Genomic DNA, 56153 nt, shown 5'->3' on the forward strand with positions numbered 1-56153 from the left:
CAGTACAGTGCCGAGCGTCACGGCGATGACAAAGCCCGACACGGCCTCGGTCACGGTGATGCGGGCGTGATACCAGAGGTTTGGATCAAGGATCAGGTGGCCGAGGGCGACGGCAATCGCCTCGGGCGGGGGCAGCACGAAGGCCGAGACCTCGGCGGTGCGCACATAGACCGACCAGCCGACCAGAAAGACCACCACGGCAATGGCGGGCAGCGCGATGCGCCAGAAGTTCGCGGATCTAGGCATCATGGCCCTCCATCAGCTGGGTGCGCAGGTCCGCCACGATGTCCTGAAAGGCGGTGCTGCGTTGCAGATCCAGCGTGCGGGGGCGGGCGAAGGGGATGTCGACGACATTGGTGATGCGCGCCGGGCGTGGGGCCAGCACGATCACACGGTCCGACAGGAACGCCGCTTCGGCAATCGAGTGGGTGACGAGGATCGTGGTGACACGGGCGCGCGCACAGACCTCCATCAGCCCAAGATTCAGGGTGTCGCGGGTCATCGCATCCAGCGCGCCGAAGGGTTCATCCAGCAGCAGCACCTGCGGGTCGGTGACCAGCGCCCGCGCCAGTGAGGCGCGCTGGCGCATCCCCCCCGAGAGCTGCGCGGGGCGGTGATCCTCGAACCCCTTCAGCCCGACGGTGGCGCAGATTTCGCGCGCGCGCGCCATCCGGTCCGCATTGGAGGCGCCGGTGATGCGCAGTGGCAGGGCGACGTTTTCGGCGACGCTGTACCAGGGAAACAGCCGCGCCTCCTGAAACATCATCGACACCGGGCGCGTCGCCTTGCGCGAGCGTTTGCGCCCGCGCCAGACCGGCAGGCCGCGGATGCTGACGCTGCCTTCCGTTGGGGCCTCAAGCCCGGCGACGATGCGCAGCAGCGTGGTCTTGCCACAGCCCGACGGCCCGAGGAGCGAGATGAACGCCCCCCGGTCCAGATCGAGATCGGCCTTGGAGATCGCGGTGACGGCTGTTGCGCCCTCGCCGAAAATCTTGGTCAGTCCGCGGATATCGATCTCCGCGGACAGCAGGGCGGGGTCGTGCTCGCTCACGCCAGCGCGCTTTCCAGCAGGGCGTTGGTATAGAGCGTCGTCGGGTCGACCTGCTTGGTGATCATGCCGGACTCGAACAGCATGTCGACCGCGCTGGCCCAGACCTCGGGGACGTTGCGCAGCAGGTTGTCATCGCCCCGGGCGACCCAGTTACGGGCGTTGGTATAGAGGTCACTGCGCGCAGTTTCGACATCATCGAGGCCCGAGACATCGAACTTGCCGCCGATGGCCTGCAGGATCGGGTCAAGCTGGTCCTGCGGCAGGGCGGCGATCTCGGACGCGGCCTTGTGGGTGGCGCGCAGGAAGGCGATGAACTTTTCGGGATGGGCCGCGATCATCTCGGGGTGGGCGACATAGACCTGACCGGGCATCCCGTCGTCCATGGCAAAGGCATGCACGCCCTCGCTCTCGGCCTGCGCCTTGATCATCGAGGAGGTGTTGCCGATGAAGGCCCCGGCGCGCCCGGCTTCGATCAGCGCATAAGACGCCGCCGTATCCGCCACCTTGACCTTTTTCACGCTGGCGGGATCAAAGCCGCCCTTGCGCATCAGCAGATCCAGCGTCCCCTCCATCGACCCACCGAGCGAGGCCATGCCGACGGTGCGGCCCTGCAGATCCTCGACCGTATCGGCGGGATCTTTGCCGGAGGTGATGACGAAGAAGGGCGAGAGCTGCGCGATCGTCGCGATCGAGATCAGCGGCGCGTCATTCTCGACCCGCGACAGGATGTAGTTGGTGCCCCCGGTGCGCCCTGAATCCATCTGCTCGGCGATCACCATCTGCGAGGCGAGCGCGGCGCCCTTGCCCGATTGCGGGCGGAAGGTCAGGCCCTCGGCGTCGTAATAGCCCGCCGCATCGGCATAGAGTACGGCACCGAAGGCCAGCGAAAAGCTGAACGGAGTGATGAAGTCGAAGGTCATCTCCTCGGCGTGACCGGCGCGGCTGGTGGTCAGGTAGACGGTGCTGGCGGCGGATGCGGCCAGAAAGCTGCGGCGGCTGAGCGTGAGTTTGGGCATGGAAGCCTCCCTTGTTATGACTCTTTCGCATATGTTTCGGGCGTGGCCCTGCTGTGAGAAGCCGCCATTTTGCCGGTGAAACGGGCAGGGCTCTTTGGTGGCCCACTGGCCCGGTCCGTCGGGGCGATGCCTTTCTGAGGGCTGCACAGATGTGCATCAGTATGGCGCCGCGCGCCGGGGTCCATAACGTGACCAGCCAGTCACCAGACTGACCCGATGGCTGCTGTCACGCGGTCCGCGCCATGGCGCAGGACAGGCGCGCGCCATCGCCCCCCGGATGACCCCAAGGAGACCGCCATGACCTATCAGAGCTTCAACCCCGCCACCGGCACCCTGCTGAAAAAATTCGAAGAGCTGACGGATACCCAGCTTGAGGCCAAGCTGGCAAAAGCTGCCGAGTGTTTCCTGACGTGGAAAGCCACCTCCTACGACGCGCGCGCTGCGATCATCGCCAAGGCCGGTGTCCTGCTGCACGAGCGGGCCGAGGAGCTGGCCGAGACCATGACGCTGGAGATGGGCAAACGCATCGACGAGGCCCGTGGCGAGGTCGAGTTTTCGGCCCGGATCATGGCCTATTACGCGACCAACGCCGAGACCTTCCTCGCCGATACGCCGCTCTATCCCGAGCAGGGCGAAGGCCATATGGAGAGCAGCCCGATTGGGGTGATCTTCGGGGTCGAGCCGTGGAATTTCCCCTATTATCAACTGGCGCGCGTCGCCGGGCCGCATCTGATGGCGGGCAATACGCTGGTCGTCAAGCACGCCGGCTGTGTGCCGCAATGCGCCATCGCGTTCGAGAAGATCCTGACGGATGCCGGTGCGCCCGAGGGCCTCTATACCAACCTGATGATCAGCCACGACCAGTCCGATGCCGTGGTTGCCGATCCGCGCATCAAGGGCGTTGCGCTGACCGGCAGTGTCGCCGCCGGTCGCAGCATTGCCGCCGCTGCCGGGAAGGCGCTGAAGCCCTCCTCGATGGAGCTGGGTGGTGCGGATGCCTTTATCGTGCTGAAAGATGCCGATATGGAGCATGCGCTGAAGTGGGCGGTCTGGGGGCGGATGTACAACACCGGCCAGACCTGTTGCGCCGCCAAACGCTTCATCATCGCCGAAGAGGTCGCCGATCAGTTCACGACCGATTTTCAGGCCGCTCTGGGCACGCTGGAGGCGGGCGATCCGCTGGACAGCGCCACGACGCTGGGCCCGTTGTCGAGCGAACAGGCCCTGCTGGATCTGCTGGAACAGGTTGATGTCGCCGTCAAACATGGCGCCAAGGTGCTGATGGGCGGCAAACGCCTGAACCGCCCGGGCAGCTACATGCAGCCCACCATCCTGACCGATGTCACCCCCGACAACCCCGCCTTCCGCACCGAATTCTTCGGCCCCGTCGCGATGATCTTCCGGGTCAAGGACGAGGCGGCAGCGGTCGCGCTGGCCAATGACAGCGACTTCGGCCTCGGCGGGTCGGTCTTTACCGGCGATGAAGCGGCGGGTCGCCGCGTTGCCAGCGCGGTCGAGACCGGCATGATGTTCATCAACAACATCAGCTGGACCGACGCCGAGCTGCCCTTCGGCGGCATCAAGGACTCCGGCTATGGCCGAGAGCTGGGCGACATGGGCATCCAGCAGTTCGTCAACAAGAAGCTGGTGCGCACCATCAAGGCCGACGCCCCCGCCTGAGGCTGACACGGGCGCGGCGGGGCTCCTCCCGCCGTGCATTCCCTCTGACAGGAAAGGTCACCAGATGACCAAAATGATGCAAGCCGCCGTCGTCACCGCCTTTGGCAAGCCACTGGAAATACAACAGGTTCCGATCCCCATTCCCGGTCCCGGCGAGATCCTGATCAAGACCGAGGCCTGTGGCGTTTGCCATACCGACCTGCACGCCGCCAACGGCGACTGGCCGGTGAAACCGACGCCGCCGTTCACTCCGGGGCACGAAGGCATCGGCCGCGTCGTCGCCCTCGGCGCGGGGGTCACCATCGTCAGGATGGGCGACCGCGTTGGCGTGCCCTGGCTCTATTCCGCCTGCGGGCACTGCGAACACTGCCTTTCCGCGTGGGAGACGGTCTGCGCCGAGGCCGAGTTCGGCGGCTATACCAAGAATGGTGGTTTCGCCGAATACATCGTGGCCAATCCGAATTATGTCGCGCATATCCCCGCCGGTCTCAGCCCGCAGGAGGCCGCGCCGCTGATCTGTGCCGGCATCACCACCTACAAGGGCCTGAAGGAAACCGAGGCACGCCCCGGCGACTGGGTGGCGATCTCCGGCGCGGGCGGGCTCGGGCACCTCGCGATCCAATACGCCAAGGCGATGGGGTTCAAGGTCTGCGCGGTGGATATCGACGAGGGCAAGCTGGCCCATGCCACCCGGCTCGGCGCGGATCTGGTGGTCAACGCCCGCGATCCCGGTGCCATTGAGGCCGTGCGCAGCGGCACCGGCGGCGGCGCCCATGGTGTGCTGATCACCGCGCCGTCGATTGATGCCTTCCAGCAGGGCGTGGCGATGACGCGCAAACACGGCACCTGTGCACTGGTCGGCCTGCCCAAGGGCGAATTCCCGGTGCCGCTGTTCGATGTGGTGGCCAATTGCGTCACCATCCGCGGCTCTTTCGTCGGCACCCGTCAGGACATGGCCGAGGCGCTGGCCTTTGCCGCCGATGGCAAGGTGCGCGCCGACATCGAGCTGCAACCCCTGAGCGCGATCAACGACATCTTTGAGCGGCTGGAGCATGGCAAGGTCGCCGCCCGCGTCGTCATCGACTTTTCCAACGGGGCCGCAGCGCCGCAGGCCAGCAGCGAAACGGCCAAGGAACCGCAACCCGCCTGAGGTCTCCGGCTCCGCTCGCCCTGACGGGCGGGGCCGGACAAACGTGGCGCAGGGCCGGATAATTTGCGGAACGTCTTGCGCGGGTCGGGGGTTCTTCCTGCATAGGAGGACGCCATGACCATCAAAGCCCCGAGAGACATCGCCCTGCGCCGCCCGACCCTGCCGAAAACGCTGCCCCAGCTGCCGCCGTCCTCGAAAGAGCGTCTGGCGCCGGTTCTCTATGCCGGGGGGATGCTGGCGATTGGCGCGGTGATGCTGATCGCGAAACCGCGCCTCGGCCACGTGCCGAACCCCAGCCGTTCCGGCGATCTGCCGCGCGCCTCGCGTTGGCGGCGTGCGGCGCAGGTCAGCCGCGACAATGTGCAGGCCTTCGCCCCCGCCAATGTCACCGACTCTCTCGGGCGTTCGCTGTTGATCGGAGGGGCGGCGCTGCTGCTGACGCGGCTGTTTGACGAGGTTTCGGGCGAAGACGGCCAGTAACCCTCAGGACGCCGCGCAGGGGGCCAGACGCAGTGCCTCGCCCGGTGCGGCGCCGAGATCGGTGCATTCCGCGCCACAGAACCGCCAGGCCGAGGGCGTCATGCCCGAGGCGGCGAGGTTCAGCTCGGCCACTGGCGCAAGGTCCGGCACCCAAACCCACCAGCCGTCCTGAAAATGCCCGCCGGGGCCGGGCTCCATGCCCGCCCCCGATCCTTTCACGGCCGCTTCGACAAGGTGAAGGTGGTGATCTGCCACCTCCCACGTCTCGCGCCAGGCCTCGCGCTCAACCGAGTGTGTCCACTCCAGCGTGAAGCGGTCCCCGGCGGCAAGGCCGAGGACCAGCGCACCGGCCAGAACGCAGGCGCTCATGCCGCGCTCGCACGGTCCCGGCGCAGCCACATCTGGACCGCGAAGAGGGCCGTCAGGGCAAAGCCGACCTCATCCGTGATCGGCAGGGCGGCAACCAGCGTGAAGGCCGCAACCATCGCCAGCACCCGCTCCCACACCGCCAGCGGACGACCCATCCAGCCGATGACCGCCGCGCCCCAGAGACCCAGAGCAACCAGCGCCTTCAGCACGACGTAGGCGACCGCAGGCCAATAGCCGATCTCGCTCGCCAAAACGCCGCCATCCTGCAGCATCAGCGCAGGCGTATAGACGGCCATGAACGGCACCACGAAACCAGCGGCGGCGACCTTGACGGCCTCGAAGCTGATCTTCAGCCCGCTCTCCTTGGCGATCGGGGCGGCGGCAAAGCAGGCCAGCGCCACCGGTGGCGTCAGATCCGCCAGAATGCCGAAGTAGAAGACGAACATGTGGCTCACGATCAGCGGCACGCCGAGGTCCAGCAGGGCAGGGCCCGCGATGGAGGAGGTGATGATGTAGTTCGGGATCGTCGGAATCCCCATGCCGAGGATGATGCAGGTGATCATCGTCAGAACAAGGCTCAGGAACAGGCTGTTCTGCCCGACCGACACGATGAACTGACCGAACGCATTGGCGCCCCCGGTCAGGGTCATCACGCCGATGATCACGCCAACCAGCGCACAGGCGATACCGACCGGCAACGCGGTCTTGGCGCCATCCGCCAGACTGTCACGGCAGATCGCCAGCGTATCGCGACCGCCCTTCAGGCAGGCACAGGACACCACGAGGATCGCCAGAACCAGCAGCAAGGCGTTGATGCCATACCGGAAAAACGCGCTCGCCGCGAGGCCGAGGACGATCCAGAAGATCACCCGCAGCACCATGGAGGACATGCCAAGCGCCAGCGCCATGCCAAGGATCAGCATCCCCGTCAGCGCCAGCCCGATGGTGCCTGCAAACAGCGGTGTGTAGCCCGAGAACAGCAGGTAGACCAAGACGCCCAGCGGCAGCACCAGATACCAGCCCTCTTTCAGCGCCTTGCGGGCCGAGGGTTGATCTTCTTTTGCCAGCCCGCGCAGATCGCGCTTGCCCGCCTCAAGGTGGACCATCCAGAAGACGCCCGCGAAATACAGCACCGCCGGGATCAGCGCCGCCTTGACGACCTCGACATATTGCACGCCCAGCGTTTCGGCCATGATGAAGGCCACGGCGCCCATGACCGGCGGCATGATCTGCCCACCCATCGAGGCCGTCGCCTCAACCCCGCCGGCAAAGGCCGAGCGGTAGCCGAAGCGCTTCATCAGCGGAATGGTGAACTGGCCGGTGGTGACGACGTTGGCCACACCCGAGCCCGAGATCGTGCCCATCAGACCCGAGGACAGCACGGAAACCTTCGCGGCCCCGCCCATCCGGTGCCCGACCAGCCCGAGCGAGACATCGGTGAACAGCTTGATCATCCCGGCTTTTTCCAGGAACGAGCCGAACAGGATGAACAGAAAGATATAGGTGGCCGAGACATAGGTCGGGATGCCGTAGATGCCCTCGGTGCCATAGGCGATCTGCTCGACGACCTGCTCGAACGCATAGCCCCGGTGGTTGAAGGGCGACGGCAGATGCTGGCCGAACAGCGCATAGCACAGGAACAGCCCGCAGATGATCGGCAGCGCCGGGCCCATCAGCAGCCAAGCGGCGATGAACACGGTGGAAATCGCGATGACCCCGAAGACGAGGTCGGTTGTCAGCGGCGCGCCCGCGCGCATCAGCAGCGGCGTGTATTCGACCCACTGGTAGGCCGCGACCGACACCGCCAGCAGCGCCAGCGCCCAGCAGATCGCCTTGCCCACCTTGCTGTAGCTACGCGCGATGGCCAGCAGCGGAAAGCCAAGCGACATCAGGAAACCGACGTGCACGGCCCGCATCACCTGGCTCGGCAGGTCGATGACATGGGCGGCGATGGAAATCTGGTAGACGGAGAAGAGCACTGCCAGCCAGAACAGGAAGCGCCCCTCGAAGGTTGCCGGAAAACTCTGAGCGAGCGGATCGTGCAGCTCAAGCTCATCGTTCGGCAGCGTATGGGTGTGGGGGTGGTGGTCGGTCATGTCGTTGGTTCTCATTTCTCACCGCGAAGGTGGCCCCGAGTAGGTCGCAAGGTTCAGTCGCATCCAGCTGAAAACGGCCCGGGGTCTCCTCCGGGCCGTTTCGTGGTCATGTCAGATCAGAGCAGACCCATTTCCTTGTAGTACCGCTCGGCACCGGGGTGCAGCGGGATGGGCGAGTTCTTGACCGCGTCCTCGATATTGATCGCACCGGCAGCCGCATGGGCGGCCTTCAGCGTGTCGAGGTTTTCAAACAGCAGTTTCGTCATCTGATACGCCGTCTCGTCCGAGACGTCCGAGCTGGTGACGAGGATGTTGGTGATCGCCAGTGTCGGGATGTCGGCATCCTGACCGGGGTAGGTGCCCGCGGGGATCACGCCAGCGGCATAAGGCGCGCCAAGGGTGGTCGCAACGTCTGCCGGGATCGAGAGGTACGTCACGTCCTGCGTCGAGGACAGATCCTTCAGCGCCGCCGAGCCGAGGCCCGAAGATTGCAGCGTCGCATCCAGCTGACGGTTCTTCATCAGCTCGACGGATTCCGCGAAGGGCAGGTATTCGACCTTGCCCAGATCGTCATAGGTCATGCCAAGCGCCGACAGGATCTTGCGCGCGTTGACTTCGGTGCCGGATTTCGCCGCACCGACAGACACGCTCTTGCCCTTGAGGTCGGCAACCGTCGTCGCGCCCGCAGCCGAGGCCGCCGCGATCTGGATGTAGTTCGGATAGATCGCCGCAATCGCGCGCAGCTTGGTCAGCGGCTTGGTGAAGCCGACATCCGCATTGCCCTCATAAGCGTCCTTGACGGAATCGCCGAGCGCAAAGCCGATCTCGCCCCGGCCCTGCTCCAGCAGGTTCAGGTTTTCGACGCTCGCCTTGGTCGACTGCACCTGAGCGCGCACATCGTCCATATTCTTTGCATAGATGTCCGACAGCGCCACGCCGAGCGGATAATACACGCCCGAGGTGCCGCCGGTCAGGACGTTGATGAATTCGGTCGCCATGGCAGCGGGTGCGGAAAATGCAAGGCTGCCGGCAACAAGGGCACTGAGCCCAAAGGTCTTAATCATGATTACTCCTCCGAGATTTAGCGTGATTTGAGACGCTGTGCCCCATTGTTCGCGGTCTCAGAGGCCGTTGCAATCAAGATTCTTGGCCGATTTGGGGTTTTTCCACCGCAGGCTCTACGTGTTATTGGGTATATGTGTCTCAGCCGGGGGCAAAAGCCCGCTGGCACAGGCACAGAGCATTGAGAAAACCGGGCATTGCAATATGTATGACATATCATTCGGGCCCGTTTGGCCAGCGCCATGCCCCTGCGATCTGCGTTTCGGATCGGGGGGAGAGCGCCGGATGGTCGCCGCGCAGTGTGTGTGCGCAGTGGGTATGATTTCGTCAGTGTTTGACGCGTGCAGAGGCAAAAACTCTTGAACCGGACCAATGTGCTTATTCTGGTCGCGTCCGTCGCGATCTTCGCCCTCATGCATGCCATAGACTTTTTCGACAACCTCTATGTGCAGACCCGCGTCTATGAACATCTGCAGCTCGACGAATGGCTGAACGCGTTCTTCGTGGCGGTTCCGGCGCTGGCGCTGATGCTGGCCCTGCGCACCCGCACCCTCAGCACCGAAGTCCGCCACCGCGAACAGGCCGAGGCCGAGGCCTGCAAGCTGGCCAATTACGACGTGCTGACCGACCTTGCCAACCGCCGCCTGTTTCGCGCCGAATTCGATCGCCGTCTGGCCAGTGCCGCACAGGCGGGAACCGAGCTCAGCGTGCTGCTGATCGACCTCGACCGCTTCAAGATCATCAACGACCTCTATGGCCACGCCACGGGCGACGCACTGCTGGGCACCATCTCGGCGCGCCTCCGCAGTGTCACCCGCAGCACCGATCTGGCCGCCCGCATCGGCGGCGATGAATTTGCCATCCTCAGCGACACCCCCTTTGCCGCCCGCGCGCTCGAGAGCCTGCTGGAGCGTCTGCTGACCTGCATCGAGCAGCCGATCACCGCCGGGCAATACCAGCTCGCCACCACCGTCAGCATCGGCGTCGCGAGCTATCCCAAGGATGGCACGACGGCGGATGAATTGCTGGGGCAGGCGGATCAGGCGCTCTATCAGGCCAAGGCGGGGGGCAAGAACTGCTATGCGCTGTTCGACGATGAGCTGGCCCAGACGATGCGCCACCGCCACCGGGTCGAGGCAGACCTGCGCCGTGCGCTCATCCCAGACCGGGGCGAAATCGTGCCCTATTTTCAGCCGATCTTTGATCTGCCGTCGCATCGCCTGCGCCAGTTCGAAGTTCTGGCGCGCTGGAACCACCCCGAACAGGGCCTGATCGAGGCGCAGGATTTCGCTGCCATCGCCGAAGACATCGGCCTGTCGGACCCGCTCTACCGCACGATCCTGCGTCAGGCCTGCAGCGATGCCGCGTCCTGGGACGCTGACATCAGCATCAGCGTCAATGTCTCTCCGGCGCAGTTCGCCGACAAGCTGCTGGTCTCCAAAACGCTGGAAATCCTCGCGGAAACCGGCTTTCCCGCCAACCGGCTAGAGCTTGAGATCACCGAAACCGCCCTCGTGCAGGACTTTGAGCAGGCCAGCCGGGTCATTCGGGATCTGCGCCGCGTCGGCATCCGTGTCGCGCTGGATGATTTCGGCACCGGCTATTCCGGGCTGCGCCACCTGCATGCGCTGACCGTCGATCACATCAAGATTGACCGCAGCTTTGTCGAAGCCACGCGCACCCAGAATGACACCAAGATCATCGTCTCGGCGATGATCGCGCTTGGCCATACCCTCGGGATGACCGTCACCGCCGAGGGGATCGAAGATACCGGCGAGGAGGCATGGCTGATCGAACATGGCTGCGACATGGGGCAGGGGTTCCTGTTCTCGCATCCGCTGACCGGCAGCGATGCCGGGGCCTTCAGCGTGCAGGCGCGCAGCGCCGCCGCTCTGTCACGGCCACCCGAGGCGGCTGCTTTCTCCGTCGCGCGCCTGCCCGCGAAGGTCGCCGCCAAAGGCTCCGCCCCCTGATCGCTTTGGCTGCTGCCTCAGAGGTCGCCGCGCAGAAAGGGCACCAGTGCCGCGCTCAGCGCTGCCGGGTCGGCCAGTTGCGGCACATGGCCGGTGTCCAGAGCAACCACCTGCGCGCCGGGCACCAGCGCCTGCATCCTCGCCTGCGCCAGCGGCGTGACGCTGCGATCATGGCGCAGCGCGACATAGAGCCTGGGCAGGGTGCCAAAGCGCTCCGGCGTCAGGGTCGCGGTGATGCTGCGCAGCCCCTCGCCCTGTGGTGTCAGGCGGGCAGCGGCATCTGCGGCCGCCCCGGCCTCGCAATCGTGGAAAAAGATCTCCATCGCGGCCTCGGGGGGGACTTCGCTGATCTGCCCTGCCTGCGACCAGATCAGATGCTCGGTGATGCCCGCGCCAAAGCCCGGCTGGCCGCGCAGGCTGCCCTGCAGGTCGCCAAAGCTCATCCCCGAGGGCAGCATCATGCCCGCCACATAGGCGACGCGGCGGACATCCTCGCGAAACGCCTCCGCCGCAGCCGAGGCGATGACCCCTCCGCCCGAATGCCCCACCAGACTGACCGGGCGCCCGAGGGCGGCCATCAGCGCCCCGATCTGCGCCAGCGCATCCTCCAGGCGGACACCCTCAGGCGCGCGCCCGTCAGTGCCGTTGCCGGGCAGGTCGATGGCATGGGCCGGGATCCCGGCACGCGCGAGCAGGGGGAGAAGCCCCGCCCAGGCCCAGCTGCCCTGCCAGGCGCCGTGGATCAGGATCACCGGGTCGCTCTCTGCCTGCCTGTTCATACCGTGCCCTTTCGCCGCTGGCCGGAGTCGATGTGCCGCCCGTCTTTGTGGCGCGAAAGCCCATGGCGTACAATCGGCCCTCTGCGCCTTGCGCCAGCGCCGAAAACCGCACCGTTCGGATACCGTTCAAATACCGACCGGATACCGACATCCCGATTTCAGGCTGCAATGCCCCCTGCCGCACCCGTCCGCCGGGGCCGGGATCAACGAAAAAGAACGCCATTCCGCCGATCTGCTGCGCACCGGGCGCAGGTTCCATGCCCCTGCCTTCCCGGCGCAACCGGATCAGTTGCGCCCCGCTCCCCCTTGGAAAGTCCTTCGCGCGTCCTCGGGGTCGTTTTACGCAAACGCCTTGTTTTTCCGCATAAAAAGGCCGAAATATTGTTCAAAGCCAAAAGCTGACTCAAGACAGAACCAAGGACATTCCCATGAAGACGTTCCTTCTCTCCACGCTGGCCGCCGTCAGTTTCGCCACCGCCGGTCTGGCCGCCAATGACTTCGGCCCCCTCGTCACCCCGAGCGCGCTGGACACCGAGCTGACCGGCACCGCCCCGCTGGTCCTCGACATCCGCGGCGACGCCTACGACAAAGGTCACATCCCCGGCGCCGTCTCCGCCCCCTACGGGTTGTTCCGTGGTCCCGCCAGCAACCCCGGTCAACTGCTGCCCGAAGACCAGCTCGAAGCCGTTCTGCAAGGCCTCGGGGTCACCCGTACACAGCCTGTTGTCGTCGTGCACCAAGGCTCGGACGATTCAGATTTTGGTGCCGCTGCAAGGGTTTACTGGACGCTGAAATCCTCTGGCGTCAGCCATCTGGCGATCCTGAACGGCGGCATGAACGCCTGGGCGGCCGCCGGCCTTGCGACCAGCACAGAGGCGGTGAGCCCGGTCAAATCCGACTTCGACCTCACCTTTTCGCACCAATGGCTGGCCGATACGGACGAGATTGTGGCCATCGTCGACGGCAACAGCAAGGCCAAGCTGATCGACTCGCGCCCGCCCGCATTCTTTGAGGGCAAGCAATCCCACGCCGCCGCCAGCCGCCCCGGCACCCTGCCCGGAGCGGAAAATATCGCGCATTCTGAATGGTTTGTCCCGGGCACCCCGTCGATTGCCGACAGCGCCTCTGCCGCGACTCTGGCCGAGACGTTCGGTCTGAACACCGATGAAGAGGTCGTCGCCTTCTGCAACACCGGCCACTGGGCCGCGACCGACTGGTTTGCCCTGTCCGAACTGGCGGGCGTGCCCAACGTCAAGCTCTACCCGGACTCGATGGTGGGCTATTCCCAGACCGATCACGAGATGGCCAACACCCCGGGATTGCTGCAAAATCTGATGAACCAGCTTAAGGGCGACTGAGCCATGGCCAATGAAACATTCACTTCGGGGGCTGCCGTTCCGGCGGCCCCTTCGCCGTTCCTGCCGCGCCCCTTGCTGATCGCTCTGGCGCTGGTCGCAGTGGCGGTTCTGGCGCTGTTTGGCGGGGCCCGGTATGGGTTTCTGCTGGCGGTCGGCCTCGGCTTCGGCATCGTGCTGGAGGGGCTGCGCTTCGGCTTTGCCGGGCCATGGCGGGCGATGATCCTGCGTCGAGAGCCGGGCGGCATCCTCGCGCAACTCCTTGCAATTGCTTTGGTTTCTCTGGTCGCCTTTCCGCTGCTTGCGGCCCACCCGGGCGAGTTGTCGGGGGCTGAAGCCCCGATCGGCTTTGCCATGCTGGGTGGGGCTTTCGTCTTTGGCGCGGCGATGCAGGTGGTGCTGGGCTGCGGCTCGGGGACGCTGGTCAATGCGGGCAGCGGCAACCCTATCAGCTTGCTTGCGCTGCCTTTTTTCGCGATTGGCAGCTTTTTCGGCGCCTATGGCATGGTCTGGTGGACCAACCTCGGGGCGCTGCCGATCCTGGTGCTGAAGGGGACCTCGGGCCTTCTTGTGACGCTGGTCGGGCTCGCAATCGTGGCGGCCGTACTGCTCATCATCGCCAAGCCGGGCACGCGCAAATTGCCGCGCCGACTGGTCTTTGCCGCGCTGGCGATTGCGGCGCTGGCGGTGGCAAATCTGGTGATCTCGGGGCAGCCCTGGGGCGTGGTTTATGGGCTTGGGCTCTGGACGGCAAAGGTCGGCGTGGCGCTTGGCGCAGACCTCTCCGGCTCGGTGTTCTGGAGCGCGCCGGGTGCTGTCGCACGGCTGAACGACAGCCTGCTGACGGACGTTACCTCGTTGACAAACATAGGGATTATCGCGGGCGCCTTCCTCGTCGCGGCCTGGCGGCGTGGCGGGTTGGAGCAGGGGATGCCTGCCTTGCCGAGGCGCGCCTGGGTCGCGACGGTGGTGGCTGGCTTGCTGCTTGGCTACTCCTCGCGGATCGCGTTCGGCTGCAATGTGGGCGCGTTCTTTTCGGGGATCTCGACCGGTAGTCTGCACGGCTGGGCCTGGTTCGCGATGGCATTTCTGGGGGCTTTTGTCGGCATCTGGCTGCGCCCCCATCTGGGACTGGAGGCCAGACGATGACCCGGAGAGTGACGGCCAGTCTCAGCATCCTGTTCGTGGTCGGGCTGGTGCTGTTTGACCGGGGAACGGCGCCGCTGAATCCCTATCATGCGCCGGCGGCCTTTGCGCTCGGCTCGGGGCAGGTGGCGAGTGGCGGCTTCTGCGGGGCCCTGCCGCAGTGAGCCCATCCGGGGGGCGGTGAGGCCCCCCGAAATGGCGAAATCGGGATGTCGGTATCCGGTCGGTATCCCGTCGGTTTCCGAACGGTGCGGTTTCGGGCAGACTTTGGGCATGTTTCGCGCTATTTGCAGCGGACTTTGGGCGGCAGGAAGGATCAGCAGATGACGATTACACAGCAGGACGAACTGGACGCCCTGAAAGAGATCGGCCGCATTGTCGCCAACACGATGCACGCCATGGCCCGCGCGATGGAGCCGGGCATGACCACGGCCGAGCTGGACCAGATCGGCCGCCTCCTGTTGGAGCGCGATGGCGCCATTCCCGCGCCCGAGGCGGTCTATGACTTTCCCGGCGCGACCTGCATCAGCGTCAACGAAGAGATCGCCCATGGCATTCCGGGCGCGCGGGTGTTGGCGAGCGGCGATCTGGTCAATATCGATGTCTCGGCCAGCAAGAACGGCTATTTCGCGGATACCGGCGCGACCTTCCGCCTCGGCGCTGTGAAGCCGTCGTTGGAGACGCTCTGTCGCGATGGCAAGCGCGCCATGCAGATCGGCATCGCGCAGGTGGCCAGTGACAAGCCGCTGGCGGGGATCGGTGCGGCGATTGGCACCTTCGCTGAGAAGCGCGGCTATACGCTGATCCGCAATCTGGCGAGCCACGGGGTCGGCCGCTCGCTGCATGAATACCCTGAGGAGATCGCCACCTGGCCAACCCGCGGCGACCGGCGGCGCATCACCAAAGGGCTGGTGCTGACGGTGGAGCCTTTCCTGTCCAAAGGCGGCCTTTGGGCCGAGGATGGCGAGGATGACTGGACCCTCTACAGCACTCCGCGCGCGCCCGTCGTGCAATATGAACATACGGTCGTGGCGACGGACAAGGGCGCGATGATCGTGACGCTGCCGGGCTAGGCCTGACAGCGGCGCAACACGTCCCTCTCGCGCGGCCCTCTCAGCCGTCGCCAAAAGAAAAAGCCCCGGCTCGATGCCGGGGCTTTTTCTGTTTCAGGCGGCAGGGACCGGGCGTTGCACCCGGTCCCGAACCGTTTAGCCGATGATCATGTTCAGCGTTTCGCTGGGGCGCATGACGTCGGCGGTTTTCTCCGCGTCGCCGTGATAGTAGCCGCCCAGATCGACAGCGGTCCCTTGGGCCGAGGCCAGCTCGGACAGGATGGTGCGCTCATTGTCGACCAGCTTCTTGGCGAGGGGGGCAAAATGCGCCGCCAGACCTGCGTCGTCGCTCTGATCCGCGAGGGCCTGCGCCCAGTAACGTGCGAACCAGTAGTGGCTGTCACGGTTGTCCGGCTCACCCACCTTGCGCGAGGGCGAGCGGTTGTCGTCGAGGATGCCCTGTGTTGCCGCATCGACCGCCAGACCCAAGGTACGGGCCTTGGGGTTGTTCTTGCTCTCGGCGAGGAACTTCAGGCTTTCGCCCAAGGCGCAGAATTCGCCCAGCGAGTCCCAGCGCAGGTGGTTTTCTTCCATCAGCTGCTGGACGTGCTTGGGGGCCGAGCCACCGGCACCGGTTTCGAACAAGCCGCCGCCATTCATCAGCTTGACGATGGAGAGCATCTTGGCCGAGGTCGCCAGTTCCAGGATCGGGAACAGGTCGGTCAGGTAGTCGCGCAGCACGTTGCCGGTGATGGCGATGGAATCCTCACCCTTGCGGATGGTTTCCAGCGACAGACGGGTGGCTTCGCGCGGCGCCAGGATCAGGAACTTGTCCGCAACGCCCTGAGCCTCGAGGATCGGCTTGACGTAGGCGATCAGCTCGGCGTCGTGGGCGCGGTTGGCGTCCAGCCAGAAGATCGCCTGGCAGCCCATGTCCTTCTGACGTGCGATGGCCAGGTTCACCCAATCCTCGATCGGCGCCTTGCGGGCAGAGGCCGAGCGCCAGATGTCGCCCTTCTCCACCGTGTTCTCGTGCAGGACGGTGCCGTCCTCCAGGATCATCCGGACCACGCCATCGGCGGGGATCTCGAAGGTGGTGGGGTGAGAGCCGTATTCCTCGGCCTTCTGCGCCATCAGGCCGACGTTCTGCACGGTGCCGCAGGTCGCGGGGTCCAGCTTGCCGGTCTCTTTGAAGTACTTGATCGTCTCGTCATAGACGGGGGCGTAGCTGTCATCGGGGATCACGCAGTTGGCGTCGTGTTCCTTGTTGTCCGGGCCCCAGCCCTTGCCGCCGGCGCGGATCAGCGCCGGCATCGAGGCGTCGATGATGACGTCGGAGGGGACGTGCAGGTTGGTGATGCCCTTGTCGGAGTTCACCATGTACATGTCCGGGCGCTCGGCACGCACGGCCTCAATCGCGGCGACGATCTCGGGCTCGTCCTTGACGCGTTCCAGCAGCGAGCCGAGGCCGGCGTTGGGGTTGACGCCCAGCTCGGCCATCTTGTCGCCGAACTGATCGAAGACCGGCTTCAGCCAGACCTTGACCGCGTGGCCGAAGATGATCGGGTCCGAGACCTTCATCATCGTGGCTTTCATGTGCAGCGAGAACAGCGTGCCCTCGGCTTTGGTCGACTCGATTTCCTTGGCGAGGAACGCGTCGAGCGCCTTGGCCGACATGTAGGTCGCATCGACCACGGTGCCGGCGGGATAGGCGACGCTGTCCTTCAGAACCGTCTCTGTGCCGTCGGTGGCAGTGAGGACGATCTTGGCCTTGGCGGCATCGGCCAGGGTCGCGGACTTCTCGTTCGAGAAGAAATCACCGCCGGACATGGAGGAGACGCGGGTCTTGCTGTCGGGCAGCCATTCGCCCATGCGGTGCGGGTTCTTCTTGGCGTAGTTCTTGACGGCGACGGCGGCGCGGCGGTCCGAGTTGCCTTCGCGCAGCACCGGGTTCACGGCCGAGCCCTTGATGCCGTCGTATTTCGCGCGCACGGCTTTCTCTTCGTCCGTGGCAGGGGTGTAGGGGTAGTCGGGCAGGGCGTAGCCTTGCGCCTGCAGCTCTTTCACGGCGGCGACCAGCTGCGGCTCGGATGCCGAGATGTTGGGCAGCTTGATGACGTTGGCGTCGGGTTGCTTGACCAGTTCGCCGAGGATGGCGAGGTCATCGTCCTGACGCTGCTCTTCGGGCAGCACGTCCGAGAAGGTGGCGATAATGCGCCCGGCCAGAGAAATATCACGGGTGCCGAAGGTCACGTCGGCGGCGGCAGCAAAGGCGCTGATGATCGGCAGCAGCGACGCGCTGGCGAGCTCGGGTGCTTCGTCTACCTTGGTATACACAATATCGGGGGAAGTCGATTTAGCCATGTTTTCTTACCCTTTTTCCAAATCTGGAAGCTTTGCCCGCTGGGGCTGTGGCGGTGAACGTCTGTGCTGTCTGAACCAGAGGCAAGCTCTGGCGAGAGCGCATGTCAGTCTGAAAATTTCCGTCCCGATATTCCCTAGAGTGGGACGCGGGCGAGATCAACCATGCTGAGCGGGTGCGCGCGCGGCAATGCGCGCCAAAGCCGCATGTGCGAAGGGCGCGGGCAGGATCTGCGCCGCGCCCTTCTCAGGGGGTTCGGGGGTGCCGGATCAGTGCGGCTCGGAGCGCAGGCCCTTGATGATGGCGACGCACATCAGCAGCAGCACCAGCGTGAACGGCAGGCCGGTGGAGATCACCATGGCCTGTAGCGCACCGAGACCACCGCCGAGCAGCAGCACGATGGCCACCGCCCCTTCAAACGTCGCCCAGAAGACGCGCTGGGGCACCGGGGCGTCGACCTTGCCGCCTGCGGTGATCGTGTCGATCACCAGCGACCCGGAGTCCGAGGAGGTGACGAAGAACACGATGACCAGCACCACGGCAATGATCGAGGTGACCGAGGTGAAGGGCAGGTCGTCGAGCATGGCAAACAGCGACAGGGGTGGGTTGTAGTTGTCGATCACCTGCGCCTTGACGGCGGAGCCGATGGGGTCGGAGATCACCTGATCGATGGCGACGCCGCCGAAGACAGCCATCCACAGCACGCAGACCAGCGACGGGATGATCAGCACGCAGGTGATGAATTCGCGCACCGTGCGACCGCGCGAGACGCGGGCGATGAACATGCCGACGAAGGGGCTCCAGCTGATCCACCACGCCCAGTAGAAGGCGGTCCAGCCGTCGCGATAGTCGTCATCCGTGCGCCCGATGGGGTTGGAGAGGGGGATGATCTCCTTGACGTAAGCGACCATGCCCTGGCCCAAGTCGGTGAAGATGGCCAATGTCGGGCCGACGATGAGGACGAAGAGCAGCAGCAGCGCCGCGAGGCCCATGTTGATCTCGGACAGCAGTTTGACCCCGCCGTCGAGGCCGCGCAGCACCGAGACCAGCGCGACGGCGGTGATGCAGGTGATCAGGATGACCTGAACCGTGGTGGTGATGGGGATGCCGAAGACGTGGTTGAGACCGGCATTGGCCTGTTGCGCGCCGAAGCCGAGAGAGGTCGCGAGGCCGAACAGCGTGGCGAAGACGGCCAGGATGTCGATGATATGGCCGGTCCAGCCCCAGACGCGGTCTCCGAAGATCGGATAGAACGCCGAGCGGATCGTCAGCGGCAGGCCCTTGTTGTAGGAAAACAGTGCCAGTGCGAGGGCAACGACGGCATAGATCGCCCAGGGGTGCAGGCCCCAGTGATAGATCGTGCCGGCCAGACCCATGGCCTTGGCGCGCTCGATATTCTCGGGGATCAGGTTGCCGTCGGCATCGAAGGGAGAGGGGGTTCCCAGCGGGCTGGAGACGGCCATGTGATAGACCGGTTCAAGCACGCCGAAGAACATCAGCCCGATGCCCATACCCGCCGCGAACAGCATGGCGAACCAGCCGAGATAATTGAAATCCGGTGTGGCGTCGGCACCGCCGAGGCGGACACGGCCCCAGGGGCTGACGATCAGGAACAGGCAGAACAGCACAAAGAAGTTCGCCGCGCTCATGAAGAACCAGTCGAAGTTCGAGGTGAGGTAGGGACGCAGCCAGCCGAACAGCGCCGCTGACTGATCCGGTAACGCCAGCGCGTAGAACACGAAGGCGACGATGGAGAGCGCCGAAATCATGAACACAGGATTGTGGATGTCAAAGCCGATGGGGCCGACGCTGCCTTCGATATTGTTCTGGCCGATCTCGTACTCTGTATCGATCAGCTCGGTTTCGCCTTCCGGGGCGGGGATGCCCTGGGACTCGTCGGGGTCGGCCATATATGCGCTCCTGTCTCTGTAGTCTCTCTGACGGCGGCGATTTTCAGCCGGGTGTCAGGATTGGTTTTCAAACCTCTGTGAATGGTCGTGAGCAGGAGGGTAGGTCTGAGGCAGGGTAAAGTCCACTAAAGCACAACCTGTGGATGTTTTTGGAGCGTCGGCTTGAGGGCGAGGAGGGGGGATGTGCCTTGTGATAAAGAGGCTTTGGACACGCTGTGCGGTGGTAATTATTTTACCCGGTGGTCTGAGAAGGGAGAGGGTCGGGCCTGTGGAAGGGGCAGGCGCGGGGGCCAGCCCCCGCACCCCCGGGATATTTTCAACAGGGAAACTGGGCAGGGGCCGTGGGCTGAATGGGGGGGGCGAGAGAGGGTGCGGGCGGCTTATTTCAGCTGGCTGTCCTTGGAGCCGCGGCGGTTGATGCCGCCACGTTGGGCGCGGCGGCCGTCGCGTTCCTGCTGGCAGTCGATGCAGAGCTTGATGCCGGGGATCGCGATGCGGCGCGCCTCGGGGATCGGTTCTTCGCATTCTGCGCAGTGGGTCAGGCTGTCGCCGACCAGCGCGCGCCGGGTCTTCAGGCGGGCGAGCTCATCATTGATGGATGCTTCGATCTGTTCATTGACCGCGCCGTCGCGGGACCAGCCTCCGGCCATGGGGTCTCTCCTGTGTGATACAGGGGATATTTAGGGTGGTGGGCGGCGATTTCAGCCCCCAGCCGTGCAAAGGCGCGGCAATTGTGGCGCGGGGGCTTGCGTCTGGGCGGCTGGCGCGGATCTAGTCATGGCGCAAGACAGGGGGGCGCTGATGACTGAGCTTTGCAACGATCCGGTGATGCTGGAGCACTGGCACCCGGTGGTGTCGCTGGAGGAATTGCGCCGCCACGGGCGCTGCCGGACCATGCTGCTGGACCGGGCAGTCGAGATCGTGGCGCAGGGCGAGGGGGCGGTTGTGCGCTGCGAGGCGGCCCTGGTCGGGAGCCTGGTGCAGTATGGCTATGTCTGGGCGAGTTTCGGCGAGGCACCTAAGCCTCTGTTTGCGGTGCCTGAATTTGACGAGGCGGATCGCCGCTTTGTGGTGACGGGGGTGTTCGGGGTGCAGGTTTCGGCCGGGCGGGCGATCGAGAATTTCCTAGATATGGGGCATTTCCCCTATGTCCATGCGGGGATTTTGGGCGAGGAGCCGCACACGGAAGTCAAGGACTACGACGTCGAGGTGTCGCAGAACCGGGACGAGATCCTCGCGACGCGCTGCCGGTTCTATCAGCCGAAGGCGGCTGTGTCCTCGGACGCGGGGGCGGAGGTCGATTATATTTACCGGGTGCCGCATCCCAATTGCGCTGTGCTCTACAAATCCAGTCCAATGGACGCGGCGCGGCTGGACGTGATCTATATCTTCGTGCAGCCGATGGGGCAGGAGAGGATCCGTGCCCATACCGGCATGTGCATCATTGACGACGCGAGCTCGGATCTGGAAATCCGCAGTTTTCAGCAGACGATCTTTGGGCAGGACAAGCCGATCCTCGAAAACCAGTATCCGCGCCGATTGCCGCTGGATCCGCGCGCCGAGACGCCGATCCGGGCCGACAAGAGCGCGATTGCTTATCGGCGCTGGCTGGCCTCAAAGGGGCTGCGCTGGGGCGTGATCCCGGCGGGGGTGTGAGGGGTATGGCGATGATGGATCTCGCCGGATGGCACCCGATTGCGGCGGCCACGGATGTGGTGAGGCGGCATGTGTTTCACGGGCAGCTTCTGGGGCGCGAGGTTGCGGTCTGGCGGGCGGATGACGGGTTCGTCAACGTCTGGGAAAACCGCTGTCTGCATCGCGGGGTGCGCCTGTCGATGGGGCTGAATGACGGGCGCGAACTGCGCTGTCTCTATCATGGCTGGCGGTATGCCAACCGCTCGGCCGGGTGCACCTATATCCCGGCCCATCCGGCGGACGCGCCTGCGCGCAGGATCTGCAATCGGACCTATCCGGGGGTCGAGGCGGCGGGGATGATCTGGTCTGCCGTGGCGCCGGAAGCGGAGTTTGCCCTGCCGGAGGTGCTGGTGGGCACCGATCCGCTGGTGCTGCGGCCAGTATCGGTGAACGCGGCCCCGGGGGTGGCGCTGTCGATGGCCGAGGGTTTGGTGCCCGGCGGGAGTGTCGCGCGCGGCGCCTCGGTGCTGTTCGGGCAGGCGGGGCTGGTGGTCTTCGTGCAGCCGCTGGATGCGCATCGCTGCGTCTTGCGCGGCGTGCTTTTGCGGCAGCCTGAGGACAGGATAGCGGCCTTGCGGGACCATGACGGGCTGCTCTGCGCCCTGCGCGAGGGGATCGAGGCGGCGGGAGAGGCGGCTCCGGCACCGCTGGAGGTCAGCTTTCAGCCGGTGGACGAAGCGCTGGGGCAGATGCCTGCGCGCGGCGTTGGCGGGGGTGAGCTGCGGGTGCAGGTGACACGGAAATGGGCCGCCGCAGAGGGCATCGTGGGGGTGCAGCTGCGCGCCCTGCGGGGTGTCTTGCCGACGTTTCAGCCCGGCGCGCATATCGACGTGCATCTGCCCAACGGGATGCGCCGGCCCTATTCCATCGTGAACGCGCCCGGCGAGGAGGGCTATACCATCGGGGTGAAGCGCGACGATGCCGGGCGGGGTGGTTCGATCTGTCTGCACGATGCCGTGCGGCAGGGCGATGTGCTGGCGATCTCGGCCCCGCGCAACACCTTCCCGCTGCGCCGCGACAGCGAGCGGGTGCTGCTGATTGCCGGGGGGATCGGGATCACGCCCATGCTCGCGATGGCGCAGGCTTTGGCGGTGCAGGGGATCGCTTATGCGCTGCATGTCTTTGCACGCAGTGCCGCGCATGTGCCTTTTGCCGAGCGGCTGGAGGGGCTTGCGGTGACGCGGCACCTTGGGCTGGACGCGGCGCAGACTGGCGCGGCTTTGAGCGGGATCCTCAGCGGTTATGCCTTTTCGCACCATGTCTATGCCTGCGGTCCCGCGCCGATGCTGAGCGCCGCGCGGCAGATCGCGGCGGCTCAGGGCTGGACCGAAGAGGCGGTGCATCTCGAGTACTTCGCCAATCCGGAGGCGATCGACGACAGTTCAGCCTTCGAGATTGCGCTGGCACGCTCGGCCATGACGTTACAGGTGCCCGCCGGGCGCACCATCCTGCAGGTGTTGCAGGAGAACGGCGTCGATCTGCCCTCGTCCTGCGAGCAGGGCGCCTGCGGCACCTGCGTCTGTGGCGTGCTTGAGGGCGACGTGGCGCATCAGGATGTCTATCTCAGCGCCTCGGAACATGCGGCGAATGACCGGATCATGACTTGCGTCAGCCGGGCGAAATCGGCGCGTCTGGTGCTGGATATCTGAGGGATGGCGATGAAACTGTATGATTTCGAACTCCACGCCGAGTGTTACGCCGCCCGCCTGATGCTGAGCCTTCTGGGCGTGCCGCATGAGGTCGAGACGGTGGATGTCTACCCCGAGGCGGCGCATCTGACGCCCGCATTCCGCGCGATCAATCCGCTGGGGCGTGTGCCGGTGCTGGAGGATGGCGCGCTCAGGTTCGGCACGGTTCAGGGGATCCTCGCCTACCTCGCGGCGGCCTATGACACGTCGGGCCAATGGGCGCCGGACACAGCCGTGCTGCGCGGCGAGGTTGCGGGCTGGATGGCGATTGCGGCAGAGCTGGCGGCAACGGCGGGACAGGCGCGGCTGATCGAGACGATGTTCGCGCAAGGAGACGCCGAGGCGGCGCGCGCCGGGGCCGAGGGGCTGTTGCGCGTGATCGACCAGCACCTGTGGTTCGGCGAGGTCGAGGGGCGCGACTGGCTGTGTTCTGCGCCGCACCCGACCATCGCCGATATCGCCTGTTTTCCGCATCTCGTCCTGTCTGAGGACGGCGGGATCTCGCGGCAGGACTACCCGGCGATCCGGCGCTGGATCGACCGGGTGAAGCGCTTGCCCGGCTTCACCGTGATGTCGGGCGTCTTCGCCACCAGCTCAGCGCTCTGAGGCGCGGGGCGGGCGCGGCTGGCGCAGCAGATCGTCGAGGTCGTCACGCTCCAACCCGATGTCGCGCAGCAGGTGGCTGTCTTCGCGTTGCGCCAGAAACCCCATGGAACGGCGGCGCTGGGACAGGGCGCGGCGGGCGGTGAACGCCTCGGTCAGGCCGGTCCATACGCGGTGGATTTGGTCATGACGGGCGCGCTGCCCGCGTGCGACGGCGCGCGGGTCGATCAGGATCGAGCTGTGCATCGGAGGTCTCCGTAGGATTGGGTGAACTGGTGTCTTCGGGACGATCATTTCGCATGGCATCGCATCAGACAAACGAATAACACTTATGTATGCTATCGGTCTGGCTGATGGCAGGACGGGGGCGAAAGATGGCAGCACCACTGGAATCGGACTTGATGCGCAGCTTCCTGATGCTGGCCGAGACGGGCAGTGTCACGCTGGCGGCGGCGCGGATCGGGCGCACGCAATCGGCGATCTCGATGCAGCTGCGCCGGCTGGAGGAGAGCCTCGGGCAGAGCCTGTTCGAGCGGCGCCCGCGCGGGCTGGTGCTGACGGCGCGGGGGGCGCAGCTGTTGCCCTATGCCGAGCGGGTGGTGCACCTGCTGGACGAAGCGGCGGTGTCACTGCGCGAGCGCCCGCTGCAGGGCCCGCTGCGTGTCGGCATCCCGGAGGACTACGGCGAGAGCGTTCTGCCGCGCGCGCTGGCGGGATTTGCCACACGCCATCCCGGGGTCGAGGTCTCGGTGCGCTGCGATTATTCGGTGCCGCAGATGGCGGCGCTGGAGGCCGATCTGCTGGATCTGGCGGTGGTCTTCGAGTCGGGCGATGCCACCAAGGGCGAGGTGATCTGCGTCGATCCGACGGTCTGGGTGAGTTCGGTCACGCATGAGCAGCATCTGTGCAAGCCTTTGCCGGTGTCGAACTATTTCCACTCGGGCTGGTGCAAGGAATATGCGATGGCGGCGCTGGACCGCTCTGGCGTCGACTACCGCGTGGCGTTTGAATGCGACACCTCGGGGGGGATGCAGATCGCCGTCCGCTCGGGTCTGGCGATTGCACCGCTGTCGCGCAGCACCATTCCGGCGGGGTGTCGCGAACTGACGCAGGAGGATGGCTTTGGCGTGGTCGATGCGTCGTCGGTCGTGCTGTATCTGAACCCGCGTGGTGCCTCCGAGGCGGCGCGCGGGTTGGCGGCGGAGTTGCGCGCGGCGTTTCGTCCGCTTGAGGGGTAGAGCCGGGCTATCCCTCGCTCGGGGGCAGATTTTCGCGCAGCACGATGTCGAGCTTGATGGGCGGCACGGCGGCCTCGGGGCTGCGGATCGCGGCGATCGCACGGTCGATCAGCGCGGCGGGGTCTGTGTTGAAGACCACGTCGAGCGTGCCCTGCAGCAGCGCGCGCCGCGTGTCCGGCGTCAACCCATGGCCGATGAAGACGATGTCATGGCGCTGGTGTTCGGACAGCGCCCGCGCGATGCCGCCCGACGATCCGCCGACGTTGTAGATGCCGACGAGGTCTGGGTGCTGCTCCAACAGCTCGACCGTGTGGCGGTAGTTCTGGCCGCTGTCGTCGTGCCCCTCGCGCATGCCAACGACGCGCAGATGGGGGAACAGCTCCTCCTGAATCGACAGGAACCCGGCTTCACGCTCGGAGTGGGCGCGGTAGTGGCGCGAGCCTGCGACCAGCGCCACCGCGCCGGTCTTATGCGTCACGAACCGCCCCAGAAGATAGCCGGCGGAGCGCCCGACGCCGCGATTTTCCATGCCGACATAAGCAGATACGCCCGGATGCCCGAGGTCGGAGACGATGCTGACCAGCTGCGTGCCAGCGCGCGCCACGTCGCTGACGGCTTCGCGCACATCCGGGTGATCGAGCCCGAAAAACGCGATGCCATCGGCCCAGCGGGCATTGCGGCGCAGCGCGTCGGCCAGCGCGGTGGGATCGAAGCCTTCGATGAAGAAACAGCGCAGCTCGGGCGCGCCTTCGCTGTTCTGGGCGACGCGGGCGCGCACCATCTCGCCCAACAGCCGCAGATAGGGGTTGGAGCCGGAGGGCAGCAGGAAGACGATATTGGGCGGGCGGGTCGCGTCAAAGGCGGCCAGGTCCTCGGCACTCAGCAGGCCGATGTCGCGGGCGACAGAGAGGACATGGCGGCGGGTGCGCTCCTTCACGCCCTTGCGGCGGTTGATGACCCGGTCGACGGTGGCCAGCGACACGCCCGCCCGCGCGGCAAGGTCGCTGAGCTGGGGGCGGAAAAGCTGCTCGGAAACCTCAGACACGTCAAAACCCCTCAATCCAAAGACTTTGACTTAGGGTGAGGGGAAATTTAGCCTTGGTCAAGAGTGGGAGAAGACTGTTTCAGAGGCTTTGGGATATGGGATGCAGTGGGCTTTGGCCCCTCAAAACCCATCAATATCGCTGCTGGGCAAAGCGTCGAAATCCAGGGAGGATGATATGACACAAATCGACAAGATGAACCGCCGGTCGGTCTTGGCCATGGGCGCCGGGGCGGCCTTGGTGGCCGGTCTGCCGATGGCGGCGAGCGCCAAGACCACGCTGCGCTATGGCCATAACAACGAACCCGCCAGCGTCGCCGGCGCACAGGCCGACTGGTTCGCCGAAGCGCTGGCCGAGGCCTCGGGCGGCGATATGGACGTGCAGGTTTTCCCGGCCAGCCAGCTGGGCAAACTGCAGGAACTGGCGGAGGCGGTCAGCCTTGGCACCATCGCGTTTTCGCACAACACGGCGGGGGGTATCGGGTCGCTCTATGAGCCGTTCGGCGCGCTCGACACGCCGTACCTGTACCGCGACGTCGACCATCTGATGAAGGTGACGGATGTGAACTCGCCCGTCATGCAGATGCTGAACGAAGGGCTGATTGCGGCGGCGGGCGTGCGGGTGATCTATTCGCATTACTTCGGCAAGCGGAACCTGACCTGCAACAAAGCGATCCGGACTCCGGCGGATCTGGCGGGGGTGAAAATCCGCGCCGTGCCGTTCCCGATGTATACCACGGCGGTCGAGGGCATGGGCGCGGTTGCCGTACCGGTCGACTGGTCCGAGGTGCCGACGGCGCTGGCGACAGGCGTGGTGCAGGGGCAGGAAAACCCGGTCAACGTGGTGCTGAACGTCAAGCTGTATGAGGTTCAGAAGAACCTGATGCTGACCGGACATATGACGAACGCCGAGATGGTCGTGATGAACGAGGGCGTCTGGCAGGGGCTGAGCGCCGATCAGCAAGCCGCCGTGCAAACCGCAGCTGAGGCGACGCGGATCAAGGCAACCAAGGCGATCCTTGATAACGAGGAGGCCGAGACGCAGGCGCTGCGCGACCTCGGGATGACGGTGATCGGCGCCGAAGAGGGGCTGGATATCGACGCCTTCCGCGCGTCGGTCAGCGCTCTGGTCAACGACCGCTTTGGCGAGCGCTACGGCGAGATCTACGACATGATCGGGAAAATCGCCTGATGTCCGCATTGAACACCGGTCGCGCCTGTCTGGCGCGGCTGACTGAGGTCGGGGTCGGCCTCGGGATGGCCCTGCTGGCGGTGATGGCGACGCTGGTCGTCGTGCAGGTCGGCGCGCGCAATCTGCTGGATCTGGGGCTGCCCTGGGCGGACGAGCTGGCGCGGTTTTGCGGCATCGGCATGGTGTTTCTGAGCATTCCCGCGCTGGCGAGCCAGCGGGTGCTGGTCTCGGTCACCATGGTGCCGGACATGCTGGGACGGCGGGCGCAGATGGCCTCGGCCGTGATCTCGGATCTGTCGGTGCTGGTCTGCGCGGCGCTGCTGCTCTGGGGGTTTGCCGAGTTTCTGCCGCGGGCGGGTAAGTTCCTGACTCCGGCGCTGCAATTGCCGAACTATTTTTACTACAGCCTCGCGCTGATCGGGACGGCTGTGCTGGCCGTGGTCATGGCGTTTCGCCTGATCGAGCTGCTGACAGGCCGCTTGCCCGAAATTTCCGATCCGGTGGATATCCCGCAATGAGCCTGCTTCTTCTGACTTTGTTCCTGGGGCTGCTGGTCCTGGGTGCGCCGGTTGCCGTGGCGCTGGCGCTGCCCTCGGCCGTGGTGATCATCAGCCAAGGGCTGCCGGTCTCGGTGTTGGCGCAACGCTCGCTGAACGCGCTCGACAGCTCGCCCCTGCTGGCGGTGCCGCTGTTTATTCTGGCCGCCAGCCTGCTGAACGCCATGGGGGTAACGACGCATCTGTTCGATCTGGTGCGGATGATCTTCGGGCGGTTTCGCGGCGCGCTGGCGCAGGTCAGCATCTTTGTCAGCCTGATCTTCTCTGGCATCTCTGGCGCGGCGCTGGCCGATATCGGGGCGCTCGGCAAGATCCAGATCGACCAGATGAAAAAGCAGGGCTACCGCGAGGATTTCGCGGCCGGGCTGACCGTGGCCGCGGCGACCATCGGGCCAATCTTTCCGCCGTCGATCCCGATCATCATCTACGCCAGCGTCGCCAATGTCAGCGCGGTGAAGCTGCTGCTGGCGGGGATCGTGCCGGCGCTGCTGCTGACGGTTCTGCTGATGGTGCAGGTCGCCATCGTCGCCCGCGTCAAGGGGCTGCCGCGCGACACCATCCGCCCGAAACCGAGTGATGTGGCGAAGAAATTCGTCGTCTCCTTTCCCGCCCTGATGGCGCCGGTGCTGCTGATCGGCGGCCTCATGAGCGGCTATTTCGGACCGACCGAGGTGGCGGGAGTCACTGTCGCCTATGCGTTGGTGATCGGCTTAGGCCTCTACCGTTCGCTGAGCATCCGCAACGTGCTGCTGGCGCTGCGCGAGACGGTCGAGGCGACGGCGAACATCCTGTTCATCGTCGCGGCGGCGGCGCTGTTTGCCTGGGTGCTGACGCTGGACATGGTGCCGATGAAGGCCAGTGCCTTCTTGCTGAGCCTGACCGACAATCCGCTGCTGTTGCTGCTGCTGGTCAATATCCTGCTGCTGGTGGTGGGGATGTTTCTGGAGAGCATCGCCGCCATCCTGATCGTCGCGCCGATCATCGCACCGGCGCTGGTGCAGGCCGGGGTCGACCCGCTGCAACTGGGCATCGTCTTCGTGCTGAACCTGATGATCGGGCTGCTGACGCCGCCGGTGGGCATGAGCCTCTACATGATCTCGATCATCACCAGGATGCCGATTGGCACCGTCATTCGCGGCGTCATGCCGTTCTTCCTCCCCCTTCTGGTGGCCCTTGTCGTGGTCTCGGCCGTTCCGGCCCTGTCGACATGGCTGCCCAATCACCTGATGCAATGAGGCTGCTGACATGAGCACTTTTCTGGGTCCGATCCGCCAGCTCGGCTACGTCGTCGACGATATCGAGGCGGGCATGAGGCACTGGTCCGAGGTCATGGGCGTCGGCCCGTGGTTCTATAACCCACAGGTTCCCATCGAGAATTACCTGTTCGATGGCGAGAGCTATCAGCCGCATAACTCGGTCGCGCTGGCCAATTCCGGCGAGATGCAGGTGGAGCTGATCCAGTGCCGCAACGATGTGCCCTCGATGTACCGCGACTTTATGGCGAAGGGGCTGCGCGGGTTGCAGCATGTGGCTTTCTGGACCAAGCAATATGAGGCCGATCTGCAGATGATGCTGGACCGGGGCTTTACCCTGAAGATGTCGGGCGAGGTCGGGGTGAACGGGCGGTTCGCCTATTTCGCTGAGGAGCATCATCCGGGCACCGTGATCGAGCTGTCCGAGGTGCTGGGGCCAAAGGGTACGATGTTCGACATGATCCGCGCGGCCAGCGTCGATTGGGACGGCAGCGACCCCGTGCGCCCGTTCCCCGACCTGAGCAAACTGTAAGCCCATGGAACGGGTCATCGCGGAATACCTGCTGGAAACGCCTGTCGACGTCGCGCGCGTCGCGGCGATGATGGCGGGCGAGCAGTCCAGCGGCACCTTCGTGCGCGTCGCGGGCGAAACGGATGAGCTGCGCGCGCGCGCCGCTGCCGAGGTGCTGTCGGTTGAGGTGCTGAGCGAGGGCGAGGCGCCGACGCTGGCCTCGGCCTTTCTGCAACGGGCGCAGGCCTGCGGGCCTTGGCGCTTCGCGCGCGTCCGTATCGCCTTTCCCACAGGCAATATCGGCCGAAACCTTGCGACGCTGGCGGCAACCGTTTCAGGTAATCTCTACGACATTGGCGAGGTGACGGGGCTGAAGCTGGTGTCGCTGGAGATCCCCGCCAGTTACCGTGCCCGCTATGCGCTGCCCGCGCATGGCATCGCAGGCACGCGCGCCAGCACCGGCGTGCAGCGCCGCCCGATCTTCGGGACGATCCTCAAGCCAAACGTCGGTCTGCGCAGTGCCGAGATCGCCGCGCTGGTGGATCGTCTCTGCGCGGCGGGTGTCGATTTCATCAAGGATGACGAGGTGTGCGCCAACCCCGACTGGGCGCCTCTGGCCGAGCGTATTCCTGCGGTGATGGCCGTCATTCGCAAGTGGCGCGAGGCGACCGGGCGTCAGGTGATGATGGCCTTCAACATCAGCGACGAGGTCGACGCGATGCGCCGCCATGCCGATCTGGTGGCCGCTGAGGGCGGCACCTGCGTCATGGCCAGCATGAACTGGGTCGGCCTGTCGGGTATGGAGACCCTGCGCGCCCATACGCCGCTGGCGATCCACGCGCATCGCAACGGCTTTGGCGCGATGAGCCGCCACCCCCGGCTGGGCATGGGCTTTCAGGCCTACCACACGCTCTACCGTCTGGCGGGGATTGACCACATGCATGTCCATGGCATCGGAGGCAAATTCGTCGACAGCGCCGAGGAGGTGACCGAGGCCGCCCGCGCCTGCCTGCAGCCGCTCTGCGTCGATGGCCCGCAGGATCAGGTGATGCCCGCCTTCAGCTCCGGCCAGTGGGCCGGGACCCTGCCGGTGACGCTGGAGGCCGCGCAAAGCCCCGATCTGATGTTCATGTGCGGCGGTGGGATCCTGGCGCATCCCGACGGAGCGGAGGCCGGGATCGACAGCCTGCGTGACGCCTATGCGGCGGTACAGGACGGGCTGACACTGCAGGAGGCGGCAAAGACGCGGCCTGCTCTGGCCGCGGCCATCGGGTTTTTCGGGGGGCACTGATGGCACCGGTTGTCTTCATCGGGGATGATTTCACCGGCGCCTCGGACACGCTGGCGACCTTTGCACGCGCAGGCTGGCGGGCCCGGCTGTTCCTAAAACCCCCGAGTGCAAGGGAGGCGGAGGGTCTGGAGGTCGTCGGCCTCGCCACCGCCCTGCGCGCCATGGGTCCGGATGAGGCGCTGCGCGAGATTGCCGGGGTCTGGCCCTCGCTGGCGGCGCTGAGCCCGACCCGGGTGCACCTCAAGGTCTGCTCGACCTTCGACAGCCACCCCGAGATCGGCTCTATCGGGGCGGTGGCGCGGGCGCTTGAGACGGCCTTTCAGCCGGATCTTGTGGCGGTGCTCGGTGGCCAGCCCAGCCTCGGCCGCTACGCCGTCTTCGGCACGCTGTTCGCGCGCGCGCCCGACGGGGTGGTCTATCGCCTCGACCGACATCCAATCATGCGCAACCACCCGCTGACCCCGATGCGCGAGGCCGATCTGACCCGCCATCTGGCGGCGCAGGGGCTGACCGGTCTGACCCTGATCAGCGCACCACAGTCCAGCGACCTGCCGCAGGCGCTGAGTGCTGAGCGGCGCGTCTTCCTCGATGCCATCTCGCAGGTGCATATCCGCAAGATCGGCGCGGCGCTGGCGCTGCGGGGCGGTCGGCAATTGCTGATCGGCTCCAGTTCCGTCGCCGAAGCCCTGACCTGGGAAGAGAGCGACCGCATCGCGCACTCCGCGCCCCTGATCGCACCCCCCAACGGGCGGGTGCTGGTCTTCGCGGGCAGCCGGTCGGCACTGACACAGGCGCAGGTCGCTGCCGCCACGAGCTTCGCCCGCCTGCTTGTGATACCGCAAGCCCTGCGCCCCGGCGCCGCGGTCGAGGCAGAGGCGGCGGCCCTGCTGGGGCAGGGGAAGCCAGTGCTGCTGCACCTTGATCCGCAAACCGACTACGCCATGCCGCCCGAGCGTCTGGCGGCCCTCTCAAGCGCCCTGCTGGCCCGGGTTGTCGCGCGCCAGCCCGTCGGCTGGCTCGGCATTGCGGGGGGCGATACCTCAAGCCGGATCTGCGCCGCACTCGACATGAGCGCCATCGACTACCTCGCAGCGATTGCACCGGGCGTCGGGTTGTGCCGGGCCGTGCATGGAAACGCCGCAATGAACGGCATGCGCCTGATGCTGAAGGGCGGCCAGATGGGCGACGACACCCTGTTCGACACCTTCGCCGCCCTGGCCCGGCAAGACGCCTGACCCCCCACCCCCAAAAGCCACCCTTTTCAAAACTGGCCGAAAAAGCGCCTTTCGTCAGCGGTTTCAGCGGGCTTCCGCCCTTTTTCACGCCGCAGCCCGCCCACAATCGCCGGAATGCCTTTTTCCCGGGTCTGCGGCGGTTGAACCTTCTTTCCATGTTCGGATAACAGGCACCTCTCCGCAGACGGTCCTCCCCCGTCTGCGGTTTCCCGGCGCCGCCTTAGGGCTGCTTCGGGGCTTACCGGGGCCGGCCCTGCGCATCCTCCTCCCGGCGCACACCGGCCCCGGTTTCCCGACACCCCCTCCCGACACCGGGCCAGCGCACCCGGCACCCCTGTCATCTTGCCAGAAATACTTCGGGGGGCCGCAGGCGGGGGCAGCGCCCCCTCCGCGCTGCCAGTTAGTGGGCAATCATGATGTGACGCGCGACGGTATAGTCCTCCAGCGCATACATCGACAGATCCTTGCCATAGCCGGACTGCTTGAACCCGCCGTGCGGCATCTCGTTGGCCAGCATGAAGTGGGTGTTGATCCAGGTGCAGCCATATTGCAGCCGCGCCGCCGCCTCCATCGCCCGCCCGACATCCCCGGTCCAGACCGAGGAGGCGAGGCCGTAGCCGCTGTCATTGGCCCATCTGATCGCCTGATCCGGCTCCTCGAACCGCGTCACCGACACCACCGGCCCGAAGACCTCGCGCTGCACGATCTCATCCTCCTGCCGCGCCCCGGCAATCACCGTCGGTTTGTAGTAGAAACCGGGGCCCTCCTGCACCGCGCCCCCCGTGGCGATCTCGACATGGCTCAGCTCGGCGGCGCGCTGCACAAAGCTCGCCACCCGGTCGCGCTGCCGCTGCGAAATCAGAGGCGGGATCTCGTTCAGGCTGTCATCGGCATTGTCATAAACGATGGACGAGACCGCATCGGCCAGCGCACTCACCAGCCGGTCGTGGATCTTCGCCCCGGCATAGATCCGGCAGGCGGCAGTGCAATCCTGCCCGGCGTTGTAATAGCCGAACGCCCGCACCCCGGCGACCACGCGCTCCAGATCCGCATCATCAAACACGATGACGGGGGCCTTGCCGCCCAGCTCCAGATGCGTCCGTTTCAGGGATTTCGACGCCGCTTGCAGCACCTTGCGCCCCGTGGCGACGTCACCGGTGATCGACACCATATCGACGCCGGGATGGTTGATCAGCGCATTGCCCACGCTCGCCCCCTGTCCGGTGATCACGTTCACCACCCCCTCGGGCAGGATCCCCGACAGGATGCGCGCGAAGGCCAGTGCGGTCAGCGGTGTCTGCTCGGAGGGCTTCATCACCACCGTATTGCCGCCCGCCAGCGCCGGGGCCAGCTTCCACGCCATCATCATCAGCGGATAGTTCCAGGGCGCAATCGAGGCCACGACGCCGATCGCATCGCGCCGGATCATCGAGGTATGGCCCGCCAGATATTCCCCCGCCAGCGGGCCGGACATGTTGCGCACCGCGCCCGCGAAGAAGCGGAAGCAATCGGCGACGCCCGGGATCTCGTCCCCCAAGACCGCGTGATAGGGCTTGCCGCAGTTGAGCGCCTCCAGCCGGGCCAGCTCCTCGCCCGCCGCTTCCACCGCATCGGCAATTGCCAGCAGCTTGGCCGAACGTTCGCCCGGGGTGGTGCGCGACCAGCCGGGAAAAGCGGCGCGGGCGGCGGCGACGGCCCGGTCGATCTGGTCCGTGTTCGCCTCGGGCATCAGCAGGATCACCTCGCCCGTACGCGGGTTCAGCACCTTTTCCTCGACCTCGGTGCCAGCCTCGAAGCCGCTGCCGATCAGCATGTTGGTGTCCATGTTTTCCTCCGTCATTTGCCCTGACCGGCGACGGCATCGGTGCCGCGCGTCAGATAGTAGGCGCCCAGAATGGGCAGAAGCGTGACAAGCACCACGACCATCGCCACCACGTTGGTGACCGGGCGCTGGCGCGGGCGCACCAGTTCCTCAAGCATCCAGATCGGCAGGGTCTGCTGCTGGCCAGCGGTGAAGGTGGTGACGATGACCTCGTCAAAGCTGAGCGCGAAGGCCAGCATGCCGCCCGCCAGCAGGGCCGTGGCGATATTGGGCAGGATGACATGGCGCAGGGTCTGAAAGCTGTCGGCGCCAAGGTCCATCGACGCCTCGATCAGCGAGCCTGACGTGCGGCGGAACCGGGCCACGGCGTTGTTATAGACGACCACGACACAAAAGGTCGCGTGGCCCAGCACGATGGTCCAGAAGCTGAACGGGATCTCGGCGATGTGGAACGCGGATCGCAGCGCGATCCCGGTCACCACGCCGGGCAGAGCGATCGGCAGGATCACCAGCAGCGAGACCGTCTCGCGCCCGAAGAAATGCGCGCGGCTCACGGCGGCGGCGCAGAGCGTGCCCAGCACCAGCGCGACGGCGGTCGAAATCGCGGCGACCTGCAGCGACAGGCGCAACGCGGCCCAGACGTCCGGACGGCCCCATGTCACGGCGAACCACTTCAGTGTCAGGCCGGGGGGCGGCCATTGGTAGGATTTGTCCTCGGTCGTGAAGGCATAGATGAAGATCAGCAGGATCGGCAGATGCAGGAACAACAGCCCCGCCCCGGCGGCGATCTTCAGCGAGACAGGCGCGCGCTCAGAGGGCATCGAAGGCTCCCTTCTTCTTGGCCGCCCAGAGGTAGGCCGCCATGATCAGGATGGGCACCATGGCAAAGGCGGCAGCCAGCGGCGTGTTCCCCGCGACGCCCTGCTGTTCATAGACTGCCTGCCCGATGAAGCGGCGGGACGAGCCGATGATGCCGGGGATGATGTAGTCGCCCAAGGTCAGCGAGAAGGTGAAGATTGACCCCGCCACCACCCCCGGCATCGCCAGCGGCAGCAGCACATGGCGCAGGGTCTGAAACGGCTTTGCACCAAGGTCTCCGCTGGCTTCCAGCATCGAGGGCGGCACGCGCTCCAGCGCCGCCTGCACCGGCAGGATCATGTAGGGCAGCCAGACGTAGACGAAGACGATGAAGGTGCCCGTGGCGCTGACCGACAGGGAATTGCCCCCGACCACGGGCAGGGCCAGCCAGCCGTCGAGCAGCCACGTCAGATGCAGTTTTGCCGCGCCCCAGGTCAGGATGCCTTCGCGCGCCAGGATCAGCTTCCAGGAATAGACCTTGACCAGATAGCTCGACCACAGCGGCATCATGACCCCGAGGTAAAACAGAGCCTTCCAGCGGCCCCGAGCGTAGCGGGCGGCGTAGTAGGCGATGGGAAAGGCGATGACGGCGGAGGCCAGTGTCACCAGCGCCGCCATGACGACCGTGCGCAGGATGATGTCGAAGTTCGAGGCGCGAAACAGCTCGGCATAGGTCGCCAGCGTGAAGGTGCGGTTGATCTGGCCGGTGAAGTGGTCGATCGAGAAGAAGCTCTGCACCAGCAGCGCCGCCAGCGCGCCGAGGTAGACGACACCCAGCCAGATCAGCGGCGGTGCCAGCAGCAGCGCAATGGTCAGGCGCGGGCGCCGCCAGAGGGTATCGGAGAGCGCGCGCATCACGCGCCTGCCATCAGGTGCAGGTCGCTCGCATCCCAGTCGAGCGTGACCGTCTCTCCGATATGCGGTCGGGGCGCATCTTTTGGCAGCAGGGCGGTCAGGCGGATGCTGTCGGCGTCCAGCACAACCCGCGTGGCGGTGCCGAGGAAGGACATCGCGGTGACACGGGCAAGCAGGGGCCCGGTATCGACGATGCGCAGCGCTTCGGGGCGCAGGGCGGCGGGGCAGTCGCGGCCGGTAAAACGATGCACCAGACGGGCGGGCAGGATGTTGGAGGAGCCGACGAAATCGGCGACAAAGGCGGTCTCGGGGCGGAAATAGATGTCCTCCGGCGTGCCGGTCTGGGCGATCTGCCCGGCGTTGAAAACGGCGACGCGATCCGCCATAGACAGCGCCTCGCTCTGATCGTGGGTGACGAAGATGAAGGTGATGCCAAGCTGACGTTGCAGGCTTTTCAGCTCGTCCTGCATCTGTTCGCGCAGCTTCAGGTCCAGCGCGCCGAGGGGTTCATCCAGCAGCAGCACCCGTGGCTTCATCACCAGCGCACGGGCCAGCGCGACACGCTGGCGTTGACCACCCGAGAGGGCGGAGGGCTTGCGGTCGCCGTAGCCGGTCAGGCGCACCATCTCCAACGCTGCGTCGGCGTCGCGGTGGCGGTCGGTCTTGGCCTGACCTGCGATCATCAGCCCGTAGGCGACGTTGTCGCGCACGTTCAGATGCGGGAACAGAGCGTAGTCCTGAAACACCGTGTTGACCGGGCGACGATAGGGCGGCTGGTCCTGCACGGGCGCACCGAACAGGCGGATCTGGCCTGCGCTCGGGCGTTCAAACCCGGCGATCAGGCGCAGGCAGGTGGTCTTGCCGCTGCCCGAGGGGCCGAGCATGGCGAAGAACTCGCCCTCCGCGATCGAGAGGCTGACGGCATCGACCGCGCGCACCGCGCCGAAATGGCGCGACACATCGTCAAAGGTGACTGCTGACATGGGGGAAATCCAGTTGCCCCGCCGCAAAATGCCTGCGGCGGGGGCGTTTCAGGAAAGGCTCAGCGGCCGCCAATGACGCCGATGTAATCCGACACCCAGCGGTAATAGGGCACGCATTCCTCCTGGCTGGAGCACTTGGCGACGGGGGTCTTCCAGAACTTGATCTTGTCGAAATCGTCCAGCCCGTTGGCGGTACAGCCCTCGGCGGTCTGCATCCCCGATCCGTCAGTGCAGGCTTCGGGCACGGACGGCACCGCGCCGAACCAGACCGACAGATCGCTCTGCAGGTTCGACGACAGCGTATGCTCCATCCACATATAGGCGCAGTTCGGATGCTCGGCCTCGGCGTGCAGCATGGTGGTGTCAGCCCAGCCGGTCGCGCCCTCTTCGGGGATGGTCGAGGCGACCTTCACGCCATCGGCCTCCAGCAGGTTCACCTGAAACGGCCAGGAGCCTGAGGCGACCATGCCCTCGTTCTTGAAGTCGTCGATCTGGATGAAGGCGTCGTGCCAGTAGCGGCTGACCAGCTTGCGCTGCCCCCGCAGCAGGTCGAGGGCTGCGTCGTATTGCGCTTGCGTCAGCTCGTAGGGGTCGGTGATGCCGAGGTCGGGGGAATGCGCCATCAGATAGTTCGCCGCGTCGGCGATATGGATCGGGCCGTCATAGGCCTGCACGCGCCCGGCGTTGGTGGCACCGTCTGGCAGGTCCATTTCCTTGAACACCACATCCCAGGAGGTCGGAGCCTCAGGGAAAACCTCGGTGCTGTACATCAGCACGTTCGGGCCCCACATGTAGGGCACGCCGTAGTGCACGCCGTCGACGGTGTGCCAGGGCGCCTCTTTCAGGCGGTCATCGACCTTGGACCAGCTGGGGATCAGATCGGTGTTGATCGGCTGCACCCGCTTGCCCGCGATCATCCGCAACGAGGCATCGCCCGAGGCCGTGACCAGATCGAAGCCGCCCTCGTTCATCAGCGCGACCATCTCGTCCGAGGTATTGGCCGTCTTGACGCTGACCATGCAGCCGGTTTTCTCCTGAAAGCCGGTGACCCAGTCGAAGGCCTTGTCGGTCTCACCATTCTCGACGTAGCCGGCCCATGCGACGATGGACAGGGCGCCTTCGCCCGCGCCGATCTCGCTCACTTGCGCGACGGCGGTGCCGGCCAGCGCGGTGCTGGTCAAAAGCGCCACGGCGCCGGTCAGGATCCTCTTGGTCATTGCAAACACTCCCATGTTGGTGGGGCCGGGGCAGGGTGGGGGACAGGCGGTTTAAGCGCGCAAAGCACGGGGCTGTCTGGCACCCCGGTCAGGCACCTGATGTTGGATGATCGGGTCGCGGGCTTGCGCACGTCTGGCGTGTTTTGGCTGGATCGGCTGCCCGTCTCTGGTGTGACGACTATCCGCTGCCCCTGCAAAGATTGACAAACGGGTAATACAGAAAGGAGCGTTCGGTTTTTCCGATAGCTAATGCCTGAAATCTCTAAGCGACTGGGAGGATTGCGCTATTGCTATGAAGTCGCGTGTGGCTGGCGATAGGGACAGCCCCTTCCGCCAGACCAGACCCACCTGTAAAATAGGCAAAGCGCCCGAAACGTCGCGCGATTCAATGCGGTCCCCGTCCAGCGACCACGGCCGATAGATCAGATCGGGCAACAGGGCGACTCCCGCGCCGGTGGCCACAAGCGAGCGCACGGCCTCGACCGACTTGGTCCGAAAGGCGATCCGGGGCCGTCTGCCGAAGGCCGAGAGCAGGTTGACCGCCTCCTCCTCCATCTCGTCGATGTTGAGCATAATCAGCGGCTCACGCGCCACATCGTCGAGGGAGATACTCTCCTGCCGGGTCAGCTTGTGCTCCAGCGGCAGCCAGAGGCGAAAGGCCGAGACGTTGAGGATTTCCGACTGCAGCGCCATACGGTCGCGCAGGTTCGAGATGACCATGACGGCGACGTCCAGCTCTCCGCCGACCAGAAGATGTTCAAGGTATTCGCCGCTGTCCTCGATGGCCGAAGCCTCGACCCCCGGGTTCAGCCGCCGATAGCGCGCCAGCAGGTCCGACATCACATAGCCCGCCATGAGGGACGTGACCCCGACGTTCAGCCGCCCCGAGAGTGCTTCGCGACTGGGCGCAAAGGCTCGCCGCGCGCCGGACACATCGGCGAGGATCTTGGTCGCATGGCGCAGGAACTGGTGGCCGTTGTGAGTGATGTCGAGGCCGCGGGCGTGACGCTCAAACAGGGTGACGCCAAGGTCGCCCTCAAGGTTCTTGATCGCCTCGGTGATCGCGGACTGCGAGATCGACAGCAGCTGCGCCGCCCCGATGACCGAGCCCTTTTCGGCCACGGCGACGAAATACTGCAACTGGCGGATGGTAAAGGACATGGCAACCTCTGCGCGCTTGCCGCCATTGGGGCAGGCAAGACGCGCAGAAGCAAGAGGTTACGCGGTAAAGGTCAGCCGATTGAGGCTGCGATAGGTCTCACCTGCCGGAACGACAGCATCGGGAAAGCCGGGCTGGTTCGGCGCGTCGGGCCACATCTGCGTTTCCATCGCCAGACCGGCGCGGGTGGTGTAGCGGCGACCCTCAAGCCCCGGCTGCCCCTCAGCCGTCAGGTGCTGCGCGTCATAGACCTGCAGACCGGGCGCGTCGGTCTCCAGCCGCAGGGTGACGCCACTGGCTCCGCTGAGCACGGCAACCTCCCGCAGGCCCGCGGCGGGCGTCAGGCAGAAGTTGTGATCATAGCCCGCTTCGCCGACAGCGCGCAGGGTGCGGAAGTCGAACTTGGTGTCCGCGACCGGGGCGATGTCCCCCGTCGGGATCATCTTGTCATCCACCGGCAGATAGCCCTCTGCCGCGATGTGCAGCATATGCGAGGTGATATCGGCGCCGCCGTCGAGGTTGAAGTAGCTGTGGTTGGCGATGCTGATCGGGCAGGTCTTGTCGCAGGTCGCGCTCATCTCGATCTCAAGCGCGCCACCGACGATGCGGTAGGTCGTGCGCGCCAGCAGAGCACCGGGAAAGCCCATATGGCCATCCGCCTGCTCGACCGCGAAGGTCACGGCGGTGTCAGTGCTGCTCTCGACGCGCCAGTTGACCGCGCCCAGCCCCTCAGCGCCGCCATGCAGCGTGGTGCGATCCTTTTCGTTCAGGTCGGTCTGATAGGTCTCGCCGCCGATGGTGAACTGGCCGCGCGCGATCCGGTTGGCAAAGCGGCCCACCGTCGCCCCGAAGAACCGCAGATTGACGAAGTAGTCCTCCAGCGTTTCGGTGCCCAGCACCAGCGGATGATCGACGCCCGCAAGGCGCAGATCCTGTAGCTTCGCGCCATAGCTGATCAGATGCGCGGTGAGGCGGCCATCGCTGATGGTGACACGGGTCACATCTTCCCCGTTGGGCAGGGTGCCGAAAACTTCTGTCATGGGATCAGACCTTTACCCGGTGTTCTTTTTGCCCGGTCACGCCCGCGGCGGCGCTGTAGAGCAGCCCCTGCGCAGCGTCGGGGGCGGAAATGGCCTCAAGCGCCGTAGTCACAAACAGCGTGTCGAGATCCGGCCCACCGAAGGCCGGGCAGGAGGAATGCTTGCCACCCACCGCAATCGCGCGATCAAAGCTGCCATCGGGCGCATAGCGCGCAACACGCGCCGCACCCCATTGCGCGTTCCACAGATAGCCAGCGGCATCCACGACCGCACCGTCGGGGAACAGCCCCTCAGGCTCCAGATCGACAAAGACCTCGTGCTCGCCCGTGGGCCAGCCTTGGGCGTCCAGCGGCTGCCGCATGATCTTCTGCGTCGGCGTGTCGGCGAAATAGGCGCTGCGGCCATCGGGGGAAAAGCAGATCGCGTTCGGGATGGTGATGCCGAAAAAGATCGGCTCCACGGCACCCTCGTAAAAGCGATAGATGGCACCGGCGTCCTGACGCGGATTTTCCTTGCCCATGGTGCCGATCCAGAAGCCGCCAAAGGGGTCGGCGCGGCCATCATTGCTGCGGGTGTGGGGCTTGTCGGCCTCAAGCGGCACGATCTTTTCATGCGCGCCGCTGGCAATGTTGAACCGCCAGAGCGCGGTTTCCGAGGCCAGCATCAGCGTGTCAGGGTCGATCCAGCCAGCTGCGGAAAAGTATTCGTCGAACTGCCATTCCAGCGGCTGGCCATCGACCTGAGACATCAGCCGCTTGCCGATGATATCAAACCAGAACAGCTGGTTGCGCTCAGGATGCCAGAGCGGGCCTTCGCCGAGCGTACAGGGGCGGGCGTCGAAAACAGCGGCGCTCATTTCGGCACCGTCTCGTCGTAGCGGGCGACGATTTCGGCAGCGCGCGCAGCGATCACCGCCACGCTGTCACCGGGTTTGTAGAGCGATGAGCCGATCCCGAAGCCAGAGATCCCGGCGGCGAACCATTCGGCAAAATTCTCCGGACCTGCGCCGCCGACGGCCAGCACTTCGGTGCCCTTGGGCAGCACGGCGCCAATCGCCTTCAGCCCGGCAACACCGATGAGAGAGCCGGGAAACAGCTTCAGCCCGTCAGCGCCCGCATCCAGTGCGGCAAAGCACTCGGTCGGGGTCATCACGCCGGGATAGCTCTTCATCTTGTAGCTCTTGGTGGCCTGGATCACGTCAACGTTCATGTTGGGCGAGACGATCAGCTGACCGCCCGCCTTGTGGACTTCGCCGACCTGTGCGGCGCGCAACACGGTGCCAGCGCCAATCAGCGCGTCCTCACCAAAGCGGCGGGCCATCGCGCCGATGGAATCGTACGGATCTGGCGAATTCAGCGGCACTTCGATCTTGGTGATCCCGGCGGCAATCAGGGCTTCGGCAACGGGCAGGGCCTCTGCCGGGGTGATCCCACGCAGGATGGCGACGATATTGCGGCTCATGTCAGTTCCTTGGATAAATGCGCGTGGGCGGCGATCAGGCCGTTCAATGCCAGCGCGGGGTGTTCACTGCTGCGGGCTGTCGCGCCCGCGCGTGTCAGCGCATCGACATAGCGGGTGCTGAGCGCCGCATCACCGATGACGACGACGGGCAGATCCTGCCAGTAATCGCGCGTTGCGGCCAGTTCCGACCCGATCAGCAGACCAGAGAGGCGGGCACGCGCGGCCTCGGGCGGGGTGTTGTTCAGCAGTGACGCCGGGCGGATCGAGAACAGGTCGAGCAGCAGTCCCTCAGGCGCGCTCAGCGACATCGCCAGACCGTCGGCAAAGGCGGCCTCGCTGAAATCGTCGCTGATCACGGAATGGCGCAGCACCGACTGGCGCGACAGCAGGGCGAACATCTCGCCCGTCATGGCGGTGCGGAAATGCATGATCTGGCCACCGGCGACGCGGACCCATTTGGTATGGGTGCCGGGCAGGCAGAGCGTGCCGTCGAACTCGGGATCCGAGGCGACAAGGCCTGCGATCTGGGTCTCCTCGCCGCGCATCACGTCGGCGGGGTTGCATTGGCTGACGCCGGGCAGAATCCGCACCGAGAGGCGCGGATCACTGGTTTTTGCGAGGATGGGCGACAGACTGGCAGGCGGGCAGGGCGTGGCGGTATAGGGCGCCTCGATCCAGCCCTGACGGGCCCCGGCCATGCCGCAGATCAACACCTGCGTCACACGCCCCGGTTCCAGCAGGTCATCAACCAGCGCAAGAAGCGCCGGCTCAAACCCGTCGGGTGTCAGCTTGCCCATGCCATCGGGCGAGGCACGTTCGGTGAGCACCTGTCCCTCCGGGCCAATGGCCCAGAGGCGCAGGTTCGATGTGCCCCAATCGGCGGCAATCCAGTCTGCGTGCATGCGTCAGCCCTGCAGATCGACCGGCAGCAGCGCGTCCGGCAGGTTCTGGTAGCTGACCGGGCGCAGGAAGCGGCGGATCGCCATGGTGCCGACGCTGGTCGCGCCAAAGTTGGTCGACGCCGGGAACGGCCCGCCATGTACCATCGCCTCGGAAACCTCGACGCCGGTGGGGAAGCCGTTGGCCAGAATGCGGCCCGCCTTACGCTCCAGCACGGGCATCAGTTTCTGCCCCAGCTCGGTGTCGCCGTCGTCCATATGCAGCGTGCAGGTCAGCTGACCGTCAAGGCTGCGGGCCACCTCAAGCATCTGCGCCGTGTCCTTGACCTTGACCGCCAGACCCAGCGGGCCAAAGACCTCATGACCCAGAGCCGGGTTCGCCAGCCAGGCATCGCCCGTCGTCTCGAAGACGAACGGCGTGGCGTTGCGCTGATCGCTGGTGGTGTTCAGGATCTCCTGAACGCCCGACTGCGCTGCGATGGTATCGCGGCCCGAGCGGTAGGCGTCAGCGATGCCGTTGGTCAGCATGGTTTGCGGACCGACCTTGCCAAGCGCCTCGACAGCGGTTTCCAGGAACTTGTCGGTGTCGTCGCCATCGACCATCACCAGAACGCCGGGGTTGGTGCAGAACTGGCCAGCACCCATCGTCAGCGATCCGGCCCAGCCGGTGGCGAGGGCGTCGCCGCGCGCGGACATGGCTTCGGGCAGCATGAACATCGGGTTGACGCTGCCAAGCTCGCCGAAGAAGGGGATCGGCTCAGGGCGTTGTGCGCAAAGATCGAACAGCGCCTTGCCACCGCGGAAGGACCCGGTGAAGCCAACGGCCTTGATCAGCGGATGCTGAACCAGCGCGCCGCCAACCTCGTAGCTGCCGCCGTGGATCATGCTGAACACACCGGGGTGCATACCGCATTTCTCGATTGCGGCGTGGATGGCTTCGGCGACGATCTCGGCGGTGCCGGGGTGTGCCTCATGGCCTTTCACGACAACGGGGCAACCGGCGGCCAGAGCGGCGGCGGTGTCACCGCCAGCGGTCGAGAAGGCCAGCGGGAAGTTCGAGGCACCGAAGACGGCAACGGGGCCGATGGGGCGTTCGATCAGCTTGATGTCGGGACGCGGCAGCGGCGCACGGTCTGGCAGGGCCACGTCGTGACGCTTGTCGAGGTAGGCTCCGTCCTGAATGTGGGACGCGAACAGGCGCAGCTGACCGGTGGTGCGGCCCCGCTCGCCCTGCAGGCGGCCTTCGGGCAGGCCGGTTTCGGCGGTGCCGATGGCGGTGATCGCCTCACCACGGGCTTCGATCTCGTCCGCGATGGCGTTCAGGAAGGCAGCGCGTTCGTCCCGCGTGGTATAGCCGTAGACCCAGAAGGCCTCCTCGGCCGCTTTCGCGGCGCGATCGACCAGATCTGCGTTACCTGCGGAAAAGGTCTTGGCCTCTCCGGTCACGGGAACGGATTGGAACGTCTTGTCGGTGGCAACCCAGTCGCCTGCGATCAGGTGTTTGCCGTGTGGTTCGAATGTCATGTGCTTAAAATCCTTTTGCCCTTACTTGGCCCAGCGAAGCGCCAGAATGTCCAGCTCGCCTGCGAGTTGCAGCAAGCGATCCTTGGTCCGTTGGGTCATGGGTTTCAGCGGATGGCGAACGTAATCGGACCCGATCACGCCGCCGGCGGCGTAGACCGTCTTGCAGGCGCGCAGCCCGCACTGACGGTTCTCATGGTTGATAAGTGGCATGCAGAGCTTCCACTGTTCAAGGGCCGCGTCCTTGTCACCGGCAAGATAGTGCGTGACGATGGGGCGCAGCAGCTCGGGGAACATGCCAGAGGTCATGGTACCTGTGCAACCCGCGTCCAGATCGGCCAGCAGAGTGACCGCTTCTTCGCCGTCGAACGGGCCGACGATATGTTCGCCGCCCTGTTCGATCAGCAGCGCCAGCTTGTCGGCGGCAAAGGGCGTCTCGATCTTGAAGTAGCTGACATGCTCGATCTCTTTCGCCATGCGCACCAGCAGCGGCACCGGCAGGGTGACACCGGAGAGCGGCGCGTCCTGGATCATGATCGGGATGTTGATCGCATCCGACACCATGGCGAAATGCTCAAAGATCCCCTCAACAGCGGGCACAAGGCCGACACCGTGGTAGGGCGGCATCATCATGACCATCGAGGCGCCAAGCGCCTCGGCGTATTTGGCGCGCTCGATGACGATCTCGGTGCTGAAGTGGCTGATCGTGACGATCACCGGCACGCGACCCGCGACATGTTCGACACTGATCTTGGTCAGCAGGGCGCGTTCCTCGTCCGACAGCACGAACTGTTCGGAGTAGTTGGCAAGGATGCAGATCGCATCGACGCCCTGATCGATCAGCAGGTCGAGGACACGGCGCATGCCCTGTTCGTCAACGGTGCCATCGGCGTGAAACGGGGTCGGGGCGACGGGCAGGATACCGGTAAGGGGGCTTTTCACTGTCAGTCCTTTCTCAGAACTCAAAGGGGACAACCGTCTCGCGACGGCCAAGCAGGAAGGCATCGGCAACATGGCGCATCGGGGAGAGGTCCATGTCGATGCCACCGGCGCGCACAAGGGCGGCCATATTGGCGTAGAGGCGGGGGTATTCGCCGTGCAGGCCCGTCTCGGTGGCGCCCTGCGCCACGCCGTCGACGAACATCTGCGCGCCGCCGTGGGTCAGCAGCATCGTACCTTCTTCACAGACGGCTTCGATGGCCCAGGTCTGCTCGCCCTCCTGACGGAAGTCGAACACGGCCGAAACATCCGCGCCGCCGGGGTGGAAGAACTTCAGCTCGGCCGCAATCGGCGCCTGACGGTTTTGCGGGAACAGCAGGGTCGAGGCGGTCAGGTGGATCGCGTCGGGCAGGATCTTCGTGACGATCGACAGCGCGTTGATGCCGGGATCGAACACGCCGAGGCCACCGGCTTCAAAGATCCAGTCCTGACCGGGATGCCAGCGACGCACGTCCTCTTTCCAGGTCACGCGGAAAGATTTCAGCGTCTTGTCCGACAGCCAGTCCTTGGCCGCCGCAACCTTGTCAGCCTCACGCGAATGCCATGTGGCGTAAAGCGACACACCCTTGGCCTTCGCCATCGCTTCCAGCGCGTGACATTCCGACAGGGTTGCCCCCGGCGGTTTTTCCAGCATCACATGCCGGCCCGCCTTCAGCGCCTTGGAGGCATACTCAAAACGCGGAACCGGCGGCAGGCAGAGCGAGATCACGCGGATCTCTGGCCGCTCTGCCAGCAGCACGTCGAAGTCAGTGTAGGCGTCCACCCCGTCGACGGTCCCGGCGCGCGACACCGTCGCGGCCAGTTCCCAATCGGACGAGGCTGCAATCGCGGGGACGTGCTGGTCCACCGCGATCTTGCCAATGCCTATGAGAGCGATGTCCATCAATGGGAATCCTTCCCGACCGCCGATCCCCGGCTTCCCTTCAGGAAGTCCAGATCCGCGCCCGTGTCAGCCCCTTCGACATGGGTCTGGTGCAGCCATTCATAGCCCGAGGCCGCGCGCTCATGCGTCGGTGTCCAGGCGGCAAGACGGCTCGCCAGTTCCTCGTCCGAGATCTGCAGATGCAGGCTGCGGTTCGGCACGTCCAGCGAGATCATGTCGCCGTTCTGCACCACCGCCAGCGGTCCACCGGCCGCGGCTTCGGGCGAGGTGTGCAGCACAACCGTGCCATAGGCCGTGCCCGACATCCGCGCGTCCGAAATCCGCACCATATCGGTGATGCCCTTTTTCAGAACCTTCGGCGGCAGACCCATATTGCCAACCTCGGCCATGCCGGGATAGCCCTTGGGGCCGCAGTTCTTCAGCACCATGATGCAGGTCTCGTCGATGTCGAGATCCTCGTCGTTGATCTTGGCCTTGTAGTCGTCGATGTCCTCGAACACGACAGCGCGGCCCGTGTGCACCAGCAGATGCGCCGATGCGGCGGAGGGCTTCAGAACCGCGCCCTTGGGGGCAAGGTTGCCCTTCAGCACGGCGATGCCGCCCTGTTGCGTCAGTGCCTTTTCGACCGGCAGGATGACATCTTCGTTCCAGTTGACCACGTCCTTGACGTCGTCCCAGATCGAGGTGCCCGCGACGGTCAGCGCGTCCTTGTTCAGCAGAACCGTTTTACCAAGACGCTTCAGCACGACAGGCAGACCGCCGGCATAGAAGAACTCTTCCATCAGGTATTTGCCCGAGGGCATCAGGTTGACGATGGTCGCGACGTCCCGCCCGCAGCGGTCCCAGTCGTCCAGCGTCAGATCGATGCCCAGACGGCCTGCAATCGCCAGAAGGTGCACAACCGCGTTGGTCGAACCGCCAATCGCGCCATTGGTGCGGATCGCGTTCTCAAACGCTTCCTTGGTCATGACGTCCGACGGCTTCAGGTCATCCTTGACCATCTGCACGATGCGACGGCCGGTCATCTGCGCCATCACGCGGCGACGGCTGTCGACCGCAGGGATCGCCGCGTTGCCCGACAGCGCCATGCCAAGCGCCTCGGCCATGCTGGCCATGGTGCTTGCGGTGCCCATCGTGTTGCAGGTCCCGGTCGAGCGCGACATGCTCGCCTCGGCCTCAAGGAATTCCTCCTGGGTCATCTCGCCGGCTTTCACCATCTCCGAGAATTTCCACAGGTGCGTGCCGGAGCCGACGCGCTCGCCCCGGAAGTAGCCGTTCAGCATCGGGCCGCCCGTGACGGCGATCGAGGGAATATCGGTCGAAGCCGCAGCCATCAGCAGGCTCGGCGTGGTCTTGTCGCAGCCGACCATCAGCACGGCGCCGTCCATCGGCTGGCCGCGCATGGCTTCCTCGACCGCGAGGGCGGCGAGGTTACGGTACATCATCGCCGTCGGGCGGAAGGTGTTCTCGGAGGCAGAGAAGACGGGCACTTCGACGGGAAAGCCACCGGCCTCCCAGATCCCGGCCTTCACCTTTTCAGCCAGCTCACGCAGGTGGCCGTTGCAGGGCGTCAGGTCGGACCATGTGTTCAGGATGCCGATGATCGGGCGGCCATCGAACAGATCATGCGGGTAGCCTTGGTTCTTCAGCCAGCCACGGTGATAGATCGTGTCGCGTGAATTGCCGCCGTACCATTCCTGCGAGCGCAGCTTGCGGGGCCATTGGGCAGGTTTGAACGTCATTTCAGAGATACCTTATTCCTGTAGTGCCGGGCCGGGATCGGCTGCCGGTGGGGCGGGCGGCGGCGCGCTCGTGGGGGCCGCCACCCGCCGGGGTGTTTACGAAAAACCTCAGCTCTTGTTCTTCTGGTAGACGTCGAAGAACACGGCCGCGAGCAGCACCAGACCCTTGATCACCTGCTGGTAATCAATGCCGATGCCCATGATCGACATGCCGTTGTTCATCACACCCATGATGAAGGCACCAACCACCGCGCCGACGATCTTGCCCGAGCCACCCGACATCGACGCACCGCCGATGAAGACCGCCGCGATGACGTCCAGCTCGGTACCGAAACCGGCTTTGGGGGTCGCGGTGTTCAGACGCGCCGCAAAAATCAGACCGGCAAGCGCTGCCAGCAGACCCATGTTGACGAAGGCGAGGAAGGTCAGCCGCTCGGTCCGGATACCGGAGAGCTTGGAGGCCTTCTCGTTGCCGCCAAGCGCATAGATGCGACGGCCCAGCGTGGTGTTGGAGGTGATGAAGTTGTAGACGATCGTCAGCAGCACCATCGAGACCAGCACGTTCGGCAGGCCCCGGAAATACGCCAGTTTGTAGGTTATATAGAGCAGCGCACCGCAGATGATGGCGTTGCGCACCACGAAGAAGGCGGTCGGCTCGTCATCCATGCCGTACTGGCGGTTCTGTGCGCGTTGCTTCAGACCCATCCACAGGATCAGCATGACAGCGATGATACCCGCCGCCAGCGAGGTCGCATTGGGACGGCCCGCACCCAGGAAGTCGGGGATGAATCCGGTCGACAGCGCCTGGAAGCTGCGCGGGAAGGGGCCAACGGATTGACCTTCCAGCAGCCACAGCGACAGACCGCGGAAGACAAGCATGCCTGCCAGCGTGACGATGAAGGCCGGGATCTTCCAGTATGCCACCCAATAGCCATGCCAGGCGCCGATCACGGCCCCCATGATCAGACAGGCGGGAATGGTCATCCACACCGGCCAGCCCCAGTTGACGATCATCACCGCCGCCAGAGCCCCGATGAAGCCCATGACCGACCCGACGGACAGGTCGATATGCCCCGCCACGATGACGATCAGCATGCCGAGCGCCATGATGATGATATAGCTGTTCTGCAGGAACAGGTTGGTGATGTTGACGGGCTTCAGCAGCACGCCGTTGGTGACGATCTGAAAGAACGCCATGATCGCGATCAGCGCGACCAGCAGGCCGTATTCGCGCAGGTGCCCCGCGAGGTACGCGCCCAGGCTTTGCGAGCCGCCCTCTTTGTTGTTGTCTGCCAGTTCCATGGTCATTTCCTCATTCCGTCACGATGAGCGACATGATGCGCTCCTGGCTGGCCTCTTCGGCGGTCAACTCGCCGACCAGAGCACCCTCGTTCATCACATAAACCCGGTCACACATCCCCAGCAGCTCGGGCATCTCGGACGAGATCATGACGACCCCTTTGCCCTCGGCCGACAGCTCGTTGATGATGCCGTAAATCTCGAATTTCGCGCCCACATCGATGCCGCGGGTCGGCTCGTCCAGGATCAGAACCTCCGGCCCGGCGAACAGCCACTTGGACAGCACAACCTTCTGCTGGTTGCCCCCCGACAGGTTCATCACCTTCTGGAAGACGCTCGGCGTGCGGATGTTCATGGCGTCGCGGTATTTCTCGGCCACGGCGGTTTCCTGACCCTCATCCAGAACGCCCCGGCTGCTGACCTCTTCGAGGTTCGCCAGCGTCGTGTTCTTGATGATCGTCTCTTCCAGGATCAGACCCAGCGTCTTGCGATCCTCGGTGACGTAGGCCAGACCCGACTTGATCGCGTTCGGCACATCGCTGACGTTGACCACCTGGCCATGCATCGACACCTCACCCGAGATGTTGCGCCCGTAGCTCTTGCCGAAGATCGACATCGCCAGTTCGGTCCGCCCCGAGCCCATGAGGCCCGCGATCCCGACCACTTCGCCGGCACGCACGTTGAAATTGGCGTTGCGGATGACCTGACGGTCCTTCTGCTCGGGGTGCCAGACGTTCCAGTCCTTCACCTCCATCAGCATGTCGCCGGCGACGCGGGTGCGATCGGGATAGCGGCTCGCCATATCGCGGCCCACCATGTCGCGCACGATGCGGTCTTCGGTGATGTCGTCGGTCTTGGTGTTCATCGTGCTGACGGTCGCGCCGTCGCGGATGACAGTCACACTGTCGGCGACGCGGCGCACTTCGTTCAGCTTGTGGCTGATGATGATCGAGGTCACGCCCTGCGTCTTCAGCTCAAGCAGCAGATCCAGCAGCGCCTGACTGTCCCCCTCGGAAAGGGCGGCGGTCGGCTCGTCCAGGATCAGCAGGCGCACGTCTTTCGACAGCGCCTTGGCAATCTCGACCAGCTGCTGCTTGCCGACGCCGAGGCTCTCGATCAGCGTGCCGGGGGCCTCGGACAGGCCGACTTTCTTCAGCAGATCTTCGGTGCGCCGGAAGGTCTCGCGCCAGTTGATCACGCCGTTGGAAGCGCGTTCGTTGCCCAGAAAAATATTCTCGGCAATCGACAGAAGCGGCACAAGCGCCAGCTCCTGGTGGATAATGATGATCCCCAGATTTTCGCTGTCTGAGATACCTGAAAATTGGGCCAAATTGCCAGCGTAGTGGATTTCTCCATCATACGAACCAGCAGGATAGACGCCCGAGAGCACTTTCATCAGGGTCGATTTTCCCGCGCCGTTCTCGCCACAGATCGCGTGGATCTCGCCCTCGGCCACCGTGAGGTTCACGTTGTCGAGCGCTTTGACGCCGGGGAATTCTTTTGTGATGGAGCGCATTTCAAGCAAAGAATTCATGGCTTTGCCTTTTTTGCTTATCGTTATTTTAGGGAAAGGTCCGCCCATCCTGCGTACAGGTCAGGCGGACCCGATGGGCCGGTCGAGTGAAACCGGCCCGAAGGAACGCGTCGTTCAGATCAGAACTGGCTTTCTTCGTAATAGCCGGACCCGATCAGAATCTCTTTCCAGTTGGTGGCATCAACAGCGACCGGCTCCAGCAGGTAGGAGGGGACGATCTTCTTGCCGTTGTCGTAGGTTTTGGTGTCGTTGATTTCCGGCTCGGTGCCGTTGACCAGCGCGTTGACCATGCCCACGGTGACGCGGGCCAGCTCACGGGTGTCCTTGAAGATGGTGGAATACTGCTCGCCTGCGATGATCGACTTGACCGATTGCAGTTCCGCATCCTGACCGGAAACGATCGGCATCTTCACGTCGCCCGAGCCATAGCCGACGCCTTTGAGCGACGACAGGATACCGATGGACAGACCATCGTAGGGCGACAGGACGGCGTTGACTTTCTTGTCGGTGTAGTAGGCGGACAGCAGGTTATCCATGCGGGCCTGAGCCACGGCACCATCCCAACGCAGCGTGCCGACTTTTTCCATGCCGGTCTGGCCGGAGACGATCACGACAGTGCCGGCGTCGATCAGCGGCTGCAGAACCGACATCGCACCGTTGTAGAAGAAGTAGGCGTTGTTGTCGTCGGGCGAGCCGCCGAACAGTTCGACGTTATAGGGGCCATCGCCGAAACGCTCTTTCAGGCCGTCGACCAGGCTGGTGGCCTGCTGCACGCCAACCTTGAAGTTGTCGAAGGTGGCATAATAGTCGACGTATTCGCTGTCACGGATCAGACGGTCATAAGCGATGACCTTGATGTCTGCGAAATGGGCATTCTCAAGCGCGTTCGACAGCGTGGTGCCGTCGATGGCGGCGATGACCAGGACGTCGACGCCCTTGGTGATCATGTTCTCGATCTGCGCCAGCTGGTTGGGAATGTCGTCTTCGGCGTATTGCAGATCGGTTTCGTACCCGGCCTCTTCAAACTGTTTGACCATCGCTGCACCGTCGGAAATCCAACGCGCCGAAGATTTGGTCGGCATCGCGATACCGATGGTCTCGGCCTGGACGCCGCCTGTCAGCATAAGGGCTACGGCCGTGCTGGCCACGAGAGTCTTGAACATAGAGGCTCCTCCACTAAACGTGCCGATGGCTCTGATGGCCAGCAGTTACACGTGTTTTGATTTTTTTTGGCTGTTCTCCTCAACCGTCCTTTGCCTACTCTTCGGGTTCATACCTGTAAAATTCTAATTATGGCAAAGGTCATAACAATCATGGTATATCTTAACGCATCATGGATCTGATACGCCGCCTCAAACCCACTCACCTGCGCCTGATTTCGGAAATCGCGCGCCACCAGAAGCTGCAGCTTGCGGCGGAAAGCATGGGCGTGTCGCAGCCTGCGGCCTCGCGTATGCTGGCCGATATCGAAGCCGAGGCCGGTGCGCCCCTGTTCGTCCGCCACCCAAGGTGGATGGAGCCGACGCCCGTTGGTGCCGCCTTCCTGCGCCATATCCGGGTGATCCTGAGCGAGCTTGAAAGCCTGCAGACCGAGGTGGAAAACCTCAACGTCGGGCAGTCTGGCGAAATCCGCGTGGGCGCTGTGACCGGCCCGGCCATGGGCTTCCTGATGCCCGCGATTCGCGCCGTCAAGGAAGAGTCCCCCGATATCGAGGCCACGATCGAGGTCGGCCCCTCGGTGCAGCTGGTGCGCGGTCTGAAAGAGGGGCGCTTTGATTTCATCATCGCCCGCCTGCCGCCGGAATATGATGTCACGGATTTCCACATCTACCCGGCGCGCTCGGAAAACATCTCGATGCTGGTACGCGACAGCCATCCTCTTGCCGGGCGGCGCAACCTGCCGCTGGAGGAACTGAGCCAATACGAATGGGTGGTGCAGGAGCGCGGATCTCCCCTGCGTCAGGCGGTCGAGGCTGCCTTCATGCAAATCGCCCGCCCGGTGCCACGCAACGTCAACAACTCGTCCTCGTTGCTGGTGGTGCTGGCCCTGCTGGCCGAGTCCGACGTCATCTCGCCGCAATCCCAAGAGGTGGCCGAGATCCTGACAGGGCCGGGCCTTGGCGCGCGTCTCTGCGCCCTCGACCTCGATCAGACGATCACCGTCTCGCCCTATTTCATCATTGCCAACCGCGCGCATCAGCTGCCCCGCGCCGTCGACCGGGTGCTGAAAGAGGTGCTCCGCAGACTTTAGATGAGCAAGACTCTAGATGAGCAAGACTCTAGATGCGCAGACTTCAGAGGCCTGGCCGCAGCACCGGGCTGTCCCCGACCCGGCGATAGCCGTTGCGAATGACCGTCGCCATCGCCGCGCGGGCCTCCTCCGCCGCACCCGAGGCTATGGCGCGCGCAATCGCATGGTGGTTCTGCGCCACCTCTTCCTTGCCCTCGGGGAACCTCTCATGCGCTTCCAGCATGAACAGCGAATGCAGCGCCGTCTGCACGATATCGCCCAATGAATTCAGGAACCTGTTGCCCGAGAGCTTGAGCACCTGCTTGTGGAAATCGTAATCCGCCACGGCGAAATCCGCCCGGCTCTCGCTGGTTGCCAGCATGTCGCAGAGCGCGAACAGCGCCGCACAATCGGCCGTATTGGCGCGGGTTGCGGCCTGCGCGGCGGCGGCGGGCTCAAAGATCAGCCGGATCTCGAACAGCTCGTCATAGAACGCGCCGGGACTGCGCATCGAGGCGTGCCAGCGCAGCACATCCTCGTCGAACATGTTCCACTCGTCCGAGGGGCGGACATGCGTGCCGACCTTGGCCTTGGACTGGATCATGCCCTTGGCAATCAGCGTCTTCTTGGCTTCGCGCACGACGGTGCGCGAAACGTTGAACATCTCGCACAGGTCCGGGTCCAGCGGGATCATCGTCTCGGCCGGGTATTCCCCGGCGACGATGGCCCGCCCGATCTGTTCCACCACAAAGATCGTGTGGTTCGACGCCCGCTCGACCAACCCGCCCGCCAACCCGGCGGGTTGAACAAGGGTCATGAAAGGGCGGCGGAGCCAGTCGCTCTTCTTTTTCGTGCCGTCGTTGCCCAAATCAGCCCCTTTTGAAGCAGGATGAATGCGAACAGCAGCATCCCGATGACGATCTTAGTCCACCAGCTCGATAGCGTCCCGTCAAAGACGATATAGGTCTGGATCAGCCCCATGATCATTATCCCGAAAAAGGTCCCGGCGACAAATCCATAGCCGCCCGACAGCAAGGTACCCCCGATGACGACGGCGGCAATCGCGTCCAGCTCGACGCCCACGGTCGCCAGCGAATAGCCCGCGCTGGTGTAGAGCGAGAAGACGATGCCCGCCAGCCCTGCCAGACCGCCCGAAATCGCGTAGATCCCGATGGTGGTCTGCGCCAGCGGCACGCCCATCAGCTTGGCCGTCTGCGGGCCGCCGCCGAGGGCATAGACGTTCTGACCAAAGCGCGTGCGATGCGCCACGATGGCCCCGACGATGAAGGTCAGCACCATGACGCCGCCGATCAGCCGGAACCGCCCGCCGCCCGCCGCCTTCCAGTAGATGCCCTGCAGCACATCGTAGAACTCATGTTCGATCGGCACACTGTCGGTGCTCAGCACATACGCCGCACCGCGCGCCAGAAACATCCCGGCCAGCGTGACGATGAAGGGCGGCATCTCAAGGTAATGGATCGTCGCACCCATGGCTGCGCCAAAGGCCGTCGTGATGATCAGCGCCAGCGCGAAGGCCATCAGCGGATGCATCGAGGTATCGCGCAGGATCACCGCCAGAAACACGCCGGTAAAGGCGATGACCGAGCCAACCGACAGATCGATCCCGCCCGACAGGATCACAAACGTCATCCCCACTGCGACGATGCCGAGAAAGGCGTTGTCGGTCAGCAGGTTGGCCACCACGCGCGTGCTCAGGATCGCCGGGTATTGCGAGCCGCACAGCGCGAAGGCCAGAACGAAGGTCACCAGCGTCACGATCAGCGGCAAATGGGTTGAGCGGATCATTGGGTCTTCTCCTCAGGCGTCGTGCGGGGGCGGGGGGATTTGCGGTCCGGTTGCGGCTGCGGCCCCGAGGCGCGCAGCATGTACCACAGGTAGCTGACCTTGGGCGACTGGATCACCAGAATGCCGAGGATCAGCACCGCCTTGATGACCAGGTTGAACTCTGGCGGCATCCCCGACAGCAGGATGACCGAGTTCACCGACTGGATGATCATCGCCCCGAGCAGTGACGCGATGATGGAAAACCGCCCCCCCAGAAGGGAGTTGCCGCCGATGACGACGGCCAGAATGGCGTCCAGCTCCAGCCAGAGCCCGGCGTTATTCGCATCCGCCCCCTTGATGTCGGCGGCCACGATGACCCCGGCCAGCGCCGCGCACAGCCCCGACACCAGATAGACACAGACCAGCAGCACACGGGAGTTGATGCCGGCGAGGCGCGAGGACGCCTCGTTGATGCCAATCGACTCGATCAGCATCCCCAGCGCCGTGCGCCGCACCGCGAAGGCGACGAAGGCGCCGAGGCAGATCCAGATCACGATGGCCGTCGGAATGCCGAGGATTGTACCCGCGCCCAGCCGGATCAGGCCGGGGTTGAGGAAGGTCAGAATGGTGCCCTCGGTGATCAGTTGCGCCACGCCGCGCCCCGCCACCATCAGCACCAGAGTCGCCACGATGGGCTGAATCCTCAGCACCGCAACCAGCACGCCGTTCCAGGCGCCACAGATCGCCCCCGTCGCCAGGGCCCCGATCAGCGCGGTGAACCAGCCGTGCCCGTCGACCACCAGAGAGGCCGCTGTCGCGCCCGCGATCGCCATCACCGCGCCGACCGACAGATCGATGCCGCGCGTCGCGATCACCAGCGTCATGCCGATGCACAGAAGCGCCGTTGGCGCGCCCCGGTTCAGCACGTCGATGATATTGCCGAACAGCCGCCCATTGCGGAAATCGACATGGAAAAAGTCAGGGAAAACAATGACGTTCAGCAGCAACGCCGCCGCCAGAATGATCAGCTGAGGCGTGATCCGCTTCAGCAATCCTTGGGTCGAACCCGCCATCACGCAACTCCTCTTGCAGGCTCATCGGCAATCGCATGCACGATGTTCTGCGCTGTAATCTCGGCGCCCGTCAGCTCGGCCACCTGACGGCGGTCGCGCAGCACGATGACGCGGGTCGAATAGGCCACCAGCTCTTCCATCTCGGACGAGGCCACCAGCAGCGACATGCCCTGTTGGCGCAGCGTTTCGATCAGGGCGATGATCTCGGCGTGGGCGCCGACGTCGATGCCGCGTGTCGGCTCGTCCAGGATCAGGAAATCGGGGCTGGTCGCCAGCCAGCGCGCCAGCAGCGCCTTTTGCTGATTGCCCCCCGACAACAGCCGGATCGGCATGTCGAGGCTGGCCAGACGAATATCCAGCGTGCGCACGTAATGCTCGGCGATCTCGTTCATCTTGGCGCGCGACAGGGGGCGCATCCAACCTTGCCGCGCCTGCAACGCCAGCACGATATTGTCCCGCACCGACAGATCGCCGACGATGCCTTCGGTCTTGCGATCCTCGGGGCACAGCGCAAAGCCATGCCGCACCGCCTCGCGCGGGTTGCCGACGCGGATCTCCTTGCCGTGCATCTTCAGCACGCCACCATCCGCAGGCACCGCCCCGAACAGCAGGTTCGCCGTCTCGGTCCGACCGGAGCCGAGCAAGCCTGCCAGCCCGACAACCTCGCCCTTCCTCAGCGCCAGACTGAACGGCTCCAACATGCCGCGCTTGCCAAGGCCATCGACCTCCAACAGCATCTCGCCCGCCGCACCGGTCTGGCGGTCATGCACCTTGGCTTCCAGCTGGCGGCCCAGCATCAGCGTCACGATGTCATGCTGGCTGACCGTGCTCAGCACCCGCGTGCCGACAACCCGGCCGTTGCGCAGCACCGTCGCGCGGTCCGAAATCTCGAACACCTGATCGAGGAAGTGCGTCACGAAAACAATCGCCAGCCCCCGCTCTTTCAGCGTGCGGATGACCGAGAACAGCAGTTGCACCTCATCGCGGTCAAGGCTCGCCGTCGGCTC

Annotated in this window: 52 protein-coding genes (2 of these 52 cut by a window edge); 19 read left to right on the forward strand and 33 right to left on the reverse strand. The window is 64.9% G+C overall.

The window, feature by feature from the left end; translation table 11 throughout:
• The 3 genes in view from F3W81_RS18910 to F3W81_RS18920 are tightly spaced (each overlapping or abutting the next) and all read right to left on the reverse strand, a layout consistent with a single transcriptional unit that may run on beyond the window.
• Positions 1 to 246: the 5' portion of an ABC transporter permease gene (locus F3W81_RS18910; RefSeq protein WP_193081005.1), read on the reverse strand. The gene continues 534 nt to the left of window position 1, outside the view; only the first 246 of its 780 coding nucleotides appear in the window; the start codon lies at positions 244 to 246; its stop codon lies off the left edge, out of view.
• Positions 239 to 1051 (reverse strand): ABC transporter ATP-binding protein, encoded by an 813-nt coding sequence (locus tag F3W81_RS18915; RefSeq protein WP_193081007.1) that lies wholly within the window; start codon positions 1049 to 1051, stop codon positions 239 to 241. Before F3W81_RS18915 ends, F3W81_RS18910 begins: the two co-directional genes overlap by 8 nt.
• Complete coding sequence (locus tag F3W81_RS18920; RefSeq protein WP_193081009.1) at positions 1048 to 2067, reverse strand: ABC transporter substrate-binding protein; 1020 nt, start codon at positions 2065 to 2067, stop codon at positions 1048 to 1050. Before F3W81_RS18920 ends, F3W81_RS18915 begins: the two co-directional genes overlap by 4 nt.
• Before the next feature lie 297 nt (positions 2068 to 2364).
• Between F3W81_RS18920 and F3W81_RS18925 the strand changes: the two genes are divergently transcribed.
• The 3 genes from F3W81_RS18925 (at position 2365) to F3W81_RS18935 (ending at position 5377) form a co-directional block, all read left to right on the forward strand.
• On the forward strand, positions 2365 to 3747 hold the full coding sequence (locus tag F3W81_RS18925) for an NAD-dependent succinate-semialdehyde dehydrogenase (protein ID WP_193081011.1): 1383 nt from the start codon (positions 2365 to 2367) through the stop codon (positions 3745 to 3747).
• A gap of 64 nt (positions 3748 to 3811) precedes the next feature.
• Entirely contained in the window at positions 3812 to 4897 is a 1086-nt protein-coding gene (locus F3W81_RS18930) for a zinc-dependent alcohol dehydrogenase (protein WP_193081013.1), read from the forward strand.
• A gap of 114 nt (positions 4898 to 5011) precedes the next feature.
• Positions 5012 to 5377, forward strand: a complete 366-nt coding sequence (locus tag F3W81_RS18935; RefSeq protein WP_226941748.1) for a hypothetical protein — start codon at positions 5012 to 5014, stop codon at positions 5375 to 5377.
• 3 nt (positions 5378 to 5380) lie between these two features.
• On the opposite strand, the gene F3W81_RS18940 is transcribed toward F3W81_RS18935, so the two are convergent.
• The 3 genes from F3W81_RS18940 to F3W81_RS18950 form a co-directional block, all read right to left on the reverse strand.
• Positions 5381 to 5746: a DUF1850 domain-containing protein gene (locus F3W81_RS18940; protein WP_193081015.1), complete on the reverse strand. Its 366-nt coding sequence runs from the start codon at positions 5744 to 5746 to the stop codon at positions 5381 to 5383.
• Positions 5743 to 7842, reverse strand: coding sequence for a TRAP transporter permease (locus F3W81_RS18945; RefSeq protein ID WP_193081017.1), 2100 nt, complete (start codon positions 7840 to 7842; stop codon positions 5743 to 5745). Before F3W81_RS18945 ends, F3W81_RS18940 begins: the two co-directional genes overlap by 4 nt.
• Positions 7843 to 7958: 116 nt before the next feature.
• Complete coding sequence (locus F3W81_RS18950; protein ID WP_193081018.1) at positions 7959 to 8906, reverse strand: TAXI family TRAP transporter solute-binding subunit; 948 nt, start codon at positions 8904 to 8906, stop codon at positions 7959 to 7961.
• A gap of 357 nt (positions 8907 to 9263) precedes the next feature.
• Between F3W81_RS18950 and F3W81_RS18955 the strand changes: the two genes are divergently transcribed.
• The gene (locus tag F3W81_RS18955; protein WP_193081020.1) at positions 9264 to 10877 is read left to right on the forward strand and encodes a putative bifunctional diguanylate cyclase/phosphodiesterase; all 1614 of its coding nucleotides are present in this window, start codon (positions 9264 to 9266) and stop codon (positions 10875 to 10877) included.
• A gap of 17 nt (positions 10878 to 10894) precedes the next feature.
• On the opposite strand, the gene F3W81_RS18960 is transcribed toward F3W81_RS18955, so the two are convergent.
• A complete protein-coding gene (locus tag F3W81_RS18960) occupies positions 10895 to 11656 on the reverse strand; it encodes an alpha/beta fold hydrolase (RefSeq protein ID WP_193081022.1) in 762 nt (253 codons plus the stop codon).
• 428 nt (positions 11657 to 12084) lie between these two features.
• On the opposite strand from F3W81_RS18960, the gene F3W81_RS18965 reads away from it, so the two are divergent.
• From F3W81_RS18965 to map, 4 genes are all read left to right on the forward strand, one after another.
• Complete coding sequence (locus F3W81_RS18965) at positions 12085 to 13014, forward strand: sulfurtransferase (RefSeq protein WP_193081024.1); 930 nt, start codon at positions 12085 to 12087, stop codon at positions 13012 to 13014.
• 3 nt (positions 13015 to 13017) lie between these two features.
• Positions 13018 to 14160, forward strand: coding sequence for a YeeE/YedE family protein (locus tag F3W81_RS18970; RefSeq protein WP_193081026.1), 1143 nt, complete (start codon positions 13018 to 13020; stop codon positions 14158 to 14160).
• Positions 14157 to 14321: a hypothetical protein gene (locus F3W81_RS18975; RefSeq protein WP_193081027.1), complete on the forward strand. Its 165-nt coding sequence runs from the start codon at positions 14157 to 14159 to the stop codon at positions 14319 to 14321. Before F3W81_RS18970 ends, F3W81_RS18975 begins: the two co-directional genes overlap by 4 nt.
• A gap of 159 nt (positions 14322 to 14480) precedes the next feature.
• The gene (map, locus tag F3W81_RS18980) at positions 14481 to 15230 is read left to right on the forward strand and encodes a type I methionyl aminopeptidase (RefSeq protein WP_193081029.1); all 750 of its coding nucleotides are present in this window, start codon (positions 14481 to 14483) and stop codon (positions 15228 to 15230) included.
• Positions 15231 to 15365: 135 nt separating this feature from the next.
• On the opposite strand, the gene F3W81_RS18985 is transcribed toward map, so the two are convergent.
• The 3 genes from F3W81_RS18985 to F3W81_RS18995 form a co-directional block, all read right to left on the reverse strand.
• Entirely contained in the window at positions 15366 to 17573 is a 2208-nt protein-coding gene (locus tag F3W81_RS18985; protein WP_193081031.1) for an NADP-dependent isocitrate dehydrogenase, read from the reverse strand.
• 267 nt (positions 17574 to 17840) lie between these two features.
• The gene (locus F3W81_RS18990) at positions 17841 to 19481 is read right to left on the reverse strand and encodes a BCCT family transporter (RefSeq protein ID WP_193081033.1); all 1641 of its coding nucleotides are present in this window, start codon (positions 19479 to 19481) and stop codon (positions 17841 to 17843) included.
• A gap of 380 nt (positions 19482 to 19861) precedes the next feature.
• Positions 19862 to 20131: a DksA/TraR family C4-type zinc finger protein gene (locus tag F3W81_RS18995; RefSeq protein ID WP_193081035.1), complete on the reverse strand. Its 270-nt coding sequence runs from the start codon at positions 20129 to 20131 to the stop codon at positions 19862 to 19864.
• A 151-nt stretch (positions 20132 to 20282) separates the two neighbouring features.
• On the opposite strand from F3W81_RS18995, the gene F3W81_RS19000 reads away from it, so the two are divergent.
• Genes F3W81_RS19000 through F3W81_RS19010 form a run of 3 tightly spaced genes read left to right on the forward strand, consistent with a single transcriptional unit; the run spans position 20283 to position 23470 of the window.
• Positions 20283 to 21137, forward strand: coding sequence for an aromatic ring-hydroxylating oxygenase subunit alpha (locus tag F3W81_RS19000; RefSeq protein WP_193081036.1), 855 nt, complete (start codon positions 20283 to 20285; stop codon positions 21135 to 21137).
• Between the two features lie 11 nt (positions 21138 to 21148).
• Positions 21149 to 22825, forward strand: a complete 1677-nt coding sequence (locus F3W81_RS19005; protein WP_193081037.1) for a Rieske 2Fe-2S domain-containing protein — start codon at positions 21149 to 21151, stop codon at positions 22823 to 22825.
• A 3-nt stretch (positions 22826 to 22828) separates the two neighbouring features.
• On the forward strand, positions 22829 to 23470 hold the full coding sequence (locus tag F3W81_RS19010) for a glutathione S-transferase family protein (RefSeq protein ID WP_226941749.1): 642 nt from the start codon (positions 22829 to 22831) through the stop codon (positions 23468 to 23470).
• Here F3W81_RS19010 and F3W81_RS19015 read toward each other — a convergent pair.
• Positions 23459 to 23713: a hypothetical protein gene (locus tag F3W81_RS19015; protein WP_193081038.1), complete on the reverse strand. Its 255-nt coding sequence runs from the start codon at positions 23711 to 23713 to the stop codon at positions 23459 to 23461. The two genes, F3W81_RS19010 and F3W81_RS19015, sit on opposite strands and share 12 nt — an antisense overlap.
• Before the next feature lie 128 nt (positions 23714 to 23841).
• Between F3W81_RS19015 and F3W81_RS19020 the strand changes: the two genes are divergently transcribed.
• Positions 23842 to 24705, forward strand: a complete 864-nt coding sequence (locus tag F3W81_RS19020) for a LysR family transcriptional regulator (protein ID WP_193081039.1) — start codon at positions 23842 to 23844, stop codon at positions 24703 to 24705.
• A gap of 7 nt (positions 24706 to 24712) precedes the next feature.
• Here the strand turns inward: F3W81_RS19020 and F3W81_RS19025 are convergent, their stop codons facing one another.
• The gene (locus tag F3W81_RS19025; RefSeq protein WP_193081040.1) at positions 24713 to 25750 is read right to left on the reverse strand and encodes a LacI family DNA-binding transcriptional regulator; all 1038 of its coding nucleotides are present in this window, start codon (positions 25748 to 25750) and stop codon (positions 24713 to 24715) included.
• Between the two features lie 175 nt (positions 25751 to 25925).
• Here F3W81_RS19025 and F3W81_RS19030 point away from each other — a divergent pair, with 175 nt between their 5' ends.
• From F3W81_RS19030 to F3W81_RS19055, 6 genes are read left to right on the forward strand one after another with little or no spacing between them, the layout of a single operon-like run.
• Entirely contained in the window at positions 25926 to 26939 is a 1014-nt protein-coding gene (locus tag F3W81_RS19030) for a TRAP transporter substrate-binding protein (RefSeq protein ID WP_193081041.1), read from the forward strand.
• On the forward strand, positions 26939 to 27457 hold the full coding sequence (locus F3W81_RS19035) for a TRAP transporter small permease (protein ID WP_193081042.1): 519 nt from the start codon (positions 26939 to 26941) through the stop codon (positions 27455 to 27457). Before F3W81_RS19030 ends, F3W81_RS19035 begins: the two co-directional genes overlap by 1 nt.
• Positions 27454 to 28731, forward strand: coding sequence for a TRAP transporter large permease (locus F3W81_RS19040; protein ID WP_193081043.1), 1278 nt, complete (start codon positions 27454 to 27456; stop codon positions 28729 to 28731). Before F3W81_RS19035 ends, F3W81_RS19040 begins: the two co-directional genes overlap by 4 nt.
• A gap of 10 nt (positions 28732 to 28741) precedes the next feature.
• Positions 28742 to 29281 carry a VOC family protein gene (locus F3W81_RS19045; protein WP_193081044.1) on the forward strand — a complete coding sequence of 180 codons (540 nt, stop codon included), beginning with the start codon at positions 28742 to 28744 and terminating at the stop codon, positions 29279 to 29281.
• 4 nt (positions 29282 to 29285) lie between these two features.
• Entirely contained in the window at positions 29286 to 30551 is a 1266-nt protein-coding gene (locus F3W81_RS19050) for a RuBisCO large subunit C-terminal-like domain-containing protein (RefSeq protein ID WP_193081046.1), read from the forward strand.
• Positions 30551 to 31786 carry a four-carbon acid sugar kinase family protein gene (locus F3W81_RS19055; RefSeq protein ID WP_226941750.1) on the forward strand — a complete coding sequence of 412 codons (1236 nt, stop codon included), beginning with the start codon at positions 30551 to 30553 and terminating at the stop codon, positions 31784 to 31786. Before F3W81_RS19050 ends, F3W81_RS19055 begins: the two co-directional genes overlap by 1 nt.
• A gap of 400 nt (positions 31787 to 32186) precedes the next feature.
• On the opposite strand, the gene F3W81_RS19060 is transcribed toward F3W81_RS19055, so the two are convergent.
• The 17 genes from F3W81_RS19060 to chvE form a co-directional block, all read right to left on the reverse strand.
• Positions 32187 to 33611, reverse strand: coding sequence for a gamma-aminobutyraldehyde dehydrogenase (locus F3W81_RS19060; protein WP_193081048.1), 1425 nt, complete (start codon positions 33609 to 33611; stop codon positions 32187 to 32189).
• A gap of 11 nt (positions 33612 to 33622) precedes the next feature.
• Positions 33623 to 34429 carry an ABC transporter permease gene (locus F3W81_RS19065; RefSeq protein WP_193081050.1) on the reverse strand — a complete coding sequence of 269 codons (807 nt, stop codon included), beginning with the start codon at positions 34427 to 34429 and terminating at the stop codon, positions 33623 to 33625.
• Complete coding sequence (locus tag F3W81_RS19070; RefSeq protein WP_193081052.1) at positions 34419 to 35321, reverse strand: ABC transporter permease; 903 nt, start codon at positions 35319 to 35321, stop codon at positions 34419 to 34421. The genes F3W81_RS19065 and F3W81_RS19070 overlap by 11 nt, the downstream gene beginning before the upstream one ends.
• Positions 35321 to 36304: an ABC transporter ATP-binding protein gene (locus F3W81_RS19075; RefSeq protein WP_193081054.1), complete on the reverse strand. Its 984-nt coding sequence runs from the start codon at positions 36302 to 36304 to the stop codon at positions 35321 to 35323. Before F3W81_RS19075 ends, F3W81_RS19070 begins: the two co-directional genes overlap by 1 nt.
• A gap of 59 nt (positions 36305 to 36363) precedes the next feature.
• Entirely contained in the window at positions 36364 to 37521 is a 1158-nt protein-coding gene (locus F3W81_RS19080) for an ABC transporter substrate-binding protein (RefSeq protein WP_193081056.1), read from the reverse strand.
• Positions 37522 to 37767: 246 nt separating this feature from the next.
• Entirely contained in the window at positions 37768 to 38682 is a 915-nt protein-coding gene (locus F3W81_RS19085) for a LysR family transcriptional regulator (protein WP_193081058.1), read from the reverse strand.
• Between the two features lie 57 nt (positions 38683 to 38739).
• A complete protein-coding gene (locus F3W81_RS19090; protein ID WP_193081060.1) occupies positions 38740 to 39720 on the reverse strand; it encodes an aldose epimerase family protein in 981 nt (326 codons plus the stop codon).
• A 4-nt stretch (positions 39721 to 39724) separates the two neighbouring features.
• Positions 39725 to 40576, reverse strand: coding sequence for an SMP-30/gluconolactonase/LRE family protein (locus F3W81_RS19095; RefSeq protein ID WP_193081062.1), 852 nt, complete (start codon positions 40574 to 40576; stop codon positions 39725 to 39727).
• A complete protein-coding gene (locus tag F3W81_RS19100) occupies positions 40573 to 41181 on the reverse strand; it encodes a 2-dehydro-3-deoxy-6-phosphogalactonate aldolase (protein ID WP_193081063.1) in 609 nt (202 codons plus the stop codon). The genes F3W81_RS19095 and F3W81_RS19100 overlap by 4 nt, the downstream gene beginning before the upstream one ends.
• Positions 41178 to 42083: a 2-dehydro-3-deoxygalactonokinase gene (locus tag F3W81_RS19105; RefSeq protein WP_193081065.1), complete on the reverse strand. Its 906-nt coding sequence runs from the start codon at positions 42081 to 42083 to the stop codon at positions 41178 to 41180. The genes F3W81_RS19100 and F3W81_RS19105 overlap by 4 nt, the downstream gene beginning before the upstream one ends.
• 3 nt (positions 42084 to 42086) lie before the next feature.
• Positions 42087 to 43604 (reverse strand): aldehyde dehydrogenase (NADP(+)), encoded by a 1518-nt coding sequence (locus F3W81_RS19110; RefSeq protein ID WP_193081066.1) that lies wholly within the window; start codon positions 43602 to 43604, stop codon positions 42087 to 42089.
• A 21-nt stretch (positions 43605 to 43625) separates the two neighbouring features.
• Positions 43626 to 44543 carry a dihydrodipicolinate synthase family protein gene (locus tag F3W81_RS19115; protein WP_193081067.1) on the reverse strand — a complete coding sequence of 306 codons (918 nt, stop codon included), beginning with the start codon at positions 44541 to 44543 and terminating at the stop codon, positions 43626 to 43628.
• 13 nt (positions 44544 to 44556) lie between these two features.
• Positions 44557 to 45483, reverse strand: a complete 927-nt coding sequence (locus F3W81_RS19120) for a Gfo/Idh/MocA family protein (RefSeq protein ID WP_193081069.1) — start codon at positions 45481 to 45483, stop codon at positions 44557 to 44559.
• Positions 45483 to 47225, reverse strand: a complete 1743-nt coding sequence (gene araD / locus F3W81_RS19125; RefSeq protein WP_193081070.1) for an L-arabinonate dehydratase — start codon at positions 47223 to 47225, stop codon at positions 45483 to 45485. Before araD ends, F3W81_RS19120 begins: the two co-directional genes overlap by 1 nt.
• A 108-nt stretch (positions 47226 to 47333) precedes the next feature.
• On the reverse strand, positions 47334 to 48527 hold the full coding sequence (gene mmsB / locus F3W81_RS19130; RefSeq protein ID WP_193081071.1) for a multiple monosaccharide ABC transporter permease: 1194 nt from the start codon (positions 48525 to 48527) through the stop codon (positions 47334 to 47336).
• A 10-nt stretch (positions 48528 to 48537) separates the two neighbouring features.
• A complete protein-coding gene (gene mmsA, locus F3W81_RS19135; protein WP_193081073.1) occupies positions 48538 to 50058 on the reverse strand; it encodes a multiple monosaccharide ABC transporter ATP-binding protein in 1521 nt (506 codons plus the stop codon).
• A gap of 119 nt (positions 50059 to 50177) precedes the next feature.
• Positions 50178 to 51221 carry a multiple monosaccharide ABC transporter substrate-binding protein gene (gene chvE, locus F3W81_RS19140; protein ID WP_193081074.1) on the reverse strand — a complete coding sequence of 348 codons (1044 nt, stop codon included), beginning with the start codon at positions 51219 to 51221 and terminating at the stop codon, positions 50178 to 50180.
• 170 nt (positions 51222 to 51391) lie between these two features.
• On the opposite strand from chvE, the gene F3W81_RS19145 reads away from it, so the two are divergent.
• Positions 51392 to 52309: a LysR family transcriptional regulator gene (locus F3W81_RS19145; protein WP_193081075.1), complete on the forward strand. Its 918-nt coding sequence runs from the start codon at positions 51392 to 51394 to the stop codon at positions 52307 to 52309.
• Positions 52310 to 52352: 43 nt separating this feature from the next.
• Here the strand turns inward: F3W81_RS19145 and F3W81_RS19150 are convergent, their stop codons facing one another.
• The 4 genes in view from F3W81_RS19150 to F3W81_RS19165 are tightly spaced (each overlapping or abutting the next) and all read right to left on the reverse strand, a layout consistent with a single transcriptional unit that may run on beyond the window.
• A complete protein-coding gene (locus F3W81_RS19150) occupies positions 52353 to 53105 on the reverse strand; it encodes a FadR/GntR family transcriptional regulator (RefSeq protein ID WP_193081077.1) in 753 nt (250 codons plus the stop codon).
• A complete protein-coding gene (yjfF, locus tag F3W81_RS19155; RefSeq protein ID WP_226941751.1) occupies positions 53102 to 54094 on the reverse strand; it encodes a galactofuranose ABC transporter, permease protein YjfF in 993 nt (330 codons plus the stop codon). The genes F3W81_RS19150 and yjfF overlap by 4 nt, the downstream gene beginning before the upstream one ends.
• Positions 54091 to 55146, reverse strand: coding sequence for an ABC transporter permease (locus F3W81_RS19160; RefSeq protein WP_193081078.1), 1056 nt, complete (start codon positions 55144 to 55146; stop codon positions 54091 to 54093). The genes yjfF and F3W81_RS19160 overlap by 4 nt, the downstream gene beginning before the upstream one ends.
• Positions 55146 to 56153, reverse strand: the 3' portion of a protein-coding gene (locus tag F3W81_RS19165; protein ID WP_193081079.1) for a sugar ABC transporter ATP-binding protein. Its footprint extends 546 nt past the window's final position; the window shows 1008 of its 1554 coding nt (coding positions 547–1554); its start codon lies beyond the right edge, outside the window; the stop codon is at positions 55146 to 55148. The genes F3W81_RS19160 and F3W81_RS19165 overlap by 1 nt, the downstream gene beginning before the upstream one ends.

The organism is Pseudooceanicola spongiae (assembly GCF_014899185.1).
GTDB lineage: Bacteria > Pseudomonadota > Alphaproteobacteria > Rhodobacterales > Rhodobacteraceae > Pseudooceanicola > Pseudooceanicola spongiae.

Bases quoted from the DNA above. Each gene is read 5' to 3' on its own strand.
- F3W81_RS19120 (WP_193081069.1), bottom strand. From the start codon at position 45,483: ATGGACATCGCTCTCATAGGCATTGGCAAGATCGCGGTGGACCAGCAC.
- mmsA (WP_193081073.1), bottom strand. From the start codon at position 50,058: ATGAATTCTTTGCTTGAAATGCGCTCCATCACAAAAGAATTCCCCGGC.
- F3W81_RS19105 (WP_193081065.1), bottom strand. From the start codon at position 42,083: ATGCACGCAGACTGGATTGCCGCCGATTGGGGCACATCGAACCTGCGC.
- F3W81_RS19045 (WP_193081044.1), top strand. From the start codon at position 28,742: ATGAGCACTTTTCTGGGTCCGATCCGCCAGCTCGGCTACGTCGTCGAC.
- F3W81_RS19085 (WP_193081058.1), bottom strand. From the start codon at position 38,682: ATGTCCTTTACCATCCGCCAGTTGCAGTATTTCGTCGCCGTGGCCGAA.
- F3W81_RS19015 (WP_193081038.1), bottom strand. From the start codon at position 23,713: ATGCACAGCTCGATCCTGATCGACCCGCGCGCCGTCGCACGCGGGCAG.
- mmsB (WP_193081071.1), bottom strand. From the start codon at position 48,527: ATGGAACTGGCAGACAACAACAAAGAGGGCGGCTCGCAAAGCCTGGGC.
- F3W81_RS18940 (WP_193081015.1), bottom strand. From the start codon at position 5,746: ATGAGCGCCTGCGTTCTGGCCGGTGCGCTGGTCCTCGGCCTTGCCGCC.
- F3W81_RS19075 (WP_193081054.1), bottom strand. From the start codon at position 36,304: ATGTCAGCAGTCACCTTTGACGATGTGTCGCGCCATTTCGGCGCGGTG.
- F3W81_RS18965 (WP_193081024.1), top strand. From the start codon at position 12,085: ATGAAGACGTTCCTTCTCTCCACGCTGGCCGCCGTCAGTTTCGCCACC.
- F3W81_RS19110 (WP_193081066.1), bottom strand. From the start codon at position 43,604: ATGACATTCGAACCACACGGCAAACACCTGATCGCAGGCGACTGGGTT.
- F3W81_RS19160 (WP_193081078.1), bottom strand. From the start codon at position 55,146: ATGGCGGGTTCGACCCAAGGATTGCTGAAGCGGATCACGCCTCAGCTG.
- F3W81_RS19065 (WP_193081050.1), bottom strand. From the start codon at position 34,429: ATGCCCTCTGAGCGCGCGCCTGTCTCGCTGAAGATCGCCGCCGGGGCG.
- yjfF (WP_226941751.1), bottom strand. From the start codon at position 54,094: ATGATCCGCTCAACCCATTTGCCGCTGATCGTGACGCTGGTGACCTTC.
- F3W81_RS18960 (WP_193081022.1), bottom strand. From the start codon at position 11,656: ATGAACAGGCAGGCAGAGAGCGACCCGGTGATCCTGATCCACGGCGCC.
- F3W81_RS19070 (WP_193081052.1), bottom strand. From the start codon at position 35,321: ATGCGCGCGCTCTCCGATACCCTCTGGCGGCGCCCGCGCCTGACCATT.
- F3W81_RS18950 (WP_193081018.1), bottom strand. From the start codon at position 8,906: ATGATTAAGACCTTTGGGCTCAGTGCCCTTGTTGCCGGCAGCCTTGCA.
- F3W81_RS19055 (WP_226941750.1), top strand. From the start codon at position 30,551: ATGGCACCGGTTGTCTTCATCGGGGATGATTTCACCGGCGCCTCGGAC.
- F3W81_RS18920 (WP_193081009.1), bottom strand. From the start codon at position 2,067: ATGCCCAAACTCACGCTCAGCCGCCGCAGCTTTCTGGCCGCATCCGCC.
- araD (WP_193081070.1), bottom strand. From the start codon at position 47,225: ATGACGTTCAAACCTGCCCAATGGCCCCGCAAGCTGCGCTCGCAGGAA.
- F3W81_RS19100 (WP_193081063.1), bottom strand. From the start codon at position 41,181: ATGAGCCGCAATATCGTCGCCATCCTGCGTGGGATCACCCCGGCAGAG.
- F3W81_RS18975 (WP_193081027.1), top strand. From the start codon at position 14,157: ATGACCCGGAGAGTGACGGCCAGTCTCAGCATCCTGTTCGTGGTCGGG.
- F3W81_RS19090 (WP_193081060.1), bottom strand. From the start codon at position 39,720: ATGACAGAAGTTTTCGGCACCCTGCCCAACGGGGAAGATGTGACCCGT.
- F3W81_RS19020 (WP_193081039.1), top strand. From the start codon at position 23,842: ATGGCAGCACCACTGGAATCGGACTTGATGCGCAGCTTCCTGATGCTG.
- chvE (WP_193081074.1), bottom strand. From the start codon at position 51,221: ATGTTCAAGACTCTCGTGGCCAGCACGGCCGTAGCCCTTATGCTGACA.
- F3W81_RS18985 (WP_193081031.1), bottom strand. From the start codon at position 17,573: ATGGCTAAATCGACTTCCCCCGATATTGTGTATACCAAGGTAGACGAA.
- F3W81_RS18990 (WP_193081033.1), bottom strand. From the start codon at position 19,481: ATGGCCGACCCCGACGAGTCCCAGGGCATCCCCGCCCCGGAAGGCGAA.
- F3W81_RS18935 (WP_226941748.1), top strand. From the start codon at position 5,012: ATGACCATCAAAGCCCCGAGAGACATCGCCCTGCGCCGCCCGACCCTG.
- F3W81_RS19150 (WP_193081077.1), bottom strand. From the start codon at position 53,105: ATGACCCTTGTTCAACCCGCCGGGTTGGCGGGCGGGTTGGTCGAGCGG.
- F3W81_RS19060 (WP_193081048.1), bottom strand. From the start codon at position 33,611: ATGGACACCAACATGCTGATCGGCAGCGGCTTCGAGGCTGGCACCGAG.
- F3W81_RS19040 (WP_193081043.1), top strand. From the start codon at position 27,454: ATGAGCCTGCTTCTTCTGACTTTGTTCCTGGGGCTGCTGGTCCTGGGT.
- F3W81_RS19080 (WP_193081056.1), bottom strand. From the start codon at position 37,521: ATGACCAAGAGGATCCTGACCGGCGCCGTGGCGCTTTTGACCAGCACC.
- F3W81_RS19005 (WP_193081037.1), top strand. From the start codon at position 21,149: ATGATGGATCTCGCCGGATGGCACCCGATTGCGGCGGCCACGGATGTG.
- F3W81_RS19000 (WP_193081036.1), top strand. From the start codon at position 20,283: ATGACTGAGCTTTGCAACGATCCGGTGATGCTGGAGCACTGGCACCCG.
- F3W81_RS19035 (WP_193081042.1), top strand. From the start codon at position 26,939: ATGTCCGCATTGAACACCGGTCGCGCCTGTCTGGCGCGGCTGACTGAG.
- F3W81_RS18930 (WP_193081013.1), top strand. From the start codon at position 3,812: ATGACCAAAATGATGCAAGCCGCCGTCGTCACCGCCTTTGGCAAGCCA.
- F3W81_RS19145 (WP_193081075.1), top strand. From the start codon at position 51,392: ATGGATCTGATACGCCGCCTCAAACCCACTCACCTGCGCCTGATTTCG.
- F3W81_RS18925 (WP_193081011.1), top strand. From the start codon at position 2,365: ATGACCTATCAGAGCTTCAACCCCGCCACCGGCACCCTGCTGAAAAAA.
- F3W81_RS18945 (WP_193081017.1), bottom strand. From the start codon at position 7,842: ATGACCGACCACCACCCCCACACCCATACGCTGCCGAACGATGAGCTT.
- F3W81_RS18995 (WP_193081035.1), bottom strand. From the start codon at position 20,131: ATGGCCGGAGGCTGGTCCCGCGACGGCGCGGTCAATGAACAGATCGAA.
- map (WP_193081029.1), top strand. From the start codon at position 14,481: ATGACGATTACACAGCAGGACGAACTGGACGCCCTGAAAGAGATCGGC.
- F3W81_RS19030 (WP_193081041.1), top strand. From the start codon at position 25,926: ATGACACAAATCGACAAGATGAACCGCCGGTCGGTCTTGGCCATGGGC.
- F3W81_RS19095 (WP_193081062.1), bottom strand. From the start codon at position 40,576: ATGAGCGCCGCTGTTTTCGACGCCCGCCCCTGTACGCTCGGCGAAGGC.
- F3W81_RS18970 (WP_193081026.1), top strand. From the start codon at position 13,018: ATGGCCAATGAAACATTCACTTCGGGGGCTGCCGTTCCGGCGGCCCCT.
- F3W81_RS19050 (WP_193081046.1), top strand. From the start codon at position 29,286: ATGGAACGGGTCATCGCGGAATACCTGCTGGAAACGCCTGTCGACGTC.
- F3W81_RS19010 (WP_226941749.1), top strand. From the start codon at position 22,829: ATGGCGATGAAACTGTATGATTTCGAACTCCACGCCGAGTGTTACGCC.